Source organism: Mucilaginibacter sp. (genome assembly GCF_039921305.1).
Classification (GTDB): domain Bacteria; phylum Bacteroidota; class Bacteroidia; order Sphingobacteriales; family Sphingobacteriaceae; genus Mucilaginibacter.
The window spans coordinates 1-57,671 of sequence record NZ_JBDSCA010000045.1 but is presented as its reverse complement, the minus strand read 5'-3'; the positions used below and the strand labels follow the sequence as shown (position 1 = coordinate 57,671).

The following is a 57,671-nucleotide window of genomic DNA, read 5'->3' as shown; positions in this document are numbered from 1 at the left end:
TCAATGGGTAGCAACTTTAAAAATTACCATGATGTTAGCGGTGACGCCGAAGAACGCACCACCACGTTTTTGAATCAGGCGTTAAAAAAAACGTACCCCGAACTGCTTAAAGATAACATCGCCTTTTATCAGCGCTACTTCAACCGTGTTAATTTTGAATTGGGCAAAAATCCGGCATCTGATAAACCAACGAACGAACGGATCAGAGATTTTGCAAGTGGAAACGATCTTGGGCTTGTACCGCTGTTTTATCAATTCGGCAGATATCTCCTGATATCCTGTTCCCAGCCTGGAAACCAGGCAGCCAACCTTCAGGGTAAATGGAACGAGTTGAACTCACCACCTTGGGGTGGTAAATACACCATCAATATCAATACGGAAATGAACTACTGGCCTGCGGAAGAAACCAATCTTACCGAGTTAACCGAGCCGCTAATACATTTGATCAAAGATCTTTCGGTAACCGGTCGGGAAAGCGCTTCCAAAATGTATAATGCCCGCGGATGGATGGCTCATCACAATACCGATATCTGGAGAATATCCGGACAGGTAGACGGTGCCTATTATGGTATCTTTCCTACCGGTGGCGCGTGGTTGACCCAGCATCTTTGGGAGCACTACTTATACACCGGCGACAAGGCATATCTGAAAGAAGTATACCCGGTTTTGAAGGGCGCATCCATGTATTTTGTAGATGCTTTACAGGAAGAGCAAAGTCATCATTGGCTTGTGGTATCGCCATCCATGTCACCTGAGCACAATTTTTTACGCGATCAAACTGTCGGTGCGATCTCTCTGACAGAAGGAACGACCATGGATAACCAGATCGTTTTTGACCTGTTTTCAAACACCATCGCTGCTGCGAAAGCCTTAAATACGGATCAGGCTTTTTCTGATACTTTAAGCCGGAAGCGGGCATTATTACCGCCCATGCACATCGGTAAATGGGGCCAATTGCAGGAATGGCTGGACGACATGGATAAAAAAGGCGATACACACCGGCATATCTCGCAACTGTTCGGATTATATCCTGGTAAACAGGTATCTCCCTATAAACACCCGGAATTAACTGAAGCTGCCAAAAATATACTGATCAGTCGTGGTGATCCTTCAACTGGCTGGTCAATGGGCTGGAAAGTAAATTTTTGGGCACGGGAGCTTGATGGCGACCATGCCTTCGAGTTATTGAAACAAGAATTAAAGCCTGCCCCGATCTGGAAAGGCAAAATAGAAGGCGGGGGCGGCACTTATCCGAATCTTTTTGACGCGCATCCCCCTTTCCAGATCGACGGTAATTTTGGGTGCACTGCCGGTATTACCGAAATGCTGCTGCAAAGCTATGATGGTGACATTCATCTATTACCGGCCCTTCCATCTGCATGGCCATCAGGCTCGATCAAGGGAATCGTGGCTCGCGGTGGTTACGTTATAGATATGGACTGGGACAATGGGCAAATAACCAAGCTGGTTATCCTCTCTAAACTCGGCGGTAATTGCCGCCTGCGTTTACATAATTTGCTTCAATCTGCTGGAAAAGAACTCGTTCAGGCGAAGGGCGGAAATCCGAACCCGTTTTACGCGGTTGACGATATCAAAGCTGCTGTTATTGCTGATGCTTCACAATTACATGGTTTGAATTTTGATAAGGGGAAGGTTTTTGATCTTCAAACCACTGCAGGTAAGCGTTACACTTTTATAGCTAAATAACCCAATGAAAAGGAAAATCGCGGTGCTTATTGCCTTTATTATACACACTGGCCAGATCCTGGCGCAGGGTACTGTTTATCCCAAAGATCTTACTGTTGCCCAAGATGGTAGCGGCCAGTATAAAACCATTCAGGAAGCAGTAAACGCAGTTAGGGACCTTTCTCAACAAATCGTAAATATCCATATCAAAAAAGGTGTTTACCATGAAAAGCTGGTAATACCTTCTTGGAAAACCAAAGTGCACTTAATTGGTGACGATAAAGATGGTACCATTATCACGAACGCCGATTTTTCAGGTAAGCTATATCCGGGCGGCAGTGATGCCTTCGGCCGGGATAAATTCTCAACCTATACCTCGTACACGGTATTGGTCCAGGGTAACGATTTCAGCGCAGAAAACCTCACCATCGAAAATGCCTCCGGCCGTGTAGGCCAGGCGGTCGCGTTGCACGTCGAGGGTGACCGCATCCATCTGAAAAACTGTAGGTTGTTGGGTAACCAGGATACGCTATATGCAGCGACAGAAAAAAGCCGCCAGTTTTATGAAGACTGTTATATTGAGGGGACAACAGATTTCATTTTTGGAGAAGCAACGGCTGTGTTCCAAAATTGCATCCTCAAATCATTGGCTAACTCGTTTGTAACTGCTGCTGCGACGACTCCCCGCCAAAAATTCGGATATGTATTTTTGGGTTGTAAACTGATAGCGGATCAAGCTGTTACAAAGGTTTTTTTAGGCCGGCCGTGGCGACCCTATGCCAGAGTTGTTTTTATTCATTGCGAATTGGGCGCGCACATCCTCCCCGAAGCCTGGAATAACTGGGGCAACCCGGAAAACGAAAAAACGGTTTTTTACGCCGAGTATGGAAGTCACGGTCAAGGCCCGCAACCACAGGCCCGTTCGAGATGGTCAAAACAACTCACCGATACCGAAAGCAGGGATTACACCATCAGCAATATCCTGGGAGGCAGCGATCACTGGGAACCGACAAACAAATAAATTAAACTGAAAGCAGCAATACAAAAAACAGATTCCGATCACATTTAATGGCAGTTCTGTTTACCGCTAAATAACACTGGCCTTAATACATACTATGAAAAAGCAATTTCAATTAACAAAAGCACTGGTTTGCGCAGCATTCGCCTTTGCCGCAAATGTTTACCAAACCAGCGCTCAGCAAAAAATTTTCGAAACCTATTCCTGGGAGCATCTCCCTACGGCGATAGCGCCCACGTTCAAAAGAGATACGTTCAACATTGTCAAGTTCGGGGCGGCAAGTACGCCGTCTACTTTGAACACCAAAAGTGTGACGGACGCGATCGATGCGTGCGCCAAAAATGGTGGCGGCGTAGTTTTGACCCCAAAAGGAATATGGCTGACCGGCCCGATCCGTTTGAAAAGCAATGTCAACTTGCATTTGGCGAAAGGAGCGACATTGGAGTTTAGCCCGAACAAGGATCTGTATCCGCTTGTTAGCGGAAATTTCGAGGGTCGCCAAACGGTTCGGAACCAATCCCCTATTTCAGGTGATGATCTTGAAAATGTTGCGATCACCGGTTATGGCGTAATAGAGGGTAATGGTGATGTATGGCGGCCGCTCGCTAAGGGAAAGCAAACCGATGAACAATGGACCGCAAAACTCAGTTCAGGAGGCGTGATGTCAGATGACGGCAAAACCTGGTACCCTTCGCTGCAGTCGAAGCGCGGGCAAGCTCTCGCAAAATCCGGTGAATTAGATAAGCTAACGACGATCGAAGAGTTTCGCCCCATTAAAGATTATTTACGGCCAAATCTTGTTGTACTGACACGTTGCAAGCGGGTATTACTGGAGGGTGTCACCTTTCAAAATTCGCCTGCATGGTGTTTGCACCCATTAATGTGCACCGACCTGACCATTCGCAGGGTATTTGTCAATAACCCGCCCTGGGCACAGAACGGTGATGGGCTTGATATTGAAAGCTGCAAAAATGTTTTGGTAGAAAACAGCAAGCTGGAATGTGGCGATGATGGCTTGTGTATCAAATCGGGAAAGGATGAGCAGGGCCGTAAAAGGGGTATGCCCTGCGAAAACATTACGATCCATGACGATACAGTATATCATGCTCATGGTGGTTTTGTGATCGGAAGTGAGATGAGCGGTGGTGCAAAAAATATTTTTGTTTACCACTGCGCCTTTATCGGAACCGACAAAGGCCTGCGTTTTAAAACAGCAAGGGGACGCGGCGGTGTGGTCAGCAACATCTATGTTAAAGACATTTATATGAAAGACATCGTGCAGGAGGCCGTTTACTTCGATATGTATTATTTCACCAAAGCTCCGGTATCTGGTCAACAAGCGCCTGTTTTCCCGGTGGATGTAACGACTCCCCGTTTTCAGGACTTTTATATCAGTGATATTAAATGTGACAATGCTGATATCGGAATATTTGTAAGGGGATTGCCCGAAATGGCCATCAAAAACATCAACTTTCAAAATATACAGTTGGCTACAGCGATCGGGGTGCAGATCATAGAAGCCGACAATATCCATTTAAAAAATATTCGTGTAGATGCAAGCCGCAAAAAGCCTTTGGTTTATATTGAAAATAGCAGCAATGTCGATTTTACGGGGCTCGAAGGCGGGCAGAAAAGCGACCTGCTCTTCAATATTTCCGGCGAGAGAAGTAAGAATATCAGCGCTTCGGGAGTTAACGTCAAAAAAAATATAGAGATGGCCAAATTCACAGATCAGGCCGATAAAAACGTTTTAACGGTACGTTAAACTAACTACAACCCGGCTACTTATATTCGTGTGCTACAAAATTTACCTATGAAAGAAAGCAAAAAAAATATAATGAAAATTGTGGCGTACACCTTTTGTATGTGGTGCTGCATGCAAGGTTCTCTCGCTTCCGCTCAGGACTTTATTGAAATATGGCCCAAGGGGAATGTCCCCAATTCAAAACATCTTAAGTTGACCGACAGCATTGCCAACGAAAGGATATACCGGGTGATGACCCCGGGGATATACGCCTTTTTTCCTGGTAAACAGGAAAATAAAGGTGCGGCGGTAGTGATCTGCCCCGGCGGCGGTTATGAGCGCCTGGCGTATGTGATCAGCGGGCTGCAATTGGCCAAATGGTTCAATACGATGGGTGTAACAGCTTTTGTTTTGAATTATCGGCTACCTAACTCACCTGACCTTTTAAAGCGGGAAGCCGGGCCATTGATGGATGCGCAACGCGCTTTACGTTATATCAGGGCCAACGCTATAAGATGGGGGATCAACCCGGATAAGGTCGGTATTATGGGCTCATCGTCGGGCGGCCACCTGGCAGCTTCGGCAGGTACGATCAGTGAAGATGTATCGGCCGTTAAGGATAGTTTAGATAAGATCTCTTATAAACCTGATTTCATGATCCTGGTATCGCCGGTGATCGACCTGAGCACACCTTACGCCCATCCCGGAAGTGTAAAGAACCTGCTTGGCCCTAATGCTTCTGAAGATCTGAAGAAAAAATTCTCCGCGCAGCTTCAGGTCAATGCTGGTACTCCGCCATGCTTTATTACAGATGCGGTGAACGACAAAACGGTGAACCCCATGAACAGCCTGCTTTTTTACCAGGCGCTCTTGCAAAACAAAGTGCCGGTAAGTTTTCATGCTTTCCCGCAAGGTGCACATTCCATCGCGTTACGAAATAATCCCGGCTCCACCGAGTTATGGACAAAGCTCTGCGAGATGTGGATGATAGAATCCAATATTATACCCGAAAAACTGATCAGCAAATAGTATTATGAATAAATTATCATCGTTACTCATTGTCTTTCTGATCAGTTCGGTCAATGTTCGCGCCCAGTACACGCAGCTACCCGTAATCCCATCCTCGGTTTATAATATCAAAGATGACGGTGCGGTTGGTGATAACAAAACATTGAATACAGAGGCGATCCAAAAAGCTTTGGACAAAGCCAGATCTACCGGCGGCAAAGTATTGATACCACCGGGAGAATTCCTATGCGGGCCTTTAAAAATTTACAGTAAAACCGAACTGGAAATAGCCAAGGGTGCTACATTACGTTTGCGAAATGATATGGAATCGTTCCCGGCGGCTAACGGGCGATATCTCAATTTTATTGATATATCCAAAGCCACGGACATCAAAATATCTGGAGGCGGTACAATTGACGGCCAGGGAGAACCCTGGTGGAAAGCGACAGAAGCAAAAACCCTTACGCTCCGCAGGCCCCAAATAGTCTATATTGAAGGCACGCAACGAGTCGAAATCAGCGGCGTTACGTTTTTAAACCCGCCGAACACGCATGTATCTCTAAAAAGCTGCACGGATGTTTACATCCGCGACATCACGATCCAGGCTCCCGCTAACTCACACAATACCGACGGGATCAACATTTCCGCTAAAAACTGCACGATAGAACACTGTACGATCAACACCGGCGATGATAATATCGCCGTTAACTTCGGTAACAAACAACAGTCTGAAAACGACCCTGAAGTAAAAAATATGGTGATCAAAAATTGCACTTTCGGTTACGGCCATGGATTATCGATTGGGAGTTACACCTCAGGTGGCCTGACCGGCCTTTTTGTGAGCGACTGTACATTTGACGGAACAACGTCTGGCATCCGCATCAAAACGGCAAGGGGCCGTGGTGGTATTTTGGATAATGTGAACTATCAGAACATTACGATCAAAAACTCACGTTACCCGATTTTCATATCTGAGTATTATCCTCGTGAGCCCAAAACCCCGCAGGAAGATGTGATAACCACAACAGGTGACCATAATCCAGTTTACAAAAACATATTGCTCAAAAATATCACCGTCACCAATTCGCAGGAAGGGCTCATTTTATGGGGCATACCCGAGTCGCCCGTTCAGCGTGTTCGTTTTGAAAACGTTCAGATATCCGCAAAGTTCGGTGCGCAGATCTATAACGCGGCCAAGGTCGAATTTGTGAACTCGGCCATTAGCGCCGGTTCAGGCGAAAAAGTGCGCAGCTATCAATCAAGTATCACGGGGCTTAACTAAAGATCAATTATGAAAAACAAAAAAACAACATTCGCCGCATTTCTGCTGTCTGTTGCGATGGGGCTAACGGCCTTTACCGACATGATACAGCAACCTAAACCAGTTCTCTATATCATTGGCGATTCCACGGTCCAAAACAGTGACGGCAATGGCAGGAACGACTATTGGGGCTGGGGTACACCTTTCGGAGCTTTTTTGGATACAACAAAGATATCGCTTCAAAATCGTGCTAAGGCCGGCACAAGCACCCGTACATTTATTTTAGATGGCCGCTGGGACAAAATATTGACCACCCTTAAAAAAGGTGATTTTGTGATCATGCAGTTCGGCCATAATGACCATGCAGGTGTTGCCGATACAGGACAGCAAAAAGGCTCCTTATTGGGGATCAGCGACTCTACGAAAGATGTCATGATCATCAAGACGCATAAAATGGAAACCATACACACCTACGGCTGGTATATGCAGAAGTTTATCACCGAAGCAAAGGCCAAGGGTGCGATCCCGATTGTATGTTCATTAGTTCCACGAAACCGCTGGGAAAAAAATGGTGAGGTGGTCAAAGAAGCAGAATACCCGGAGTGGGCAGAAGCGGAAGCCAAAAAGAATGGTGCCTACTATATCAACCTGAACCGGATCGTTGCCAGGCACTGGAAAGAGTTAGGCCAGGCGGAAGTGAAGCACTTTTTTCCGGGCGACGGTACTCATACCAATCTTAAGGGTGCGCAATTAAATGCCAGCTGTGTGGCCGAAGGCCTTAAACAAATCAAAGATTGCCCGCTGAACCAATATTTCAAATAAGATGAGTCTAGTCAACGAGGCACCTGCCGGTAAAGGGAAAATAGGCGTAATTCATTCGTCAAAACACCTTTTTATCAATATTGGCAACGTTTTATTGAAAAATATCAGCAAAGCGCTCGTTGTATGTTTCCTTGCAGTGCCGGTTCACGCTATTGCCCAAAACTATAAGATGCCCGAATTCGTTCAGGTAACCATCAATAAAGACAGCTTGCGGGCATCGCTGGCTAATTCGTACACAGATGAAATTTCAGTTAGGATTGTCGCCAATGAGTTAAAGATCAGCAAATATCATTCTTCCTTCGGTATCGCGCTAAAGACGCCAAACGGCAGATTCCTGGCGATGAATATTTCCGAACTGGGCTGCGACCTGCTATACAAGCCCAACGATGCCAAACTAAAAACCTTTTACTATAATGGTCATGCAGATAGCCTGCGTGATTGGCGGGGCATGGCCCATCTCACGTTCAAAAACGATCCGTCAATAAAGCTGTTACAAGGCCATCAATATGGCGGTATACACTGCAATACTGTTGTCGCCCTTTTTAAGTTTAAAGATGATGTGTACATGGTCGAAAACATTGAGGGCGAGACCAAATATCCCGCTGTAGGGAAGCCTGTAGTTACGATCAACCACTGCGAATTATCCAGACTTACGCTTGATGTTAACGTTTTCAAAAAGACGAAAGTGCTTGAAATTAGCGATCCGGCTCTGGCCCTAACAACATATGGGACTCGATATACCTGGCCACAGCAGGCCGCTTTTACGAAATAGACAACTGGCCTGGGCCTGGCAGGCGGCGACGGAAAAGAAATAAACGAATAAATCATTTACCTATATTTACAGCAGAATTAAAATGACTTTAAAAAACAGAGATAAGTATACATAGCAATAACATCATTCGCATTCACCAACCTCTTTGGTCCTTGAAAAACTGGTAATTTTGAATTGGAGACCGAGACAAGTGCAATGCCCGCGAAAACGCGGGCGTGCTTGTTTGTGGTCTCCATGGGCATACCAGCGCCTTCAAGGATCCTTACTTGCATTAGCCCGTGTTTTTGCTTTTAACAACACCCTGTTGCTTCCCCGGCACGTTAAACAGTATAAACCAATCCGATGCTTGCGCTAATCTCTTACAGGCAGCGCAACGTCTTATTAATACATCATCTAGCTATGCGACTGATCAGAATTCAATTACCGCTTATTTCCTGGATATTGATCAGTATCGATCTGATCCTGCTGGGCTATCAGCTATTTCGTTTTTATTTTAATCCCCCGGAGCGAAAAAACTGGAAGACCTCCCTGCTGATCCTGGTACTGTTTTTCTACAATATCGCAGCTGGATTTTGGAATAGCTTTTGGACGCAGCTCTCCGTTAATATACCGGTGGTCGTTTTGATCGCAGTTTTATTAATTAAGGAACGGCTGGTTATGCTTCGAACTCAATCAAAAGTAACTGTTCCGCCAAAAAAAGCCAGCGAGGAAGTATCAGCATTTACGGAGAATTGTCTCCAATATAACCTGTCACCCCGGGAGATCCAGATCACGCAACTGCTTGACCATGGCTTAACTTATCAGCAGATCGCCGATCAATTATTTATCTCGTATCATACCGTGGATTCACATATGCAAAACATCTACACCAAAGTCGGAGTGCGGAACAAGATCGCAGTCCTCAAAAAATTAAGGACGTAGCGATCTACATAGAAACAGCCTTGTCATTGGTCAAAGGTTGTTTCTTCCTAACCTTATCGGATGCGGTACGGCTAAGCCTTTTTTTGATCGACCGTTTGTTATCCGAAGGCATGTTTTCGGAATGTGTGTTGTTTAAAACTTTTCTGTTGGCATCCAATTTCGCCAACTCACCGGTCACCAACTGCTGCACATCACTTTTGATCTTCCGGTAATTCTCCAGGACATCCTCATCCGTCACTATCGCAATGACCGGGATCGGCTGGTAAGCCGCCTCCTCTTTAGCAATAGCCGCGTGATCATTCTGTATCTCGCTATGGAACATCTTTAAACTGATCTTCTGCTCCGGGTTATCGGCCACGATACCCACGAACTCACCCGAAGATAAAGCCGCGATTTTCGCCGCCGGTACCGCATAATCCAATTGCGTAGACTTGGAAGTAGACGTATCCGAACTGTTGATACTTAACGAAGTCCGATCCTGCATGATCTTTCCAAAAGATTCTTGCAACTTTTTTGCCGTATCCCCGGTCACCTGGCCGCTAATGATATTACCCACGATGCCCGTGATCACATCCGACTGCTCCGCACCATAATCCTTTTTCAACTGGCTAAAGTCCTGCACCGCCAAGGTCGTAGCCACCTTATTACTCCTGGCCGTCGCAATCACGCTATCCATATTGTTGAAATAGATCGTCGGGAACTCATCAAAGATCAAACTACTTTTCTGCTGGCCCTTACGGTTCACCAGTTTGATCATCCTGGAAATATATAGCGACAGCACCGCCCCATAGGTTTGCAGCTTTTGCGGGTTGTTACCTACACAAACGATCTTCGGCTCCATGGGGTTATTGACGTCCAATGTAAAATCGTTCCCGCTCAACACATAATATAAAGAGGGGGAAGACAACCGCGCCAAACCGATCTTCGCACTGGCGATCTGACCTTCTAACTGCGCCTGCGCATTATTCTGAAAAGCCGAAATAAAGGGATTGATCAATACCCTGATCTCATCCTGCATTTCCAGCACCGCGAACAAATGATCGTAATGCACCTGCATCAGTTCGATCACATGCGGCAGCGTACAATATTTACCATCCTCATACTTCCTCAAATACCAGATCACCGCCGTTAAAAAGTTGATCGGCGATTCCACAAAGAAATCACCCTGCTTCTTGATCCAATCCCTGTTCAAGCCCATCATAATGGTTCGGCTCGCTTCCGTCGCATCCGTAATATCTACCATACCCGCCGGATCAAGCGGATTGCAGCGGTGCGTCCGGTTCAGGTCATCAAAATTAATAATGTAAAAAGATGGCTTGATCGGATAATTACCCCGGTATCGCAGCAATTTATTATAAGCGATCTTTGACAGATCATCAAACTTGAAATCATACAGGAACATCGTAAAGCCCTTTTTGATATGCTGGTCAATGATATGCCGGATCACGAAATAACTTTTACCGGCACCCGGTGTACCCGAAACCAACAGCCCCCTGAACGGATTGATAAAATTGATCCAGCTTTTCCGCAGCTTTCCCTTTAAGTTATAGACCGCAGGCAGGTTAATGGAATACTCATTTTCCAATAGCCGTTCTTCCTGTGGAAATGTCTCCGCATCGGTATTGAAAATATCTTTGGTCAAATTTGCTTTGATCAACCTTGATAACCAGGTGCCACCCGTCAGGATGAGCAGGTAGCCGGTACCGGTGATGCCCATATACAAGATAGCCACCATGCTATTCCCGGCAGGCAGGTAGAAAACCAACATACTGAGAAAGTAGATGAGTAGCCCGCAAAGCAGGTAAGCGACGATGCTGTTCCGTTTGATCAGTTCGTCCTTTTTACCTTTAGCCCCCAATAGGGATATCCCCAATAAAAGCAAAGCAGCCAGTTTGGGTTTAAGCAGGTTATTGAATAGACCGGTCTTAGCGATATTGCCGATGATGCGGTCAGTAAAGACTGCTGTCCAGTGCCAATCCTTAAATGCCTGGTAGCAGGCCAAATAAAAATGGATGCTTAGTACCAATAAACTGATCAGCCTGGTCAGATCAATGATCTTTCTCAGTCCCTGCGTGTCTTCTCCCGTATTCATAAATTCAATTGTTAAAGTGTTAAAGAATTGTCCTGGCTCATGCCCTTGCGCTTTTTCCGCTTCCTGCGGCGTGGTAAGCCCGTCGTTGTTTCCTGATCCGTTTTACCCAGCAATACTTCCATCAAGCCGGTCGGTTGTGGTGTGAGATAGCTTTGTGCCAAGTCTTTTTGTGGTAAATAGGTATTTGCCTGTTGTGGCTTGAGGTAAGTCCGCTTGCCCTGATCCAATGATGAGCTAAACCTTTCCGTGATAGCCTTGGCACTATAAGCCTTACCGAGATCGCTGCCGTTAAATACTACCTTATTGCGGTGGTCAACAAAAGTCAAACCATATATCAAACCCTGGTCATTTTGCCGGAACAGCACCTGTACCGCTGATCTTTTTAATTCAGTTTCTAAAACTTGTTTATTTAAAGCCTTGCCGGAATTTAATACCAGGTCAATCCGTTGCTTCAAAGATTCCTTATGGGGCTTGCGCTTCTCCGTATTGCGCCCGAACTTCTTCTCCAGGTTCCTCAAAGTCGGCTTGGCATAAAATGCGCTGGATTTGATCGGTACTCCAATGGTTTTGCCATCAGCATCCAATAAGGAGAACATCAGCCCTTTATTTTGAAACATCGGGGTATGTTCTTCACCACGCTGCGCTACTACATTAAACCCTTTAAGCACCGCGTTCAATTCTGCAAGCGAGGTATATTTATAATCCCTCGTTACCGCTGTCACCACATTATTGATCGCCCTTTTGGTCGGCAGCTTACCATAGCTGACTTTCGACGGATCAATTGGCTTAATTCCGGCCTCTTGTTTAAATGCCTTGCTTTCTGCCCGGATCAAATTGAAATCCTGTTCAATGGCTTTCCGCGCCGGTTCAGATAATTTCACCCCGATATTGTGCAAGTCGATACTTGAACCCTGCGCCGTAATGCTGGTCGTTACAATATGCACATGCGTATGTGCCGCATCATCATGCCGGTAAACCAAGAACGGCTGGTCACCGAAACCGATCTTATCCATATAAGCAGCGGCGATCTGCTGTAGTTTGGGGACAGCGATATCCTCACTCGAATGAAAATTAAGGGAGATATGTACCGCGTTGGTTTTAACCGTCGGTTTCAATTCGGTCAGGTGCTCGAAGCGGTGCAACTTCTGGTTAAAATTCATCTTTCCGATATCACCCGCAAAACCACTGGCCAGGATCAGTATGGCCTCGCCCTCGTTGATCTTATGCTCGTTGTAATGCAGCATTCCCCGGATACTTTTTCCTGTACTTATTTTTGCAACCATCGTTCCGCTAGTTTGGAAATGATCACCAGCAAGCGCTCAACTTTCGCATCGACCAGTTGGTACTGTTCCGCCACCTTCGCAATAAAAATGGAGCGGTGTGTACCGGCCCTGTCCTGGTTAAAACTCCGGGTGATCTGGTTGATGTTGACCCCGATGGCTTTGAGTTCCTTCCGGATCATCGCCAATTCTTCCATCACCGGGTTTAAGCTGACATCCTTGTAAAAGCATTTGATCGGTTTGTTAGAAATGATCTTTCGGGCGACCTCACCAACCGTATTGCAATCACTTTCGGCCAGTTTACTTTCCAGCTTTTGAAAGACCTTTGCGGTCACCCTTAATATGATGGGGTGGGTCAATAATTGCTCCTGATCAGTAGCTTTTCTTCGCGGCATACCAGCTGTTTTTCAAAAGTTCAGGATTTACGAGTTCCGAGCAAATTCCCCGGCCGTAAGGCGGGCAAAGATATTTTTGTATACAAAAATACATCTTTGCTTAGCCCAAAACGGGCTACAAAAAAGCGCCTGCCCGAGACTTCCTGAACTTGGGTTAATGGATAAATAAATTAAAAGCGTAGATATTTCTTTGGTGATCAACCAGCCTCCTTGCCGGTCGTCGGTGCTGGCCTCAATTCGTCCAGCGGGACGAAACCCCGTAAGAGTTGCCGGATCTTGTGGCGTGGCGATGGCTTGACCATTTTTAGTTTGAGGTACGGCTGGCCGTTAAACTTCCGGCCTATAATGTTGCTGTCTTTCCGCGACCTACTGACCAGCCTATTCCGCTGTTCTAACTGGGTGATTTGTTCTGTGTCGTTCATGAATATTATTTGATGAGCCAAAGGTGGGGAGCCGCCAAATCGGGATATCCATAGTAGGGATAAATAAATATTTGAAAAGCTTTAAATATCCATAGTAGGGAAAACGGTAAATAATTGCACCGCATCATTGCAAAATGATGAACGATCACCAACCCCTCAAAAGAAACGTTACCCCGGAAAAGGCGGTCAAAATACTGGCAAAGCACGGTAATAAAATAACCCTCGAAGAAGCTAAATTAATTTTGGATTTTATTTATGATTTCGCTAACTTATCAGTCAAACAGGTACTTAGAGGGCATCACAACGGCGAACCGCCCAAAGTGATCAGTCCAAGAAAGTTGTACAGATAATCAATTAAATAAAACAGCGAATGAACAAAAAGAAAGAAAAGTTATGATGAAAAAAGCATGTTTATACATCAGGGTAAGCACCGACGAACAGGCGGACAAAGGCTTTTCCCAAAGAGATCAGCACGAGCGCTTACTGGACTATTGCGCCAAAAACGCTATTACGCCTGAAAAGATCATTTTCGAAGATTATTCGGCAAAAACGTTCAATAGGCCAGAGTGGTCAAGGATGTTGACCGAACTGAAACGTTCCAAAGGGGCAGCTTACGATTACATCCTATTCACCAAATGGGACCGCTTTAGCCGGAATACCGCCGATGCCTACCAGATGATGCGTACCTTAAAAGAGCTATCCACCGACCCAATGGCGATAGAGCAGCCGTTGGATCTGACCGTGCCGGAAAGCAAAACCATATTGGCGGTTTACCTATCCATGCCCGAAGTGGACAACGACCGCAGGGCGTTAAACGTGATGTACGGGATGCGCAGGGGCAAAAAAGAAGGTAGGTGGATGGGTATTGCCTTGCCGGGCTACGCTAATAAATGTACGGAGGATGGCCGCAAATATATCGCTCCTATTGAACCGGAAGCCTCCCACATGAAATGGGCCTTTGAAATGATCGCCAAAGGGACTTATGCGACCGAGCATGTTTGGATGCTGGCCAAAGAGAAAGGGCTTAAATGTAAGCGAACCAGTTTTTGGACGGCGGTAAGAAACCCCTGCTATTGCGGTAAAGTGATCGTGCCGGCTTTCAAGGATGAGGAAGAATATCTTGCCCAGGGCGTTCATGAGCCATTGGTGTCAGAGCAAGTATTTTATGCCGTACAGGATGTCATTGATGGCAGGAAACGGCTGTTTAAGCCCAAAGGGATCAAAGCAGTTACACCGGATGAATTTCCGTTAAGAGGTTTTTTAGGTTGTCCGGTATGCGGGTATATGTTAACGGGGAGTGGGTCAAAAGGCCGCCGGTTCCATTATTACTATTATCACTGCAAGAAGAATAAATGCAGGCAGCGCCACGGGGTTGATAAAACCAACAAGCTTTTCGAGGAAGAACTAAAGCGGTTTGTACCGAAGCCCGGAATGGCTGATATCTTTGAGGATGTCATCATGGATACCTACAGCGATCAGTCTAAATTCTATAAGGAAGAACGTAAAAGGGTCAATAGCCTGGTCAGTGAGCATAAAGAGCGGCTTAAAAAGTCAAGAGAATTGCTATTGAAAGACGCACTTACGAGTGAAGAATACAAGGAAATAAAAGCTGAAACAGATGCCCATATTGTTAGATGTGAAGCTGATCTGAAAAACCTGCAAGAAAGGGTGTCTCATGGCCTGGATATTACCTCGATGGCAAATGACTCAAGGTCGAACCTCGAAAGTATTTATAATCAATATGTTACGGCTGACAATGCAGGCAAAAGACACATCATTGGGGCTATATATAAGGAGGGTTGGGTGTTTGATGGGCAAGAACATCGAACCGGTAAGATCAACGAAGCTGCGCTACTTATCTACCACATTAACAATAAGTTACAGCATAAAAAAACCGGAGTAAAAACTTCGAAAAGTTCTTACTCCGGTACGGTACCCAGCGCCGGAGTCGAACCGGCACGGTTTCCCACAGGTGTTTGAGACCAGCGCGTCTACCAATTCCGCCAGCTGGGCATATTCTAATCCCTTAGAATCGGGCTGCAAATGTATTCAAAGAATCCTTAATTCGCAACAAATATTTCTGTCTGTAGTAAATATCTTTAATTGTATTTAGAGCCTTTTCTTTATCAGCCTGATTATCTGCCTCATAATTTTTAATGGTTGCTGATAATTCTTCACTTAACTCATCATCCATTCCGTCTATTTGCGTTTTAAGCGCACTAAAGCTTTGTTCATCTTCAATTTCCATTAACGCTTCGTTAATTTCCATCATCTCCATTAAAAAACCCGGGGCAAGTTTATGTTTATCACCATCGGCCAGTAAGCCATGCTGCTGCAGAATGTATTCGGTACGTTTATTAGAGTCGGAAAGTATCTTATAAGCTTTATTATTGAGTGTAGATAGCTCTAATATCTCCTGTTGTTTAGCATCATCCTCGTTGGCATAAAAATCCGGATGATATTTTTTACTAAGCTGGTAAAATTTATTCTTCAAAGCTTTCTCATCAATCTCAAATGACTCCGGAAGCTCATAAAATTCAAAATAGTTCATGAAGCAAAATTAAAGTAATTTGGGCTAAGGGTTATCAAATACAGGTAAATTTACCATTACTGCCTAACTATAGTAAACTCAGTTCTACGGTTTAACTGATGCTCTGCTGCACTGCATTTTACACCATTTTCGCACCGGTTAAGTAAACGCGATTCGCCATAGCCGCGAGCTGTTATGCGGTTTTTATCAATACCGCCTTTTTCTACAATATATTTTACAGCAGCCTCGGCCCTGCGTTGTGAAAGCTTCATATTAAATGTATCATTACCACGGCTATCCGTATGCGACCCGATCTCTATCCAGATAGTTGGGTTTTCATTCATTACTCTGATCAATTTATCCAATTCAATAGCGGCATCTGGCCTGATATTCGATTTATTAAAGTCGTAGTAAATATTCTCGATCCTAATTGGCTTATTGATCTGGATCTTTTCTAAATACAGGTCCTCCTTTATAATTTGCGATGCGACTAGCCCCATTGTGGTAACTGCAACATTATCGCTTCTGTAATTGGTTTTCTCGCCTTTTAAAATATAATCGCTCTTATCCTCCAGGTTAAAATTAAATATTCCGGAATCATCTGTTTGTATCTTTAATTCCGTTCCGCCTGTTTTGCTTAAAGTTACAATGGTATTGATTAATGGCTCTTTAGTATTCTTATCAAAAGCTATCCCCACCAGCCTAAAATTCACCAATTGCTTATCAGAGAAACTGTAGATATCGTCGCTACCCGCTCCGCCTAACCTGTTCGATGAGAAGTAACCGGCGGTACTTCCATTTAAAGTAAATGCAAAATCATCCTGTGGCGAATTTATCGGATAAGCCATATTGTGAATATGCCCATAAGCCAGGCCATCACGATCTGCCATGTAAATATCTAAGCCCCCCATACCAACACCACCATCACTCGCAAAATAAATATTCTTAGCAGCATCCAGTATCGGTGTACGCTCGTTACCTGGTGAATTTAGAGCCCTAACATTTACCGGCTGATCCCAGCCACCGTCAATGTCGCGTAAGCAATAATAAATATCTGTACCGCCTTTACCTCCAGGCATATCCGATACAAAGTACAATGCTTTACCGTCGAAAGTTAAAAACGGATCGCCTAACGAATATTTATCGGCATTATTATATTTAAACGAAACCGCCTTTCCCCAGCGCCCGGTAACAGGATCTCTTTTACTTGAATAAATTTCCAGATTAATGGTTTTTATCACAGCTTTCGGGCCTTCAGTTTTATCAGGTAAGCGCGTCAATGTAAAATACATTTCATTGCCGTCTTTAGAGAATGTGGCCGTACCAACATGGTAATCTGTTGGTGCCGTTAACGGAAAGAGCTGCACCGAATCTGCACCGGCCGAACTGATAGACGATTGATATAATCTTAAATAATCATTACCTGTCCATCCGTATATCTTTTTATCCGGCACTTTATCTCCGTCAAATTTCAGGAAAGGCTTTTCGGCTTCTACTATCTTTTGGGCGGCTTTGTTGGTACGATCGGAAGTAAATACGATCTTATTTCCATATTGAACCGCTCCCCAGTCTGATTGTGGTGTATTCAAACCATTTTCATTCTTGATGATCACTTCCCGGGGATGCCTCATCCATCGTTGTGAAGAATCACATGAGGATACCCAAATACTTAACTGAGCCTTGGTTATCTCTCTGTTTAGTGTTGCATAACTTTCAAATTGCGCTTTTGCCTCATTATATTTTGAGTTATTTTGTAAGGCAAAGGCATAGTATAATACGTTCATCGGTTTGCTACCCGGGAAACCCATGGCAGTAGCATACCAACTTTCTGTTTTTTTGTAATCCTGCATTAAACGGTAACAGGTTGCCAGTTGCTCGGCACTATACAGGGTTTCTTGTTGCCTGTACGCTTGTGAATACAAATCGGCCGCCTTTTTATAATTGAACAGGTTAAACTGCTCATCGGCATCTTTAATAGTAGTTTGAGCCTTTACGTTTTGGGTAAATGCCAGTATAGTGACAAGGAAGAGAATAACTGTAAATATTTTTTTCATTCGATACTTTCCTCTTTATAAATTATCTTTTCAGGATCGGTTTTATTTAACTGACTTAAAAATAACGCGGGGTAAGCATCCTGCTTTTCCGGGTTTTAAAATAATAACCTATTGATATTTCATGCGTTCCGGCACTGTAACCCTGCAACGGACCAATAGAGATATCATAAGCATAACCAATACGCAGATTCTCAACAGGGAATACTTCAATTGCTCCTACTACCGCGTTACTATTAGATAGGTTAGCTTGCAAGTAGTTTTTAGTATAAAGCTTAACCCCTGTTCTGTAAGAACCGCCTACCCAAAATTTCTCGCCAAACATTAAAAACGCGTTCGCATCTAAACTGGTTGGGCCAGCCCTATCATCTTTCAGCAAAACACTGGGTTTAATTTTGATATCTTCTGTGAGTGAGAAAAGCGCCCCGGCTGTAAAATAAAAGTGTGGTTTAGGCTGGGCCAGATAAACATGATTTTTAAAATCGCCAAATTGCGATATCAAATTATCTGCTGATACGCCTACATACAATCTTTCGTTTGAAAAATAAATACCTGCCCTTCCATCGGGCACAATATAGTTTTGAGCTCCCGTGGGTTGATAAGCCTCCGGATCATTAGTATCTAATAATGATCCGTTTATACCCAGTTGCATTACACCTATACCCAAACCAAAAGCAAGCCTTGAAGTCCCATCCCCGTTAAGGCGAACCCTGTAAGCATAATTGGCATAAGCTGCAAGGTTACTTTGAGCCCCCAGTTTATCATTACTTATCTGCAAGGCCAAACCAACATTTCCGTCATTAGCGCTCGCGTCTACTGCTAACGACATACTAACCGGTGCTCCTTGTATTCCCGTCCACTGAGCCCTGTAAAAGCTGTGCAGGTTAAGGTTTTCTTTATAACCCGCATAGGCCGGGTTAATGTAAATACCATTAAACATGTATTGGCTCTGCTGGGCATCCTGCTGGGCATTTGCAAGCCCGGCATAAAGCATAAATGTTAATAATATAAGTACTTGTTTCATGTAATATCTTTTTCCGCACATACCGATAAGCCCTTCTTACTTTTTAAATGTTCTTATCAGTGTTATGTAACCTTTGTAAACCTGCCATTCCAGCCAGCCGGTACCTTTAATACGCAATACATAGTAATAGGTTCCTTCATTCAGTCCATCGCCTGTCCATGTGTTTTTATAATCGGTTTGCTTGTAAACTTCGTTACCCCAACGGTTTACAATGCTTAGCTCATTTTGTGCGTAATCGTTTAAATTTTTTATTTCAAACACATCATTTATACCATCACCATTAGGTGTAAACAAAGTTGGGATTTTTAGCACTTTAGGCACTACAACTACCGGCGGCACTGTAATAATTGTTACAGTAGCATCATCTGCCGAGATGGTTAGCGGATTATCTGATTTTGATTTAAGAACCACATTACCCTTAACATCTACCGCGCTCACACTGGCTTGGTTGCTATAAAAACCGGCATCAACATCTGCCTGTGTTATGGTATGCTTTGCCGTTACTGTTGTTAACGCACCAGCAGCTAAACCAGGTATTGATGCCGGGCTGATTGAACCCGCATCAGCACCAGCATCGGCCACTGTTACATTTGTTAATGCAGATGTACCGGTGTTATAAACTATCATGGTATAATTGATCACATCGCCTACTTTGCTCACTTTGTTATTGGCCACTTTGGTTAATACCATTGATGCAGTGTAAGTTGTAACACTAATATTAATCAAAGGGGAAAATGTGCCATCGGGAGTGATCAAATAATAATAACAGGTATCAGTTCCGATAAAGCCTGTTTTTGGCATGTAAGTTACAGTGCCTGAGGGATTAAAAACAAAATAAGGGTTAGTTGACTGGGTAACAACTGTTGTTCCTACCCCGCTTATACCATCGTTTGCTTTCACATTAATTGTTATCGGCGTATTAACCGGAGTTTGGTCAACATCATCCACACCTACTGGTGCGACATAGATTTCTACAGTTATCGGATCGGAAACGTTACCATTATTAGTCAAGGTATAAGTGTAGGTATCTTTACCGATAAAGTTGGACGCCGGCGTATAAGTTATGATTCCGGCACCAGGACCCAATACAACGGTGCCATGCGCAGGATTAGTAGCTATGCTAACCGTTGAACCGACAGCGCTTTGATCATTAAAGATAACGTTGGTTGCTACGGGAGTGTTAATTGTCGTATTATCCCTATCAAGTGACCCTAATGGTTTTAGCGTTATTGTAATATTTACTGTAATAGCGGCAGATGTTACGCCATCGACAGTGGTTAAAGTGTATGTATAACTATCGGAACCAACGTAACCTGTAGCCGGCGTATAAGTAATGGTACCAGACGCGTTGACTACAATAGTTCCGTGCGCGGGTGCCGTTCCGCCTGTTACGGTTGTACGTACGGCACTTGCACCATCGTTATTTATTACTCCTGTTGTTACTGGAAGATTAACGGATGTTTTATCGGCATCAGCAGTACCTACAGGTCTTACACTGATGGTTACCGTGATCGGGTCAGATAATACACCTCCGTTAGTTAGTGTATAGGTGTAAGTATCCTTACCGATGAAACCTGTGGTAGGTGTATATGTAATAATACCACCTGCACCTACTAATGCCGTACCATGTGACGGCGCAGATGCTACCGTAACGGTAGAACCAGCAGCGCTTGGATCGTTAGCTGTAACAGTAGTAGCTTTAGCCGTATTGATTGGCGTAGTATCAGTATCATTTGCACCCACTGGTTTAGAACCTACAGTAATATTAACCGTGATCTGGTCAGATACCACACCATCTGCAGTGGTTAATGTATAAGTATAGCTATCGGTACCAACATAACCTGCGGTTGGTGTGTAAGTAATCGTTCCTGATGCATTAACAACAATACTGCCATGTAAAGGTGCAGTGCCGGCAGCTACTGTTGTACCTGTACCACTTGGGCCATCATTTGTTTTTACTGTTGTTGTTACTGATGTATTGACAGACGTTTGATCGGCATCAGTAACACCAACCGGTTTTACATTAATGGTTACCGTGATAGGATCGGACACTATCCCCCCATTGGTTAAAGTATAGGTATAAGTATCTTTACCTATAAAGCCAGCTGCGGGCGTATAAGTTATCACCCCCGCACCCGCGCCTGTAACAGCTGTACCATGTATAGCAGAACCCGCCACAGCCACCGTAGAACCGGCGGCACTTGGATCATTAGCTATTACAGTGGTAGCAACTGCTGTATTAATTGATGTATTATCAATATCAGCCGCACCAATTGGCTTGGAGCTAACTGTGATAGTAACCGTGATCGGATCGGACATCACACCATCAACAGTTGTTAAAGTGTATTTATAGGTATCGGTACCTGTATATCCTGCATTTGGCGTATAGGTGATAGTTCCCGAAGCATTAACAACAATGCTTCCATGTAAAGGCGCGGTTCCGGCAGCTATCGTTGTACCTGTACCACTGGCACCATCATTTGTTTTTACTGTACTGGTTACAGGTGTGTTGATAGGGGTTTGATCAGCATCATTTGCTCCAACTGGTTTTACACTGATGGTTACCGTTATCGAATCTGATATTACCCCTGTCTTAGTTAATGTATATGTGTAAGTATCATTACCCATAAAATTAGCGGCGGGTGTGTAGGTGATCTGTCCTGCTCCCGGCCCGATTACAACTGTACCATGCGTTGGTGCAGATGCCAAAGCCATAGTAGAGCCTGCCGCATCCGGATCATTAGCTGTAACCGTAAGACTTATGGCCGTGTTAATTGGTGTAACACCTGCATCATCTGCTCCAACGGGTTTAGCGTTTATGGTAAGGGTAACTGTTATTACATCAGACACTACCCCATCAATGGTGTTTAAGGTGTAAGTATATGTATCTGACCCAGAATATCCGGCAATAGGCGTATAAGTTATGGTGCCAGAAGCATTAACAACTATATTACCGTGTAAAGGCGCGGTTCCGGCTGTTACCGTTGTACCTGTACCGCTTGCACCATCATTTGTTTTTACTGTAGTAGTTACCGGGGTGTTAACCTGGGTTTGGTCTACATCATTAACCCCTTTTGGTTTTACACCGATTGTTACCGTGATCGGATCCGATAATACTCCCGCTTTGGTTAAAGTATAAGTATACGTATCTAAACCCATAAAACCCGCGGTTGGTGTATAGGTTATTTGACCTCCCACACCAATTACGGCTGTACCATGTGCAGGTGCTGCTGCCATAGCTATTGTAGAACCTGTAGCTCCTGGGTCGTTCGTTGTAACTGTTGTGGTTACAGGCGTATTAATAATAGTTATATCGTTATCATTTGCCCCTATTGGCTTTGATGCCCCAACCGTTATTGTAACGCTTATTGGATCGGAAGATACACCATCAGGGGTTACCAATGTATAGGTGTAAGTGTCATTACCAGTATAACCCGCATTTGGTGTATAGGTAACAGTACCCGACGGATTTACAACAATTGCACCGTGTACTGGCAATGTTCCGGCAATTACTGTATTACCTGTGCCGCTGGCGCCATCATTTGCTTTTACGATGGTAGTTACCGGGGTACTTCCGGCTGTTTGGTCAACATCATTTACACCTACAGGTTTTACATTAATGGTAATTTGTGTATTGAGGCTTTCGGACCCATAATCATCTTTAATAGTATAAAATATAATTGCTTTGCCGGTGAAGGTAGCTACAGGCGTAAAAGCTACCCGTCCTGAGATGGCATTTACAATAAAAGTACCCTGCCCCGCAACGGTCACAACTGTCTTTTTTATATTATCAGCCGGATCTATCAATAAAACCTTGGTAAGATCTATAGTGCCATCCGGATCATAATCATTAGTCAGCTCATCAACAACTATTGGAATATTGATATTAGTAGTTACTACATCGGCCGCAGTTACGGGTATTTGATTAAGTGCGAAATTTACCCCTGTGATATCTAAACTTGTACCAGGCGTAGATACCTGGATCTGCAGGGTAGGTGTTCCGCTTTCAATGCCTGTATGGCCAGCATTATTCAAGCCATAAGCTTCTCCCGAAGGTTTCCAGCCTGGTGGTAAAGTTGGTTGCACACCCGATATTGATCCGCCAAGAGCGACATCATTAGTGGAAATAACAACCAGGTACGTACCATTATTGGAATTGAGTAAACTATATTTTCCATCCGCTTGTACTGTAGCCTTGTTAGCTATTGTATTGGTATTATCTATCAAATAAGCAAAAAGCGGAAGCGAACCAACGTACTGAATAGCCGTACCCGATATGACACCATCGGTTCCGCCATTATGATCATTGTATACGGTGCCTGATATATTAACGCCAAGAATATCTTTAAATTTATAATCTTCGACTTCACCGTCGGCGGCAAACGAGAAACTTCGTTCATCAACGTTTGGCGTTGCCGTATTGTCTACCAGTGGCGTGGTTGTAATCCGGAATCGGGTATATAATATCCCTGTTTTAATTTTACTGGCGAAGGTGGAATTAAGAAAGGTAAGCGTAAAGGTTTGATTATTTGTATTAGCCGGAATAGTTGAGGTAACTACCTCATCAGCGCTAAATACGCCATCGCGGTTAAAATCTATCCAGCCGTACAAAGTTGCTGGTACTCCCTTGGTGTTTGTAACCGGCAAATTTAAAACAACATTACCTGCCTGGTTAACTTTAATATCCGGCAAGGTAGCTACGTTAAAAGTGCTCTCATCCGCACCTACCAGATCATCATTAGTAGCTAATGCTGTGCCTACTGGCTGCCCATCAGCATCAACATTATTTGCGCCTATGTAAACACTTGCCTTAGCTACAAGCGATGTGGTATTATAATTAACAACAGCATAAGTGCCGTCACCGGGATAATAATCGGTTATTTGAAACTGATCCATATAATGACCGGCAGTACCATAAGATAATGGTTCATCGCCAAGATCAAAAGGCAAAACAAAACCTATAGCCATTGCTGTTAAACCCGATCCCTTCATTGAGATATTTTGCAGATCCCGGGCGCCATGGGCAAACATCACCGCTTGAACGCCGAAGTTACCGGGAGGCAGATCGGCATAAAGTTTAAATGATTTTCCGCCGTTTAACAGGTCCATTTTATAATGATCATCAGCAGCATTCCCTTCTGTTCTTTTATTGATCAATTGCCAGGCAACGGGATTAGGTGTATCGCCGGAGATAAACTCCCCGCCAGAATCTATCGACTCAGCATCTGCTATCACCATACCAGGATATACTACATCTGTATAAACACCATTAATTAAAATAGAGACTTTAACATCTATGTTAAAAGTAACCTGACCACCATAAGGGGCTGCCAACCCCGAATTCTCAACCCCGCGCGAAAATGGTTTAGACTGACCATTACCAGAATATATAAGATCAAGACCGTCGCCAATATAATTTCCGGGAGTGTAGGCCGTCATGTTAGGTAAAACACCTCCAACAAAGGTTTCATTACTTACAATGGCGGTAATGCGCACCGTTGGTGAAAACTGCCAAATATAGGTGCCATTAATAATACTACCGGCGTTAGCCCCCGATGGAGCTGATATCATTGTACTACCTGGTGTGCCGATATCCCCCCAGGTGAGCCAGTAAACAGAATTATACAGATTTACCCCCGCACTACCACCAATAGCATATTGAGCCTTAGCTTTTGTACAAAATTGACAAAGTATGGTAAGAATTAGAATTATCTTCGACAGGTAAGTTTTCGTCATATAATATCTTTACGGGTCGGGATTAGCATGTGATTTGCGTTAGATGCTATGGGCTAAATAATAAACAATATTGCAAACCAATATTGTTTATCTGATTCAACTAACTAGCAGAAAAATATCTTAAACATTATAATGACAAAATTACAATTTTAAAGCAAAATCCTTTAAAAAACAGGTCATTTTATCTTAACAATATTGAGGTTATCAACTTTAAACACAAAGAATAATACTATAGTCCGATAGCACCTACACCCATGTTTCAATATACGCTATAATTAGCAATTAGAGTTTTGTAATTGTTTGTATTTTTATACAATATAACTATTTACAAATCAACAGCTTAAGTACAATCTGTCTTTAGTAAGATCCTTTATTCAAATTAAACTTTTTATTCGGAAAGCTCTGATTTATAAACAACAGGCCAAACTGTTATTATTTCCAAACCTTACTCTTTTCTTCATCAGCAGGTGCATAATTAATATACTGCACAAAGCGGGGTATGTTTGTTGTATTGGGACTGCTGCCGTGTGGAAGTGCCTGATGCCAGATAATAAAATCACCCGCGTTGGCAGCTATTGGCCTGGTGCCTAATGCATACAGATCCTCGGTCCGTGGATTGGCACCGGCTGGTAAACTATTTATCCAACTATCAACACGGTTGTGAAATCCGGGCACTAATGTAAATGCACCTTGATTTTCGGCTGTATCTGCCAAGTATAGAATCCCTTGCAAACCAAACGGAATAGGCAGATCAAGGCTTACATCCCAATGTAGGCGTGGCCCCTGAAAAGGATAGGCTTCAGTTTGAGGCGGGTTGAAGCCTACCCTATCGGCATTACCAAACAAGTCGGTACGGTTCCATAATTGCTCATAAGCGATGCGGATCTTATCCGATTTACGGTTACTTTCTAATACAGGATGCTGAAAAAGCTGGACCATAATACCCTGCCTTGCGGGATGAGCATTATACCACGTTGCAGCATCATAACGATCTATCTCAATAAAGCTGCAAAGAGCGGCGATGGTTTTTTCACAATCAACTTTACTTACCGCGTTACGCACAATAACATAACCGTTTTGTTCCCAAAACTTTAACTCATCCGCACTTAAAACCTTCTCCGAACCTGGCTCCGATCTGTTAATTGCATCAGCAGAAAACAAGCGGTTAAACTGTTTTACCTTCACTTGGTCGGGAATGCCCGATGCATTTACTATCCAAGTTTCAAATTCTTCAAAAGATGGGGAATTTTGGTACACATATTTTATAGTTTGCTCCAGGCCAATACCTAAAATTCCTAACAAAGTAGTATCCAACTGCCATTCATCATTTAGCTCGTCCTGAGCCATTTTACCTTCGCGTTTTAAAATGGATTTATTCCAGTACCGCTTTAAATGCATTATCTGTAGCTTACCCGTTTCGGTAGATATTATAATTGGAGATGTTATCATAACAAATAATATTTATGAGTAAACATACAAAGCTACAAGCACGAAAAAAAGTATGTATGCGGTAAAATTTGAAAACATTGTTAAATTAAGCTACAACTAAACTATATATTTGCCAATTAATTAACATTAATTTAATATGCTTAAGTATCTTTCTATTCTATTACTCATCTTAATTACTTCATCGGTGTTGGCACAAAATTCAAATGTGGGCACATGGGGCATTGCTACAGTAGTTTTACCCGGCGACAGCACCCATAAATGGGGCGGTTACTCCGAGTTGCAGGTGCGTACAAACGATGTATTGAATAACTTTATGTATTACGAAGTAAAAGCAGGTATTAGCTATGATATTGATAAAAATTTTACGGCCCTGCTTGGTACAGGCAGATACACCACATACGATTACCAGAATGTAAACGCCGGGCCAACAACTACCGAAACCCGTTTTTGGGAACAAATAACTACTAACCAGTTTTTATATCGCCTTAAGCTTGAACACCGTTACCGTGCCGAACAACGCTGGGTTAACAACGCTTACCGTAACAGGTTCAGGTACAGGCTGAATGTATTTATACCGCTTAACAACACAAAAATTGAAGCTAAAACCTGGTTCCTGTCGGTTTTTGATGAGGTATTTTTAAACAATCAGGCACCAAACTTTGAACGTAACCGCGTATCGGCAGCCTTGGGTTATCAACTTGATAAATCGTGGATATTACAGGCTGGGTGGATTAATCAATACAATTACCTGCCCACCATTAGCAATGATAAAAATAACCTGATGCTGATATTGATGTACCGCATTAACCGCAAGCACGCCACCGCGCGTGAGCACCTGCCTACTACAAGCGATTAATTTTTAACCCGGTTCTGTTCACTTTCGGCCCCGTTGGCATTGTGCTTTCGCTGATCTGAAATAGTTTTACCAAAACGATAGCTTAACGAGATCACTACCGTACGGCTATCGGGCTTATTGGTCCAGTTTGCCAGTGTATTAGCCAGATTGTTAATCTGGCCAATATTCACAAACGTGTTAAACACATCATTTACAACCAACTTAACCGTAGTACTGCCCGATAGCTTTTTTGAGATGGCCGCGTTAACTCTTTTACGGCTTCCTATATTAAACTGGGCGCTGGTTAGGTCACTTTGGTAAGAAGCATCGGTTTGTAGTGTCCAATCTTTACCGGGTTTAAACTGTAATATCGGCCTAAAAAAGTAAAATGTACCCTGTGTATTTAATTCGCCGGTATAAAAGGAGCTTACCGTATGAATGTTTTGCGCAAAGGTATACACATGGATATTTAACCACTTGGCCGGGTCAAAGCCAGCATCAATCGTTATGGTTTTGTATTCCACACTTCCCAGGTTACCTGGCCTGCTGTAGTAAATGCCATTTACAATTTCTATGGTTTCGTTAACATCATCCAGCGTTTTTGCATAAGCTAATGATGTTGTGATGTTTTTAAACATGTAGGATAACTCAACATTATGCAGGTAAGATGGTTTCAAAAATGGGTTACCTGTATAATAAGTAAACTTATCTAAAGGCGATAAAAACGGATTCAGATCCTGATAGTAAGGCCTGTCTATACGCCTGCTATAATTTAAGCTTAACTGTTGTTTGCCTGCGGTATCCAGTTTATATTGCAGGTATAAGGTTGGGAACAAACCTGTATAATTACTTTTAAAAACAGAATCTGGCCGTTGTACATTGCCTAACTGGTGCCCGTTGGTGATCGTGTTTTCCACGCGCAAACCCGCCTGAATCGAAAAACGCTTAAAACTTTTACTGGCATTTATATAAGCCGCGCTAATATTTTCTTTATAAATAAAGTGATTGGTTTTACTATAATCGGGCAGGGTAACGTTATTTAATGTGTAAAAATAATTAGCTACATTATCGGTTTCTGTATAGCTGGTTTTTAAACCACCATCCAACTTAACCCCATTTTTTAAGGGTTGCGAGTAATCTGTTTTTGCCGAGTAAATATTAATATGAGCCGGCAAATTACCGGTTAACAAATCATTATGCGTTATATTGCCATTTGGCAGATAGCTGGTATTAGCAAATGATTGATCGCTGTTGGTTTGATAGTTCAGGTAATCCAGATCAACCGTAAGCTCCTGCCCTTGTGTTGGGTACTGGTGCCTGTAATTTAAGTTTACCCCACCATTCTTGAAGTTTTGTTTATCGCTGTTATCAGCGATGATGGTAGAATCCAAAACATTTTGGGCGTTTAAAAACCGGCTGGTATTTAATGTAGGCTTCTGCGATGGATTGATCAAGCCGGTAAAGCCTATGCCTAACGTGGTCTTATCTGATGCATAATAATCTACCCCTAATCTGGCTTCATAGTTTTGCGCTTTACGGCGGATAAAATCACGCTGCAAAAAATTTGATGTTACATTACCCGCGGCATTTAAAAACTGACGGTTAATATCCAGATCGTTCACACTGTTATTGGTACCGTAACCCAGGTTACCAAATATATTTAACTTGTTGTTGCGATAATTAAAATTGACGCTATTATTAGTGCGGGCATACTTACCCTGAATATAGGCTAAATTTACACTGCCATTAAAACCTTTAACTTTACTGCGTTTGGTTTTGATGTTGATCACACCGCCACTACCCGCGGCATCATATTTGGCAGGAGGGTTAGTCATCAGTTCAATTCGTTCTAATGTAGAAGACGGTAACGAGCGCAGGTAACTCTCCAGATCTGATCCCGAAAGGTAAGTTGGCTTATCATCAATAAATATCCTCACGCTGCTCTTGCCGTTAAGGCTGATGCTGCCATTCTGATCAACAATAACTCCCGGCGATTTTTCCAGCACATCCATCGCGGTTGAACCGGCATTACTAACTAACGCGTCAACATTCATTACTGTGCGGTCTATCAGGTGTTCAACCAAAGGCTTCGTTGATACAACTGAAACTTCTTTTAAGGCATTCCCTTTTTGCTGTAAGCTGATAACAGGCACTATAACATCCTGCAAATCAAGTTTAATTACATCACTTTTATAAGTGGAAAAGCCCATCATCACAACTGATAACCGGTAATCCCCCTTCTTCAAGCCTTGCAATAAATAAGCGCCATTTACATCAGCAAACCCGGTTTTAACCAAAGCCGAATCTGCCGAGCGGGATAAGTAAACTGTGGCACCATCAATTGGCTTACCATCGGCATCAAGTATCTTGCCTGAGATTTTAGAACCCGTTTGGGCATATACAAAAGCGGAAGTAACAGTGAGCAAAGCAGCCACCAAAGCGGGTAGTTTTATCTTCATTAATTAAAAGACGCTTTCAAAAGCATTTCGTTACAACAAATCAATAATTTTTGATGCCAGTTTATCATAAAATCATAATTCTGAGTACTTCTAATAAGTAGATGCATTGGCGTCTTTAGAAGATTACCTATATATAAGATGTTAATTATCACAAATAAATATTTAATATACTGTAATAAAACGCTGTATATATTTATATTTATTGACTAATATAGTTGTTGTTTAAACCTTATCATAATGGCTAATCAAAATCCTATCCAGGTTGGTACTCCACAAGTGCAAACTACCTTCCAAATCCCAGCGACAATTAGTGGGAATCACATTACGTTAACTGTAAGAATCAACTTAAATGCACCCGGCTGGAGCTATGTAATAAGCAACCAGATCTATCTTGATGGAAACGATATTTATCCGACAGGTACACCAGCGCCATCAAAACTTTTATTGGACACCGGCGCGGCTTTGAACGGCAAACAACTGATGCTATTAACTAAGGTAACCCTGATATACGCGGCCGGCGGAGTTACTACCCCTCCCCCTGTCTATACTTATACTATAAGTATAGATGATGGCGCCACTAATTTGGGAACATTTACGGCGAGTAGTGTATCTACTTATGTAACTAATTTTAACAGTTTGCTTTTATTTGAACAATTATGAAAAAGCTGCTTTACCTGGGTGTGTTGTTTATACTTATTCAGCATACTGCACTAATGGCCCAAACCGTTCCGCAAAACTTTCAAACCCTCCAACTAAATTCTTCGCCAGCTTATGTGCTGCTCGGGGTTGACCCAACCAATATTCAAAGGCCATCAACCCCGTCGCAATTTATTGCCGGCTTGCAAAATGCTGTGGTAAATGGAAAATTACAGCCCAATGTAGCCTTTGAAATTAGTCCGTATTATCTTAAGAACCCAAAGGATACCACATCTAAACTGTTTAACCCGGCAGAATACCTGTTAAATAAGAAAAATTTTATTCAAACAATTTTTCAAACACTATCAATATCTCTGGCCACCTCTTCTACAGATTCGATAACCTTTGGGAATTTGAAAAGTGGAACAGGAATAGGTATAGGGGTTCATTTTTTATTAATAGACGGAACCCCCAGCGATAAATTTAAAAATTGGGGAGATAGCTACTTAAAATCACTCTTTTTTGATAAGCTATCCGCAAATGTCCAAGTATTTAACTCTGCCAACATAACAGATATTAATATTATAATTGATCATACTTACGAAGTTTTTCAATCGAAGGTGTTGCCTGCTCAAAATTTCAACTCGTTATCAGATAAGGAATGGGCAGATTTTATATCAAAATTAAAATCAAGCATGGCGTACGATCTGCAATCAAAAGGTATTGGCACTGCCAAGGCCGGTATTGTTGGTTACATAGCCATCCTACAAAAAAACGCTAATGCTACGTTAGAAACAACTTCGGCCATCTTAAGCAGAGGGGTAAACCCATTGGCCAAACAAGGTTTTATGCTTGAATTTGACGCCGGACAAGCCTACGTATTTCAAAACAACGTTTATGATAACGCCGCATTGGCCAAATCTGCCATTTGGTTATCCCCATCATACCGCTGGGATGTAAGCAAAAATAACCAAACAGTATCACTACTTGATCTGATGGGCGTAATTCGTTACACTTTTAATAACACATCGGCTAAAGTGGATGTGGCCAATTATCTTGATGCAGGCTTAAAGGGTGCATATACCCAAAATAAATGGTCGGGATCTTTAGAATTTATTTACCGGCATGCATCGGCTATCCCGGTTGGTTATAATAAGGCTTATACCTATCGTTTAACTGCCGGACTTAATTACAAAATATCTGATATGTTAACGTTCACATTCAATTTCGGGAGTAATTTTGATGGTAATACAGTTACCTATAATGATCCGAAAAAAATGTTTGCAATAGGCGGATTAAACTTTGGCTTCCCCAGTTTTAATAGTATAAAAAATCCATCGGCTAACTAATAGAAAATGTAACGGCTTATATAGATATACTTAAGAAAAACAACCCCAAAAGCGAAAGTTTTGAGGTTGTTTTTCTTATAGCATTAACAATCTTATAGTATTAACAAGTTAATTCTTTCCCTTCAACTTATTGATCTCCTGGATCTGTTTTAAAATATCTTCTGTGTTAAAATCCGACAACAGTATGTTATAATCTTTCCAGAATTTTTCGCCGCTGCTGCTATTATAATTGTTGATATTCTCGTTTCTACCTAGTTTAGAACTAAACGAAATATCCTTTGACGTATCAACAGCAGTTACCTGATAATTAAATTTGATATGAGCCGCAAAGTCTTTCTTTGATTCACTGTTTTTGATAGCTAATACATCATCTCCCTTTACATCGGCCAATACCCATTTATGCCCTACCTCCTGGTAACTAACCTCGGTATGATCTTTTTTAAAATCTACTTGTGCCGTTCCTGTTCTTAACAAACTATGCTCCATAAATTTACTCAAACCATAATCCGTTAAACCTGAGGGGCTCAAACCAAAATCAAAATAAATAAAGGCGTAGGTTTTAGTATCGATGAACATGCGGCCCCGGAATGTCCTGTCTTCTACGCCCGGTTTTTCTTTAAACTCAATTTGATAAGCCTGGTATCCCTTAACATCAACTATCCCCTTTACCTCAAATTCATGCTTTTGCAAGCCATCTTCGTTTATCAGCCCACTGGCAAATATGTGGTTCACAATATCGTATTCAAAAACAGAATTGGGCTTTTGACCAAGCTCCAGCATGCTAAAATCGCGCTGGTTTTTTTCGTTCCGGGCTTTGATCAGTTTGAACATATCCGCATGCTTATCCGAATAGCCGAAATTATAAACATCAAAAACGGCCTCAGATAATTGCAGCGGGTTATCGCCATCAAAAGTATACATCCGGTAAAAACCCCGCAGAACATGCGGATGATCCATATAGTTTTCGGGTATCCTGCGGATGGCTTTTTGAATGATCTTCAATGCATCATGATACTCAATACTAACCTCTTTAAGTTCGGTACTGTTTTTTCCGAGAACAATATTGAGTTCTTCGCCATTCTTCAGATCAGCAATTGGCAGTTGTTTAGTTTTAAACCCAATACACGATACCTTTAAAGTATCCTTGAGATTGGCCATAGGTATGATCAACAAGAACGAGCCGCTTAAATTAGTAGACGTACCAACACCTTTTCTATCAATGCTAACGGTAACCGCGTGAATAGGTTGTTTATCCTCCGAACCTATTATTTTACCACTTATAGTAATACCCCCCTGCTGCGCATTAACCCGCTGAACTATTAGTATCAACAATAGTAAAAGCAATGAACGCGACAGCATCTTTTTCATACAGCAGGTTTATAGTAAGTTTATTTGGTTGTAAAGTACAAAACTGGGCGCAGTAAACGGCACTTATATCAGATAATTTACAATAAGACATATACCTAAACTACCCCGGCTATTAGCGGGAACTACGCCAGTCAGCCCTACTATGTTGGAGATATTTGTTAAATTAGCAACACATACTCTTTGTCCTTATGAAAATGATTCCCATATTCAAGTGCCTCGATATGAAAGCCGCTATAGTTTTCTACACCAGCGTATTAGATTTTGAATTCAAATACATCGATGCGAATGATAACGATTCGGTGGTCGATCTCATTAACAACGACGCCGAACTACAACTCACCATTTTTGAGCGGGATACCTTATACGGTTCGGCAGTAAACGTTTGGGTGGATGATGTGGATGGTTTGTTTGAAAAATACAAAAGTAGGGGTCTGGATCAGGCAAAAAAGAAAGACTCTCCTGTTCATCAGGGCCCTATAAACCAAACCTGGGGAACCCGCGAATTTTATGTCACTGATTCGGACGGTAATACCCTGCGCTTTGTACAACCTATTGACGATGCTATTTCAGATCAATAGCCGAAACCCATTGGTTAGCAATACCAAAACTTTGATTAGGCTGCGTCGATGCCGTGATAACCAAACTGCCGCCAGTCAAAATTTCTTGTTGGGTTAACCAATTACGGTTAAGTACCTTTCCATTAAACATAACCGACCCAATATATCGGTTGCTGTAGCCATAATTAACTACCGAAATATTAAGCGGCTTGTACTTCCCGGCAAGGCTAACTGTTTTAAACAGGGGTACATGCAAATAATAAACCGGCCAGCCCACACAAGCCGGTGATAAACCGCAAGCCGCAAGTACATACCAGCCCGACATAGCTCCGGCATCATCGTCCATTGTGCGGATATAAGTATCTGGCCTGTTGGTATATATCCTATCCACAAAAGGATCTATCCCCTTGCTGTTATCATTAAAATAGTACTGAACCACCGTATCCTGCGCATATTTCCGGATCATATTTTGCGATTTCCAGGGCTGCTGTGTAAAGTTGTACATATACGGCGCCTGTATATCCGGCTCGTTTGCGTGGTTATACAGGTCGTTTTTAAAAAACTTATCCAATTGTTTAATATAGGCATTTTCGCCCCCGCAAAGCTCCATCAATCCCTTATTATCAAACGGAACAAACCAACGGTACTGCCAAATGGTGCCCTGGTACATGCCACGGGCCTCCATTTTATCCACATCGTTTTTGGTCAGATCCTTAAAATCCTTAACCCAGTAATTTCGCCATTCATTCGCTTTGCGCAGATAGCCCTTACTTAAACTATCCTCTTTCAAAACATCCAGTATTTGCGCCATAGCCCAGGTATCATAGCTTGATTCCAGCGCCTTATCGGGATGCGAAAAATCCAACCGCCCGGCCTCACTTAATAAAGAATCACGAATACCTTTAAAATCAACCGCGTAACCTTTACGATAAGCATCCAACAAAACCACAATAGCATGCTCGGTTCGTACCGTGTTTGATGGCTCGGTTGGGGTAGCGTAATCCTTCTTGCCGGCTTTATATAAATTAGCTAACGAAGTCATCATACCCTGATAACGCGCCGGTTGCATTAATGATAACAAGGGCAACTGTGTGCGGTAATTATCCCAAATGGCCCAGCCATTATAAACAGGGCTGGCACTATGTTGCAACGTACCATTAGTGCTCCTGTAAGCACCATCCGGTTCCGAAATTTCATATGGCGATTGTATGGTACGGTACAACATCGAATAAAATAACCTGGCTTCTTTAGCATCGCCGCTTACTTTTATCCTGCTTAACTCCTTATCCCAGGCATTCCTGCTCTCTGCCTTTACCGTCTCAAAAGCTTTAGCATTAATAGCCGCCTTGGCGTAAGCCACACTAACCGACGAAAAAGCTATCCTAACGGTAACATCATCATCACCAACCATCGCGTTAAGCACATGGGCCGAAGTATCGCCCCATTTTACAGCACTGCCAAAACTCAAATAATAATAAACCTTATAAGTTCCAATCTGGCAGGTAGTACCCGCTTCTATCCATCCGCTCACACTATTCCCAGCTATCGCATGCCGCTCAGCCTTAAACCTGTTTGATAAAGCGTGCGACAGATCGATCATAAAACCATGTTCTTTGGCGGGGAAGTGATAATGCTCCACCCCGGCCTTTCCGGCAACGGTAAATTCCGTATTAATACCATTGGCAAAACTAATGCTGTAATAACCCGGACCAGCTTTTTCTACACCTTTAATTAACTCACATTGCTTAGCATCATTCCCAATAAAAGGCTTGATCAAAATATTACCGCCGCTACCCTTACAACCAACACCTTCAACCCGGTTATGCGTAAAACCTAAAAATAATTTGGCTCTGTTTTCATAACCTGTATGCCCGTTAGGGTAAGTTTGTGGCCCAATGCTCAGCATCCCGAAAGGATACGATGCTGATGGAGACATTTGTCCGTGATCTCCCGATGAACCTACAAATACATTCACTTGTTCAACAGCGCTAATTTGCTGGGCGTAGGTTTGGGTTAAACAAGCGAATGATATAATAATAGCTAAGTATTTACGCATAACAGGGTGTCAGGTTTTCAACCGTTGAAGTTCTTGATTTTTTTAAACTATTTTTAACCTTATTATAAATTACTTATGCATATCTCATCCGCCTTAGCATCTTACATTTTTTAAACATTCTTTAAATTCTTCATAATTTCTGCTAACTTTATCGTAAACACGCATAAAAAAAACAATTTTGATTAAATTCATTCTAAATAATACAGAAATTACTACCAACATGGCACCGGGCATGGTACTGCTGGATTATATCCGCTATGAGCGTAACCTTAAAGGCACTAAAATTGGCTGCCGTGAAGGTGATTGCGGAGCCTGCACGGTTTTAATAGGCGAACTAAAAAACAACGAGCTAACATACACATCTGCAACATCTTGCTTAACCGCTTTAGGTAATATTCACAACAAACACATCGTAACGGTAGAGGGTACCAATTTTGATTACGACCCCAACCCTATCCAGCAAGCTATGTGCGATGAAGGTGGTACGCAATGCGGTTTCTGCACACCGGGATTCATTGTATCAATGGCTGGGTATTGTTTAAGTGATAAACAACCCAATCAAACAAATGCCATAGCGGCTGTTGATGGCAATATTTGCCGTTGTACAGGATATAAATCGATAGAGCGGGCTTTGAATAGGATTACCGACCTGATCAAAGATAAAACCGCCGACCCGATAGATTTTGTTACTTCAAAAAACATACTTCCATCCTACTTTACAGGGATAAAAGAGCGCTTACAAAACTTAGCATCACAAAGCAACGGACAAGCCGAAGCTCAGAGCGGAACAGCCCGATTTTTAGGCGGCGGTACCGATCTGTATGTGCAGCAACACGATAAAATGGTATATGCCGATATCAATTTTTTATCCAATAAAAAGCAATTAAAAGGCATAAGCAAACAAGACGATCAATGTGTAATTGGTGGCTCGTCAACTGTTACTGATCTGATCACTTCGCCAGTTATTTTGGAGTATTTTCCTAAGATAGCCGAGGTTGGCAAACTCATTTCGTCAACCCCTATCCGTAACATCGCTACCCTTGCGGGGAATTTTGTGAACGGTTCTCCAATTGGCGATTTCTCGATATTCTTTTTGGCTTTAGGCGCCATCATTACGCTAAGCGATGGCGAAAACACACGCCAAGTACCGCTGGATCAATTTTATAAAAGCTATAAAACTTTAGATAAACAGGCCAACGAGTTTGTTGAATTGTTCAGGTTTACCTTGCCGGATAAAAACACACAGTTCGCTTTCGAAAAGGTAAGCAAGCGTACCCATTTGGATATTGCAAGCGTAAATTCGGCCATGAAATTAACTATCAACGGCAACATCATTACCGATGCCCGCATCTCTGCCGGTGGGGTATTCGCCTTCCCGCTATACCTGTTAAAAACATCAAGCTTTTTAATAGGAAAAGAGTTGACCGAAGAATTAGTAACCGAAGCTACCGAACTTTTACAAACCGAAATAGCGCCCATTAGCGATGCACGTGGCACGTCGGAATATAAGCGTTTATTGCTTTCACAATTAATTAAGGCTCAATTTATCAAGCTGTTCCCACAACTGGAAATTGATAAATTACTGGTTTAATTGATTTGATTTAAGATACTGAAGATGAATAATATAGATAGCAGGACACATACACGCGGCGAATCCGTTTACCTGGATGATGTACCCCTGATACAAGGTACCTTATTTGGCGCGAGTTTTGGTTCGCCGATAGCAAACGGCCATATCACAAATCTCGATTTAAGCGAGGCATTGAAGGTACCCGGCGTAGTCCGCATACTGACCCATAAAGATATTACCGGCGAAAACCAGATAGGCGGTATCATTCAGGATGAACCTTTACTGGCCGATCATCACGTCGATTTTTGCGGCATGCCCGTAGCCTTCGTAATGGCCGAAACTTACGAAGCTGCCCACGCCGCCGTAAAAAAAATAAAGGTTGAGATAGATCCGCTCCCCATTATTACCGATCCGCGCGACGCACACGCCATTGGTCAGTTAATTGTTCCACCACGCACGCATCGTTTGGGTGATACCGCTACTGCATGGCCGCAATGTGAATACATTTTTGATGGCGTCGCCGAAACTAACGGGCAGGAACATTTGTACATCGAAACGCAGGGAGCTTACGCTATCCCGCAAGAGAATAACGCGATCAAAATCTACTCGTCAACTCAAAGTCCGCGGGCTACGCAGGCTGCATCCTGCAAAGTATTGGGCGTACCCATGCACCAGGTTGAAGTTGATGTGATCCGCTTGGGCGGAGGCTTTGGCGGCAAGGAAGATCAGGCGAATGCCTGGGCCGCTTTATGTGCCTTAGGCGCACATCTCACTAAAAAGCCCGTTAAATACGCGCTCGACCGGATGGAAGATATGGCCATGACGGGCAAGCGCCATCCCTACTCGTCCGATTTTAAAATTGGTTTGGATAAGGATTTTAAAATACTGGCTTACGAGGTTCAATTTTACCAAAATGCCGGTGCCGCCGCCGATCTTTCGCCCGCGGTATTAGAGCGTACCTTGTTCCATTGCACCAATACATATTTCATTCCTAACGTACATGCCGTGGCTTACAGCTGCAAAACCAACCTACCACCTAATACTGCTTTCCGTGGTTTTGGTGGCCCGCAGGGCATGTTTGTGATTGAGGCAGCCATTGTTAAAGCTGCCGAAAGTTTAGGTGTGGATGCATCAGTGATCCAAAAAATAAATCTGAATAAAACCGGCGACGAGTTTCCATACGGGCAAAAAGCAGTAAGCGAATCGCACGCAACATGGAACAAGGCCGAAAGCAAGTTCAACATTGATCAAATCAGGTTAGAAACTGAGGAATTCAACAGGACAAATCGCCTCTATAAAAAGGGAGTCGCGATGATGCCGATATGTTTCGGTATCTCGTTCACCAATACAATGATGAATCAGGGCCGCGCTTTGGTTCACGTTTATACCGATGGCAGCGTGAGCGTAAGCACCGGCGCGATAGAAATGGGCCAGGGTGTGAATACCAAAATGCTACAGGTTGCCGCATTTGTTTTTGGTATTGATCCCGCCAAGGTAAAACTACAGTCAACAAGTACCAGCCGGGTAGCCAACACCTCCCCATCCGCGGCAAGCGCAACGGCCGACCTGAACGGTAAAGCTGTATTTATGGCCTGTACCGAAATTGCCAATCGCTTAAAGCAGGTTGCTTCCGACGAAATGCATATCCCGATAGAGAGCATTACGCTAAAAGATAACCACATCCACGTAAGTGACGAAAAACATGAAATGACTTGGGAACGGCTAATTATGTCGGCCTTTTTTAAACGGGTAAGCCTATCAGAGCATTCGCATTACGCCACACCCGAAATTCATTACGATAAACTGAAAGAAAAAGGCCACCCCTTTGCCTACCATGTTTACGGCACGGCAATTACCCAGGTAACTATTGATTGTCTGCGTGGTACGTATCAGATTGATGCCGTTAAAGTGGTTCACGATTTTGGCGTAAGCATGAACCCGCTGATAGATCGTGGACAAATTGAAGGCGGCATTGTACAAGGTATCGGCTGGATGACATTGGAAGAATTGATCTATGATAAAGAGGGCAAGCTAAAATCGAATGCTTTATCAACCTATAAAGTGCCGGATATTTACTCGGTACCTAAAGTTTTGGATATCGATTTTTTAGAAACCACGGCCGATAATTTAGCTATCTTTCGCTCTAAAGCGGTTGGCGAGCCACCTTTAATGTATGGCATAGGCGCTTATTTTGCTTTGCGTAACGCTATAAAGGCATTTAATCCCGGTGCGCACATTCCGCTGTCGGCACCGATGACGCCGGAAAAAACGCTAATGGCCCTATACTCCAAACCGTTGAAACCAGACCAGGAAAAGAATGAGGAAACAACAAGCAGTTTGGAAGTTAATCAGCGATAGTTTATCGGCCGATGTTCCTGTGATGCTGTTGTACGTTTTGGAGAGCAGTGGCAGCAGCCCGGGCAGGCAGGGTTTTGCCATGGCCGTAACTACCGAGGGTAAAATGGAGGGTTCTATTGGCGGTGGCATTATGGAGCACAAGTTTGTGGAGATGGCTAAAGAGCAACTGAGCAAACAGGTACAAATCATCGCCCTAAGGCAACAATTTCACGATAAAAAAGCGGCCAAAAACCAAAGTGGTATGATATGCTCTGGTGAGCAAACCATTTTGTTGTATACCGTTAAAGCTGAAGAAAAAGGTTATATCAACGCCATCATTAAAAGCATTGATGCCGATGAAAACGGTTTACTCAAGCTTTCGCCGGAAGGCTTAGCGTTTAGCGACGCAGAAGCAGAACAAGACTTTCTATTTCGGATGCATAGTGAAAGTGACTGGCTTTACGAAGAAAAAACGGGTTACAAAAACCACCTATATATTATTGGCGGCGGTCACTGTTCTTTAGCATTATCACGATTGATGAACACTATGGATTTTTACATCCATATTTATGATAACCGGCCCGAGTTAAACACCCTGGCCGATAACGAATATGTACAGGAAAAAACTTTGGTAGCCGATTACAGTGAACTGAAAGACATGGTCTGCTCCGGCAAAAGCAGCTATGTGCTCATTATGACGTTTGGTTACCGCACCGATGATGCAGCCTTGAAAGCCCTGATAGATAAGGATTTTAAATACATGGGCTTATTAGGAAGCAAACACAAAATTGGCGAAATGTTTAACGCCTACATAGCACAAGGTTTGGCAACCGAGGAACGTTTGAAAAAGATCCACTCGCCGGTAGGCATCCAGATCAAAAGCCAAACGCCGGAAGAGATAGCGGTAAGCATCGCGGCCGAGATCATCAAAGTAAAAAACGAGCATTTAACCTGAATTTTAGTATATTGAGATTTATTTAACAGCATGCATTTAACACCAAGGGAATCGGAAAAGTTATTATTGTTTTTGGCAGGCGAACTGGCCGAAAAGCGCCGGGCACGCGGGTTAAAATTAAATTACCCCGAGGCCATCGCTTTAATTAGCAGTCAGCTGCAAGAGGCCGCGCGCGATGGTAAATCTGTAGCCGAGTTAATGCAATTTGGTGCCACCATTTTAACCCGCAATGATGTGATGGATGGCATTCCTGAAATGATACACGAGATACAGATAGAGGCTACCTTTCCGGATGGAACGAAGCTGGTTACCGTGCATGACCCGATAAGGTAGGGAGCACAGCCCCCCGGCCCCCTAAAGGGGGAGCAAGTATGCAAATTCATAAAAAATTAAAATGGAAGAAAAAAACTATACAGGTAAAACTCCCCCTTCAGGGGGCCGGGGGGCCAATTTAGGCTTATCAGCTCCCCCTTTAGGGGGCGGGGGGGGCATACCCGGAGAATACATCCTAAAAACCGAACCCATTGAATGCAACGTTGGCCGACCAACTATCAGCATTGTGGTAATCAACACCGGCGACAGGCCCGTGCAAGTTGGCTCGCACTATCACTTTTTTGAAGCCAACAAGCAACTGGAAATGGATCGCGAAAAAGCATTTGGCATGCGCCTGAATATTGCGGCGGGTACCGCGGTACGTTTTGAGCCAGGCGAAGAAAAGGAAGTTACCCTGGTAACCTTTGGTGGAACGCGCCATATTTACGGCTTCAATAACCTGGTTAACGGCGATACCAAATCGGCAGAGGTAAAAGCCGCTGCGATGGAAAAACTATTGGCACAAAACTTTAAACACAAAGCACAATGAGCCTGAGTATTAACCGGATAAAATATGCCAACATGTTTGGCCCTACCACCGGCGATAAAATTCGTTTAGGGGATACGGACCTCATCATCGAGATAGAAAAAGATTACACCGTTTACGGCGACGAAGGCAAATTTGGCGGAGGCAAAACCATCAGAGATGGTATGGCGCAATCGGCCAGAGCTGTACGAGCCGATAACGTTTTGGACTTTGTAATTACCAGCGTAATGATTATCGATCATTGGGGAATTGTGAAGGCCGATATCGGGATCAAAAACGGAAAGATAATTGGCATAGGCAAGGCCGGTAACCCGGACACAATGGATGGCGTCACACCCAATATGGTGATAGGCGCATCAACAGAGGTACACGGCGGCGCGGGGATGATCGCTACGGCGGGTGGTATTGATACGCATATTCATTTTATTTGCCCGCAACAGATTGACCATGCCTTGTTTAGCGGTGTTACCACCATGATAGGAGGCGGAACCGGTCCGGCGGATGGCACCAATGCCACAACCGTAACACCAGGTGCCTGGAATATTGAAAAAATGCTGCAATCTGCGGAGGCTTTCCCTATGAATTTAGGATTCTTTGGCAAAGGTAACTGCGCCGAAACCGCACCACTGGCAGAACAAATAGAAGCCGGTGCTTTAGGCTTAAAAATCCACGAGGATTGGGGCTCTACCCCTGCCGTTATTGATGCATCCTTAAAAGTTGCCGATCAATACGATGTGCAGGTGGCCATACACACCGATACTTTGAACGAAGCCGGATTTTTAGAAGATACCATGAACGCCATTGCGGGCCGTGTGATCCACACCTTCCATACCGAGGGTGCTGGTGGCGGGCATGCGCCGGATATTATTAAGGCGGCTATGTATCCTAATATATTGCCATCGTCAACCAATCCTACCCGTCCGTACACTAAAAACACAATTGATGAGCATTTGGATATGCTGATGGTTTGCCACCATTTGGATAAATCGGTACCCGAGGATGTGGCTTTCGCCGATTCGCGCATCCGGCCGGAAACTATCGCTGCCGAAGATATTTTGCATGATATGGGCGTGTTCAGCATGATGAGTTCCGATTCGCAGGCTATGGGCCGTGTGGGCGAGGTGATTATCCGCACCTGGCAAACGGCCGATAAAATGAAAAAGCAACGCGGCTTTTTAGCCGAAGATACAGCGAACGATAATGACAATTATCGCGTTAAGCGCTACGTATCTAAATACACCATCAACCCGGCTATATCTCACGGTATATCCGAGTATGTAGGCTCGCTGGAAGCCGGTAAACTGGCCGACTTAGCATTATGGAAACCTGCCCTATTCGGTGCCAAACCCGAAATGATCATCAAAGGAGGCATGATCATCGCCGCTAAAATGGGCGACCCTAACGCTTCCATCCCAACACCACAACCTGTAATTTACCGCCACATGTTTGGCGCGTATGGCAAGGCGCTGTTTAAAACCTGTGCTACGTTTGTCTCGCAGGTTTCATTGGATAAAAATGTGGTGCAGGGTTATGGTTTGGAAAAAATGCTGCTACCTGTAAAAAACTGCCGCAACATTGGCAAAAAAGATCTGATCCATAACAACGGTACACCACAGATAGATGTGAACCCCGAAAACTATGAGGTTAAAGTTGACGGCGAGCACATTACCTGCGAGCCGGTTTCGGTATTGCCGCTGGCGCAACGGTATTTTTTATTTTAAGCTATGCTGATAAAAGAAAAGATCGGTAATCTCAATTCAATAGCCATCGGTGATCAAACAATCGATTGGCTCGACCTGCAATGGTATGAGGCTAACAAGCGCATTATGCACAAACGTAGCCAATCGGGCTCAGAAGTGGTGATGAAGTTTATGAACGAGAGTCAGAACCTTACTCAAGGGGATATCCTTTACCATGATGATGAAACCATTATCGCTGTCAATATCCTGGCTTGCGAGGTCCTCATTATCAAACCGAAGAATATGTTCGAGATGGCTTCTATTTGTTACGAGATCGGTAATAAACATCTGCCCTTATTCTATCAGGATGAAGAAGTGTTGGTGGCTTTTGATGCACCGCTGTTCAGGTTGATTTCATCATCCGGCTACGAAGCCGAGAAAGGCGAACGCAAACTGATCAATCCTTTAAGAACTTCGGTATCAGCGCATAGCCATGCATCCGGCAACAGCGAAACCTTGTTTTCCAAAATAATGCGGCTTACAAATTCACAGGAATGAACGCGGAATTGCTTAGCCTTTTACAACTGGCCGACCCAACTTTACCCATAGGCGGTTTCTCCCACTCATCGGGCTTAGAAACCTATGTGCAGGCCGGAATAGTTAAAGACGCGGCAACAGCTAAAATTTTTGTAACCGAAATGCTGACCCAAAATCTACAATATACCGATGCGGCCTTTGTTTCACTGGCTTATGATGCGGCTTTGAGTAATAACATCGCAAGCTTACTTGAACTGGATGAAGAGTGCACAGCCGTGAAATTGCCAAAAGAAATGCGGCAAGCAAGCCAAAAACTTGGTACACGCTTGCTCAAAATATTCCAAAGCTTCTGCGAAAGCGATATCATTGATCAATACAAAACAGCTATTGATGCCAAGGAAACCAACGGCAACTATTGCATCACCTTTGGCCTGATAGCGGCAGTACAAAACATAGCTAAAGCCGAAACATTGACCGGTTTTTATTATAACGCGGCTATGGGTATGATAACCAATAGCGTTAAACTGATACCCTTGGGGCAACAGGATGGGCAGCGATTATTATTCGCCATTAAACCTTTGATGCTTGAATTAACAAACGCCTCTATGAATCCTGATAAGGATTTGATAGGGCTATGCTGCGCAGGTTTTGATGTGCGGTGCATGCAGCATGAGGATTTGTATTCGAGACTTTACATGAGTTAAGCCCCCTCCGCCCCCTAAAGGGGGAACTTAATTAGCACGAGGGTAACAACACAAGGAAACATAAAAAGCAATGATGAACGAAAAAGAAAATAACTATCCAAATCAAGCTCCCCCTTTAGGGGGCGGGGGGGGCCGCTCTTACATAAAAATAGGCGTAGCTGGGCCAGTAGGTTCCGGTAAAACGGCTTTAATTGAGCGCTTATCGCGACAAATGGCAAGTGATTACAGCCTTGCCGTGATCACCAATGATATTTACACCCGCGAAGATGCGGAGTTTTTAACCCAAAACAGTCTGCTTGCTCCAGAGCGGATCATTGGTGTAGAAACAGGTGGTTGTCCGCATACCGCTATCCGCGAAGACGCGAGTATGAATTTGGAGGCGGTTGATGAAATGGCAAGCCGTATACCCGATGTGCAGATCATTTTTATTGAGAGTGGCGGCGATAACCTTTCGGCAACGTTTAGTCCGGACTTAGCCGATATCACCATTTTTGTGATCGATGTGGCCGAGGGTGATAAAATCCCCCGCAAGGGTGGCCCGGGGATTACCCGCAGCGATTTATTGGTGATCAACAAAATAGACCTTGCCCCTTACGTAAATGCCGACCTTAACGTGATGGAGCGCGATGCCCGCTTAATGCGCAAAGGCGCGCCATTCGTTTTCACCAATTTAATGAGTTTGGAAGGGTTAGATACCGTTATTGGCTGGATAAAAAAATACGGTTTACTGGAAGAAGTAGCCGAACCCGCTTTGTGGAAATGAGAGCCGAACTGCACATAGAAACCAAACTACGCGATGGCATTACGTACCTTAAAAAGTCGTACTATACGCCGCCATTTAAGCTGGCCGATGTGCGGGAAGATAAAAAGGATAACACGCTGCAACTGATGCTGATGAGTTCGTCGCCAGGGATTTTGGATGGCGATGAGTATCGCATCAAAGTTGATCTGGACGAGGGTTGCTCATTGAAGCTGTTGACACAATCGTACCAGCGGCTTTTCACCATGAAGAGCGGTGCATTGCAGCATTTACAGATTAACATGGGGCAAGGCTCATCGTTTTGTTATTTGCCGCACCCTACGGTTCCTCATGAAAATTCTAACTATACCTCTAAAAGCAAAATATATCTATCCGATAATTGCACCCTCATCTGGGGCGAAATATTAACCTGCGGCCGCAAGCAAAATGGCGAGGTATTTATCTTTTCGAGATATCATAATTTGACGGAGATCTACCTAAATAATAAACTGATCATTAAAGAAAATCTGATGATCAAACCTGCGCAGATCAACGTAAACGCGATGGGGCAGTTAGAGAATTACACTCATCAGGCGAGCTTAATTTATCTGAATGAAACTGCGGATACCAAACTTTTAAAATCTTACATCAACACTTTTTTAACCGAACAAAACGATATTACTTATGGCATAACCGAAACGCCAAAAAACGGATTACTCATTAGGATATTAGGTTATAAGGGTGAGCAACTATACCACTGCCTGAACCAAATTGCCCAAGTGATCAACCAAACTAAAACCCCGGCCTATGCATAACGAATTAGGTTTATTAATATTCACAGCTGTAACCATAAGCTGCATCCACACCTTTAGCGGGCCCGATCATTATTTACCTTTTGTGGCTTTATCAAAATCAAGGGGCTGGTCGGTAGGGCGCACTGTGGCCTGGACCATTGTTTGCGGCATTGGACATGTGGGTAGTTCGGTGGTGTTGGGATTGATCGGTATTACCATCGGCTGGTCGTTATCACGCTTAAGCTGGCTTGAGAATATCCGGGGCGGTTATGCCGCCTGGGCCTTGTTAATATTCGGCATGGTTTATACCTTATGGGGGCTATACCATGCCAAACAAAACAAACCGCACAAACATTTCGATATTAACGACGATGGTTCCATCTACGTTTTTGAACATCAACACGGCGAAACCGTTGCACCTGAAGATCGTTACCCTGTAACACCCTGGGTAATGTTCTTCATCTTCGCGATGGGGCCGAGCGAGCCTATGATACCACTGCTCTCCTATCCGGCAGCCAAAAATTCGATATTTGCTATTACAACTTTGGTTATGGTTTACATTACAGCCACCGTTTTAACAATGGTAGTGATGGTTGTTTTGAGCCTTTACGGGATATCCTATTTTAAAACCAGCAAAATAGAACGTTATGTACACGCGTTGGGCGGTTTAACCATATTAATTTGCGGGTGCGGGATGGTGTTTTTGGGGTGGTAACCCTTCCGAATTGTCATTTCGAAGGAGCCTGCCTGCCGGCAGACTCATCGAAATGACAATAAGATTTGTTTGGCGATTACACCGCCGCCCTCAACACCACCTCATTCTCATCTTTTAATTTCTCTTCAATCTCGCTAATAGCATTCACTGTTTTAAAGAATGAATCCGGGGTAACCGAGATGGAATCAATGCCCTGCTCAACCAAAAACTGGGCAAAATCAGGGAAATCAGATGGGCCCTGGCCGCAGATGCCTACTTTCACCCCTGCTTTTTTGGCGGAGTTGATGAGCATGGTGATCATGATTTTTACAGCTTCATTACGCTCATCGTAAATATGGGCCACTAAGGACGAATCCCTGTCGAGGCCCAACACTAATTGAGTTAAATCGTTAGAGCCGATGGAAAAACCATCGATATGTTTGGCGAATTGATCGGCCAGGATAACGTTTGATGGTACTTCGGCCATCAGGTAAACTTCCAAACCGTCTTGTCCGCGGTACAGACCATATTCATTCATGCTTTCGTAAACCTGTAGCAGTTCTTTTGGTGTACGGCAGAATGGGATCATTACCACTACATTTTTCAAACCCATTTTCTCGCGAACTAATTTAATAGCTCTGCATTCCAAACCGAAAGCTTCCTTATATTCCGGTGAGTAATAGCGCGATGCCCCCCTCCAGCCTATCATTGGGTTTTCTTCAACGGGTTCAAAGTATTTCCCGCCTAATAGGTTGAAGTATTCGTTACTCTTAAAATCGGAAAAGCGTACAATTACTTTGTTGGGATGGAAAGCGGCGGCTATGCGTGCTATGCCACAAGCCAGTTTTTCTACAAAAAAATCCTCTTCGCTTTTAAAACCGCGGGTTATTTCTTCAATTTCGGTAGTAAGTTTGGCATCACCAATTTCTTTATGCTTTATCAGCGCCAGCGGGTGTACTTTGATGTAGTTATTGATGATAAACTCCTCTCGGGCCAAACCAACACCTTTATTAGGGAAATGCGAAAAGTTAAAGGCCATACTTGGCGATGCCACGTTGAGCATTACCGGGGTATCAGTTTCTGGCAATTCATCTAAATTGTATTGGATCTCTTTAAAAGCGATGGTGCCTTCGTATATCAATCCTGCATCGCCTTCGGCGCATGACGCGGTGATCAGCTGACCTTTTTTCAATACCTCGGTCGCGTTACCACAGCCTACTATGGCGGGTACGCCTAACTCGCGGGCCACAATTGCGGCATGGCAGGTACGGCCACCTTTATTAGTAATAATTGCCGATGCCATTTTCATGATGGGCTCCCAATCGGGATCGGTCATGTCGGTAACCAAAACATCGCCTTTTTTGAAATCGATATGGCTTATTTCGTCTTTGCCCTGGGCTACTAAAATATTCACGTTTCCGCTGGCTATTTTATCGCCTACGGCTATGCCTTTTAGTATCAGTTTATCTAAGCGGTTACCATCGGTTATGGCGTATTCGGTTATGGTATTCAGGCGTTTACGTGAGTGAATAGTTTCCGGGCGAGCCTGTACAATAAATAACTCGCCAGACTGGCCATCAACGGCCCATTCCACATCCATTGGGCACCAGCGGTTTTTAATGCCTGAGTAATAATCTTCAATGGTAACTACCCAGCGGGCCAGTTCTAATATCTGCGCATCGTTAATGCAGAAATTATTGAGCTCTTGTTTGCTCGTTTCGATGATCTTTACCCTTTCGGCGGCACTATTGCCGTAAACCATCTTTTTATCTTTGGTGCCTAACTTACGTTCGATAATGGAATCATAACCTTGTTTCAGCGTTGGTTTAAATACGATAAACTCATCCGGAGATACAGCGCCCTGAACGATCATTTCGCCCAAACCGTATGAGCCATTAATAATAACCGCATCTTTAAAACCACTCTCGGTATCCAATGAAAAAGCTACACCCGACGCGGCCAGATCTGATCGTACCATTTTTTGCACGCAAACGGATAGGCCGATATCAAAATGATCATAATTAAAACTTTCGCGGTAGCTGATAGCTCTATCGGTAAATAGGGATGCAAAGCAATTGCGGATGGCATCCAATAAACCCTCGGCACCACTAACATTCAAGAATGTTTCCTGCTGACCGGCGAATGAAGCATCGGGTAAATCTTCGGCTGTAGCTGATGAACGGACGGCAACATCAACATCAGTTTGATTGTATAGTTTAGAAAGGGTATCGTATGCCTCTGTAATTTGATTCACTAAATAATCCGGGAATACGCCGGCAGCTATCATGCGCCTCACTTTTAAACCGCAATGGCGTAAAGCATCAATATCGTCCAGATCAGTGGCTTTTACAACGGAACGAATCTGATCCTGTAAGGCATTGTGTTCGATATATGCTTTATAAGCCTCCACCGTTACTACGTACCCACCGGGAACACGTACATCAAGGTGAGCCAAATTCTGTATCATTTCGCCTAATGAGGCGTTTTTACCACCAACAATATCAATATCGTTAATGCCAACTTCATTCAAATTGAGGATATATTTGCTCGTTTTCATAATGGAATACATTTATTGGTTTTTATTGAACAATACAAAGGTGTGGCCAAAAAACAGCAGGGCTTGAATATAAGTTAACTAATTTTGATACTATCTTAACCTATAATTAGTTTATATAGTTATATATGAGTTATCTTAGTACTAAATGATTGCTCAGTTATTTAAAGTACACGAAACACCCGGATATTCATTCAATACCCGGCATGATATCGTATCCTACTTTTATAACCAGTGGCACTACCACCCCGAAATTGAACTGGTGCATATTGTTCGCGGTACGGGTAGCCGCTTTATTGGTGATAGTGTTGATAGCTTTAAAGAGGATGATCTGATATTAATTGGAGCTAACCTGCCCCACCTGTTTCGTAATGACGATGTTTATTACATGAATATGCCCGGTGTGCAGGCAGAATCATTTACCATACATTTCCTTCCGGAGATATTTGGGCAAGCGTTTTTGAATATTCCCGAAAATAAGCCTATCCAAACTTTATTAGAAAAGGCGGCATACGGTATCAGTATACAGGGCGAAACTAAAGTGAAGGTTAAGAAGCTGATGCAAGATGTCCATTTCGCATCTAAAAGCGAACGGATCATATTATTGATGCAACTACTATCAACCATTGCTTACGCCGAAGATAATGTGACCATAGCACAATTTAACGCCAGCGACACCATTCATAAAAGCGACGAGAGCAGGCTTAATAAGGTTTATCAATATACACTCAACAACTACGCCCGCGAAATTACCCTGGCCGAGGTAGCTGCTATTGTTTACATGGTGCCCCACTCCTTTTGCAGGTATTTTAAACAACGCACCAATAAACGGTATTCGCAATTTATATTAGAAGTTAGGGTAAGTATGGCTTGCAAAATGCTGGCCGAAACTGATAACAGTATTGCCGTAGTTTGCTGGGAAAGCGGGTTTAAAAATTTTTCGAATTTCAACAGGCATTTTAAGGCTATTGCCGGGAAGTCGCCATTGGAGTACAGAAAGAGTTATAAGGGGATGAACAAATAATTCACCTTAATTAAGTGCGCAGAGTGCGCATGCTAAGGCACTCGAGGCACGGAGCCCAAAGGCCATACTCTGCAACATATAATTAATCACACACAAAAAATTTCCGTATTTTTGCAACAATGGACTGGCTGCACCGGATTTTACTCAAATTCAGATTTTATCGCTACATACTCGACTGGACAAAGGTGATCATCCTCCCGGGTTTCCGCCCATTACCCCTGTATACGGTTGCCACATTCTTTTTCGAAGAGATCAAGCAGGAATCCTTAGTAAACAAAGCATCATCATTAGCCTACAGCTTTTTATTAGCCGTTTTCCCGGGAACGATATTCCTTTTTACGCTTATCCCCTATATCCCTATCCGTAAATTCCAGAAAACACTATTGGAAGTTATCGGACTCATCCTCCCCAAAAATGCCTATGATGCTTTCCAATCAACCATTATTGATATTGTAAAAAACCAGCATGGCGGCTTGTTATCATTTGGTTTCCTTTCGGCGATATTTTTCGCGACCAATGGCGTACATAAATTGATGCGTGCTTTCAATAAATCGTCACTCTTAACCGAATCGCGTACATGGCTAAAACAACGCTGGGTAGCGCTCATCCTAACCATGATGATCGCGCTGTCGCTCATTGCGGGCATCTTTATCCTTATCATCACACAATCCATCATCAGCTATATTCAGTTCCAGTTTTCGGGTAGCGGTAAATATTGGATCTATCCTATTACGTTGCTGCGCTGGGTAATCGTTATCGTGCTATTCTTTGTAACCGTATCTATTCTTTATCGCTACGGTCCGGCCAATAAACGCCGCTGGAAATTTCTGAGTCCCGGCTCTATACTTGCCACCTGCCTGGCTGTATTAACCTCCTGGGGGTTTGCTTTTTATATTAACCATTTCTCATCGTACAACAAGCTATATGGCTCTATTGGCACCTTAATCGTCATTATGCTTTGGTTGTATATCAACTCTATCATTATTTTGATAGGATTTGAATTGAATGCCAGTATTGATCTTTCCAAACGGACGATCAAGATCGTAAAGCCAAAATACAATACCTTCCGGTCTAAAAAACCCGAGATCCAATCAAACGAAGTAAGGGAATTTACCGACTGATTAGCGGCGGCCTAAACGCGTACAATCTATCAAACCAAACAACTGTCGCGCAACATACTTAATGGTACTGTCGGCATATTTAGTGGAAGTGATATAGGGCGTGGTACCCGCGTTTTTAAAGGTATATAATGCCGAAGTAACACTCGACCCTATAGCTGTGGAATCAATAGAAAAACTACCATACAGCGGCTTGGCGGTATACGGCGCAGCAATAGCCATTTTATAAGGCGTTGTAGCATCATTCGAGCTATGAACCATAATAAGCGGCAGTGTACTGTTATTTAACCAGTTCAGATCAAGTAAAGCGCCCGATAAACTGATCACCCCAGCTATTTTAGATGAATAAGGCAAGGTATTTGCACCTTCTAATCCGTTAAGTCCATTCAATATAGAAGCATCCGCTACCTCACTAAAATCACTTACCGATTTTAAATACCCCATCTGCAAAGCAGCTATCGCACCTGCCGATTCGCCGGCTATATAAATTTGAGATGTATCAACACGGTAAGGATTGCCCTGTTCAATAGCGGTTTGCTTAAAAAATCTAACCGCTGCCTTGGCATCCTGTACGGCCCTAACCTGCGCGCTTATTATGTCGTTATCCCCTCCCGCGCCAATTCCTAAACGGTAATCAATACTTGCAGTTACGTAACCACGCTTGGCAAAAGCCTGGCAAAATTTATTAGCCCAGGCGTTATTGCGCGTACCAGTTGTAAAGCCACCGCCATGCAGGTAAATAATTACTGGCCTATGCGCCAAAGTATCTGCCGCCGGCTGGTTAATATCCATCTGCAAGGTTTGTGTTTTACCGGCTACATCAATAGCGGTACCATAAGGCATGGTGGCTGTTATAACGGTAAATTGTTCGGTAGTAAAACGGTTGGCGGGGCAAACATAACTCGGATTTACCTTATTATCCACGTTTTTACAACGGGCAAATAAACCGGCAATAATAATGGTTAGAAATAAATAACGTAAAAAATTACGCATGTGCTATCAAGGTTAGATAGTGCTAAGACAAACTATGTATTAAAAGGTTTAATTGTAACCATAATATTATTTAATAATTAATTGCTGCATTTGTTTGGCATTGGTAATTGCCGATGTCCCCTATCACTTAAAAATTGCGAGTACTATTTATTTTTTGATAAAGTTAATTTATTTTGCAGGCATGAACGAACAGGATCTTTCACGATTTTTAACTGCTCAGGAAAAGGATTACGACATCGCCTTAGCCGAGATCCGGAGCGGCCGCAAGCGTAGCCACTGGATGTGGTATATCTTTCCGCAGATAGCGGGCCTGGGCCTTAGCGAAACCAGCAAGTTTTACGCCATCAAAAACCGGGCAGAAGCCGAAGCTTATTTACAACACCCAGTGCTCGGCAAAAGATTAATTCAGATATCAGAAGCCCTGCTGGCACTCGAAGATAACAATGCCACCCATATCTTCGGCACTCCGGATGATCTAAAACTAAAGTCTTCCATGACCTTGTTCGCGGCTATTCCAACTGCCGATCCGGTCTTCGGCCAGGTATTGAACAAGTTCTATAATGGCATCCCCGATATGGAAACACAGCGCTTGTTCATGTTATCATAAATTTTATTCGATGATATTTTAGGCACGGGAATTGATTAGGAAAAACGGTAAAAAGTGCAAAGCGAATTTTAACAAACCAAAGTATTAAAAAAATGTTTAACGCTTAATCTGCTTATTCAATTATGCCTGAACGTAAAGGACCAACTTCTGAAATCCTTAAAGCCCTGGAAACAGCGCCCAATATGTACCTGGTGTTATCGCCAGATCTGTATATCATTACAGCCAGTGATGCTTATCTGAAAGCCACGGAAACTACCCGTGAAGCGATTGCCGGTAAATATATTTTTGACGCTTTTCCAGACAATCCCGACCTGCCGGACGGAGATAACGGCGTGCAAAATATCAAGGCCTCGCTCCAGACTGTGCTTCGCAGCAAAAAGCCCGATTACATGCGCATACAGCGCTATGATGTGCCGGATACGAAGCACCCAGGTAAATTCATTACCCGTTACTTGGATCCCAGCCATACTCCGGTACTGGATGAAAAGGGAGATATATCATATATTATTCAACTGGCTACTAACGTGACCGACAAGATCATAATGGAGCGGGCGCTGCTCAAAAGCCATCAGGAAGAGGTGCAAACCATGGAGCAAATGGAAGCACTCAATACAGAATTACTGCACAGTAATACCGAGTTGCGTGAAACCCAGCACCATCTCAATTTATTGAACGCCCAATTGGAAGAACGCGTAGCAAGGCGTACACGTGAATTGGCCGAAAGTGAAAAAAAGTATAAAGAAAAATTTGATGAGGAACAGGCGGTTAACGAAGAACTGGCTGCATCTAATGAAGAGTATGCCGCGATTAACGAAGAATTAGCCACCACGAATGAAGAGTTAACCGAGATCCAGCACCAGTTGCAAACCGTTAACGATGAATTAGCGGCCAGTTCATCGCGTTTACATATGGCTATCGAATCGACCCAATTGGGCACCTGGGACTTTAATCCTGTAACGGGCGAACTGTATTGGTCAAAGGAATGCCGAAATATTTATGGGATACCTCAAAATATGAATGCCAGTTTTGATCTCTTTGCTCGACTGATCCATCCGGAAGACCGGATCTGGGTAGAGGAGCGCATCGCCGCTAGCATCAGCGCCGACCAGAGAAGCCGGTACGATCTGAGCTACCGGATCATCCGGTATGACAATCAGGAGGTTCGTTGGATAAAGGTGAAGGGCAATGTTTATTTTCACGAGGAGCAAGCTACACGATTTATAGGTACGGTTCTGGATATCACAGACATAAAGCTGGCCGAAATAGAAAGCGCCCGGCTGGCAGCGATCATTGCGTCATCTGACGACGCGATCGTCAGCAAAACGCTGGAAAGTGTGATCACCAGTTGGAACAGCTCTGCAGAGCGCATGTTTGGGTGGACCGCTGAAGAAATGATTGGCCAGACGATCTATAAACTGATCCCCGCTGACCGGCAGCAGGAAGAACCATTGATATTGGGAAGGCTTAAATCGGGTGACCGGGTGGAACACTTCGAAACTAAACGGCTTACCAAGGATGGCCGGCTAATAGACGTTTCCGTGTCGGTATCGCCAATCAGAAACCGCGAAGGCCATATCGTGGGCCTATCCAAGATCGCCCGCGACATTACCGAACGCAAACAAGACGAAATGCGCAAAAGCGATTTTATTGGCATGGTTAGCCACGAACTAAAAACACCGCTTACTTCGCTGAGTGCTATTTTGCAGGTAGCCGGTGCCAAATTGCAGCAAAGCGACGATAGTTTCCTTTCGGGGGCGATGCAAAAGGCCAATATACAAGTTAAACGTATGACCGACATGATCAATGGCTTTTTGAATGTTTCCCGGCTGGAATCAGGTAAGATCGTAATTGATAAACAAAACTTTCAGTTGGATGCCTTGGTTAGCGAAGTGATCGATGAGATTAAGCTAAGCGTTAACAGCCACCATATTCATTTTGATAACTGTCCGCCCATTTACGTCATCGCCGACAGGGATAAGATCAGTTCGGTAATTTCCAACTTACTGGGCAACGCTATCAAATATTCTCCCAGTGACACCGATATCACGATTAAGTGTGTGGCCGAAAATAAAAAAGCGACCATCAGTATTCAGGATAAAGGGATAGGAATTAAACCCGAAGATGCCAAAAAGATTTTTGACCGCTATTACCGTATCCAGTCCGGCCAACATAAACATGTGTCGGGATTTGGAATCGGCCTTTATCTAAGCGCGGAGATCATCCGCCGGCACGACGGGCAGATCTGGGTAGAAAGCGCATATGGCCAGGGCAGCACCTTTTATTTCAGCTTACCACTTAATAAGGCAGCGGCTGGTGGTTAACTATACGAACAACTTTATTTACCATATCGTCAATATCAAAAGGTTTGCGGATATGGTCATTGGCTTCACACTCCGCCGCGATCAGTTCAATATCATTGGCTGTAGACAAGATGATAACGGGGATAGATGCCAAAGTAGGTGTATTTTTGATTTTCCGGCACAAACGATGGCCCGGGCTGTTATTGATGAACTCATCCAGCAGGATCAGATGGGCTCGAAAGGTGACCAGCTCTGAAAGCTCTTCCGGTTCCGGAATGCTCAGCGTTTCAAAACCCTGCTCCTGTAAAATAAACTCAACGATCTGACGGATATCCTGGTCATTCTCAATAATCAATACGCGCTTCTTCATGGACAACCCAATAATTTTTCGTTAAAGATAAGTTTTTTATAATCAAAACATAAATGCTGTTATGTGGTTGCCAAAAAAGTGAGTACACTTTATATAACCCTTGGACAAATGGAAAAGGAGAAATATAAACTTTGCCTGTATGGAGCTGACCAACGCGAAATCACAAAAAAGCAATTAAAATCTACAGCAATACTGTAAGGGCATTTGGAAAGCAATTACACACCACAACCAAAGTTCCAAAATCATGATATCTATACATTGATTATTTACTTACCATATAAAGCAAGGAACCCCTCTCTACTTTTGCCACAAAAGGTAACCTAATTTATAAAGCATAAAAAAAGCCCACTACTTTATGTAATGAGCGTTTCTTTATTTGGCGGAGAGTTAGGGTTCAGAACCATGTGCCTCTACGCTTCACTGATGCGGTTTTTTGACGTTTTTGAAGCGCGACTCAATGAATGACGCAACGACTTTCAAAATTTACTAAGCGGAGAGCTAGGGTTCAGAACAAAGTGCCTCTACGTGCTCTGGAGGCCGTTTTTGACCTCTTGTTTTGAAAGACTCTATGAATGACGCAATGGAGTCTAATTTATTTGAGCGGAGAGCAAAATAACTCTAAACCGTTGCCCTTATAGGCTGTTAATCAGTTTCTTGCATTTATAAGTGTCTTTTACTTTATTACTTACGCAATAAGCAAATTGACTCTAATTGATAAATCAAATATACTGATAAGTTCGTTAAAATAAAATACTTTATCACCTTCACAATCTTCTCTCCATTTTATGTCTTATTACTTAGTACACAGCAGCATCGGCAATGATAGCCTGCGATGCAGTTTTGTTTCGTCATCGGATAGCCAGAAAAGGCCTGAAAATGATATCGAATCGATAAGAAAGCGACTGGATGATGATAATTCAAACACATTGTCAATCAGAACGTAGGTTTTTATCTAACAGATCATTATTTACTCACCACGTTTTTGAGTACAGATTAGTTGCAAATCTTATTGACCTAAAGCTACGACTTTTAGAACATTCATTCAATTAATGAATAGCTATCATTTAAAGCGAATAAGAATAATTTTTTGTGATTAAGATCACCTAATCGTGTGCTCTATATCAAATTTTTGTAGACAGACGTGGAATAGCTTTGTAACCTAAGAGTTGCTTACAAATACTATAATACGCCATGAAAAAAGAAAATCACATCAATACCTTATTTCTTGACATCGGCGGCGTTTTGCTCACTAAGACTTATTCCCGTGCTCATGAATAAGCTTGCTAAAGACTGCCTCCTTACCATAAATGGAGGTTCATCAAGTATAAAATATGCCATATATGAAATTAACGATACGCTTAATCAATTACTTTCCGGCGAAATGGAAGGCATCGGAAGCGGTGATGTCAAACTCAGCTTTATACATTTAGAAAGTAGCCAAAGTCATCAGGTTAACATCCCTGTCGCTGACCACGATGAAGCCTCAAATTGGCTGATTAACTGGCTGAAAGAGGAAACCGAATTTATAAGGGTGAAGGCAATAGGCCACCGCATAGTTCAGGGTATGGAATATACCGCGCCAGAAAAAATTACCGACAGGCTATTGAAAGAACTAAAGGACATAAGCCCTTATGACCCTGAACATTTGCCCGTCGAGATCAAATTGATCGAAGTATTTAGAAAACGCTATCCGGATATTCACCAGGTAGCTTGCTTCGACACCTCTTTCCACGCATCAATGCCAGACCTTGCCAAACTGATACCCATCCCAGTGAAATATCGTGATAAGGGGGTTAAACGATATGGTTTCCACGGATTGTCTTATTCCTACCTAGTGCAAGAGTTTGAACGGACCGCGGGAGCTGAAAAAGCAAAAGGAAAGATCATTATTGCCCATTTGGGCAGCGGTGCTAGTCTTGCCGCAGTAAAAAATGGTAAAAACGTGGATACCAGCATGGGGTTTACGCCTGCATCAGGCTTAACGATGAGTACCCGTACAGGCGATCTCGATCCGGGCGTAGCCTGGTATTTACAAAAGTTTGAAAAGCTCACGCCTGCGCGATTTAATCACCTGGTCAATCATGAATCAGGTTTATTAGCCATATCGGGTACTACGGCAAATATGCAGCAACTTCTTCAAATTCAACATGACGACAAACGTGCCGCACTGGCCGTTGATTTCTTTTGCTACCAATGTATAAAATGGATAGGTGCATTTACCGCTGTGCTTGGTGGTTTAGATTCCTTTATATTTTCTGGAGGTATTGGCGAACATGCACCCGAAATACGGGAGCGAATTTGCAGTGGACTACAATTTTTAGGGATTGAATTGGATAAAAATAAAAATAAAAACAGTGATGCCATTA

General features: G+C 43.3%; 42 protein-coding genes, 1 tRNA gene and 1 pseudogene (1 of these 44 running past the window's edge). 29 read left to right on the top strand and 15 right to left on the bottom strand.

The window, feature by feature from the left end; translation table 11 throughout:
* The 8 genes from ABIN91_RS14045 to ABIN91_RS14010 form a co-directional block, all read left to right on the top strand.
* Nucleotides 1-1,707: the 3' portion of a glycoside hydrolase family 95 protein gene (locus ABIN91_RS14045; protein ID WP_348051794.1), read on the top strand. 768 nt of this gene lie to the left of the window's left edge; 1,707 of the gene's 2,475 nt are visible here — the last part of the coding sequence; its start codon lies beyond the left edge, outside the window; it ends in the stop codon at nucleotides 1,705-1,707.
* A gap of 4 nt (nucleotides 1,708-1,711) precedes the next feature.
* Nucleotides 1,712-2,707 (top strand): pectinesterase family protein, encoded by a 996-nt coding sequence (locus ABIN91_RS14040; RefSeq protein WP_348051793.1) that lies wholly within the window; start codon nucleotides 1,712-1,714, stop codon nucleotides 2,705-2,707.
* A 94-nt stretch (nucleotides 2,708-2,801) separates the two neighbouring features.
* The gene (locus ABIN91_RS14035; protein WP_348051792.1) at nucleotides 2,802-4,469 is read left to right on the top strand and encodes a glycoside hydrolase family 28 protein; all 1,668 of its coding nucleotides are present in this window, start codon (nucleotides 2,802-2,804) and stop codon (nucleotides 4,467-4,469) included.
* 48 nt (nucleotides 4,470-4,517) lie between these two features.
* Nucleotides 4,518-5,477, top strand: coding sequence for an alpha/beta hydrolase (locus ABIN91_RS14030; RefSeq protein ID WP_348051791.1), 960 nt, complete (start codon nucleotides 4,518-4,520; stop codon nucleotides 5,475-5,477).
* 4 nt (nucleotides 5,478-5,481) lie between these two features.
* The gene (locus tag ABIN91_RS14025; RefSeq protein WP_348051790.1) at nucleotides 5,482-6,738 is read left to right on the top strand and encodes a glycosyl hydrolase family 28 protein; all 1,257 of its coding nucleotides are present in this window, start codon (nucleotides 5,482-5,484) and stop codon (nucleotides 6,736-6,738) included.
* Nucleotides 6,739-6,747: 9 nt separating this feature from the next.
* Nucleotides 6,748-7,539: a rhamnogalacturonan acetylesterase gene (locus ABIN91_RS14020; protein ID WP_348051788.1), complete on the top strand. Its 792-nt coding sequence runs from the start codon at nucleotides 6,748-6,750 to the stop codon at nucleotides 7,537-7,539.
* 1 nt (nucleotide 7,540) lies between these two features.
* Nucleotides 7,541-8,311, top strand: coding sequence for a hypothetical protein (locus ABIN91_RS14015; RefSeq protein ID WP_348051787.1), 771 nt, complete (start codon nucleotides 7,541-7,543; stop codon nucleotides 8,309-8,311).
* A 399-nt stretch (nucleotides 8,312-8,710) separates the two neighbouring features.
* Nucleotides 8,711-9,232 carry a LuxR C-terminal-related transcriptional regulator gene (locus ABIN91_RS14010; RefSeq protein ID WP_348051785.1) on the top strand — a complete coding sequence of 174 codons (522 nt, stop codon included), beginning with the start codon at nucleotides 8,711-8,713 and terminating at the stop codon, nucleotides 9,230-9,232.
* Between the two features lie 4 nt (nucleotides 9,233-9,236).
* Here the strand turns inward: ABIN91_RS14010 and mobC (ABIN91_RS14005) are convergent, their stop codons facing one another.
* From mobC (ABIN91_RS14005) to mobC (ABIN91_RS13995), 3 genes are read right to left on the bottom strand one after another with little or no spacing between them, the layout of a single operon-like run.
* Entirely contained in the window at nucleotides 9,237-11,324 is a 2,088-nt protein-coding gene (gene mobC / locus ABIN91_RS14005) for a conjugal transfer protein MobC (protein WP_348051784.1), read from the bottom strand.
* An 11-nt stretch (nucleotides 11,325-11,335) separates the two neighbouring features.
* Nucleotides 11,336-12,607 (bottom strand): relaxase/mobilization nuclease domain-containing protein, encoded by a 1,272-nt coding sequence (locus ABIN91_RS14000; protein ID WP_348051782.1) that lies wholly within the window; start codon nucleotides 12,605-12,607, stop codon nucleotides 11,336-11,338.
* Nucleotides 12,592-12,999, bottom strand: coding sequence for a plasmid mobilization relaxosome protein MobC (mobC, locus tag ABIN91_RS13995; protein ID WP_348051781.1), 408 nt, complete (start codon nucleotides 12,997-12,999; stop codon nucleotides 12,592-12,594). Before mobC (ABIN91_RS13995) ends, ABIN91_RS14000 begins: the two co-directional genes overlap by 16 nt.
* An 815-nt stretch (nucleotides 13,000-13,814) precedes the next feature.
* Here mobC (ABIN91_RS13995) and ABIN91_RS13990 point away from each other — a divergent pair.
* The gene (locus ABIN91_RS13990) at nucleotides 13,815-15,401 is read left to right on the top strand and encodes a recombinase family protein (RefSeq protein WP_348051795.1); all 1,587 of its coding nucleotides are present in this window, start codon (nucleotides 13,815-13,817) and stop codon (nucleotides 15,399-15,401) included.
* Here the strand turns inward: ABIN91_RS13990 and ABIN91_RS13985 are convergent.
* The 6 genes from ABIN91_RS13985 to ABIN91_RS13960 form a co-directional block, all read right to left on the bottom strand.
* Nucleotides 15,355-15,434, bottom strand: a tRNA-Leu gene (locus tag ABIN91_RS13985). The genes ABIN91_RS13990 and ABIN91_RS13985 overlap by 47 nt on opposite strands.
* A 13-nt stretch (nucleotides 15,435-15,447) precedes the next feature.
* A complete protein-coding gene (hscB, locus tag ABIN91_RS13980) occupies nucleotides 15,448-15,972 on the bottom strand; it encodes a Fe-S protein assembly co-chaperone HscB (protein ID WP_348051779.1) in 525 nt (174 codons plus the stop codon).
* Nucleotides 15,973-16,028: 56 nt separating this feature from the next.
* Entirely contained in the window at nucleotides 16,029-18,005 is a 1,977-nt protein-coding gene (locus ABIN91_RS13975; RefSeq protein WP_348051778.1) for an OmpA family protein, read from the bottom strand.
* A gap of 55 nt (nucleotides 18,006-18,060) precedes the next feature.
* Nucleotides 18,061-19,026, bottom strand: coding sequence for a type IX secretion system membrane protein PorP/SprF (locus ABIN91_RS13970; RefSeq protein WP_348051776.1), 966 nt, complete (start codon nucleotides 19,024-19,026; stop codon nucleotides 18,061-18,063).
* A gap of 36 nt (nucleotides 19,027-19,062) precedes the next feature.
* Nucleotides 19,063-24,762 carry a CshA/CshB family fibrillar adhesin-related protein gene (locus tag ABIN91_RS13965; RefSeq protein ID WP_348051775.1) on the bottom strand — a complete coding sequence of 1,900 codons (5,700 nt, stop codon included), beginning with the start codon at nucleotides 24,760-24,762 and terminating at the stop codon, nucleotides 19,063-19,065.
* A gap of 432 nt (nucleotides 24,763-25,194) precedes the next feature.
* Complete coding sequence (locus tag ABIN91_RS13960) at nucleotides 25,195-26,211, bottom strand: phytanoyl-CoA dioxygenase family protein (RefSeq protein ID WP_348051774.1); 1,017 nt, start codon at nucleotides 26,209-26,211, stop codon at nucleotides 25,195-25,197.
* 136 nt (nucleotides 26,212-26,347) lie between these two features.
* Here ABIN91_RS13960 and ABIN91_RS13955 point away from each other — a divergent pair, with 136 nt between their 5' ends.
* Entirely contained in the window at nucleotides 26,348-27,067 is a 720-nt protein-coding gene (locus ABIN91_RS13955; RefSeq protein WP_348051772.1) for a DUF2490 domain-containing protein, read from the top strand.
* On the opposite strand, the gene ABIN91_RS13950 is transcribed toward ABIN91_RS13955, so the two are convergent.
* Complete coding sequence (locus tag ABIN91_RS13950) at nucleotides 27,064-29,505, bottom strand: TonB-dependent receptor (RefSeq protein WP_348051771.1); 2,442 nt, start codon at nucleotides 29,503-29,505, stop codon at nucleotides 27,064-27,066. The genes ABIN91_RS13955 and ABIN91_RS13950 overlap by 4 nt on opposite strands.
* A 237-nt stretch (nucleotides 29,506-29,742) precedes the next feature.
* On the opposite strand from ABIN91_RS13950, the gene ABIN91_RS13945 reads away from it, so the two are divergent.
* Together ABIN91_RS13945 and ABIN91_RS13940 are read left to right on the top strand one after the other, a co-directional pair.
* Complete coding sequence (locus tag ABIN91_RS13945) at nucleotides 29,743-30,165, top strand: hypothetical protein (protein ID WP_348051769.1); 423 nt, start codon at nucleotides 29,743-29,745, stop codon at nucleotides 30,163-30,165.
* On the top strand, nucleotides 30,162-31,490 hold the full coding sequence (locus tag ABIN91_RS13940; RefSeq protein ID WP_348051768.1) for a hypothetical protein: 1,329 nt from the start codon (nucleotides 30,162-30,164) through the stop codon (nucleotides 31,488-31,490). Before ABIN91_RS13945 ends, ABIN91_RS13940 begins: the two co-directional genes overlap by 4 nt.
* A 108-nt stretch (nucleotides 31,491-31,598) precedes the next feature.
* Here the strand turns inward: ABIN91_RS13940 and ABIN91_RS13935 are convergent, their stop codons facing one another.
* Nucleotides 31,599-32,858, bottom strand: coding sequence for a carboxypeptidase-like regulatory domain-containing protein (locus ABIN91_RS13935; RefSeq protein WP_348051767.1), 1,260 nt, complete (start codon nucleotides 32,856-32,858; stop codon nucleotides 31,599-31,601).
* 188 nt (nucleotides 32,859-33,046) lie between these two features.
* Here ABIN91_RS13935 and ABIN91_RS13930 point away from each other — a divergent pair, with 188 nt between their 5' ends.
* Nucleotides 33,047-33,436: a glyoxalase superfamily protein gene (locus ABIN91_RS13930; protein WP_348051765.1), complete on the top strand. Its 390-nt coding sequence runs from the start codon at nucleotides 33,047-33,049 to the stop codon at nucleotides 33,434-33,436.
* Here ABIN91_RS13930 and ABIN91_RS13925 read toward each other — a convergent pair.
* Nucleotides 33,420-35,471, bottom strand: a complete 2,052-nt coding sequence (locus ABIN91_RS13925; RefSeq protein ID WP_348051764.1) for a glycoside hydrolase domain-containing protein — start codon at nucleotides 35,469-35,471, stop codon at nucleotides 33,420-33,422. The genes ABIN91_RS13930 and ABIN91_RS13925 overlap by 17 nt on opposite strands.
* 178 nt (nucleotides 35,472-35,649) lie before the next feature.
* Between ABIN91_RS13925 and ABIN91_RS13920 the strand changes: the two genes are divergently transcribed.
* The 11 genes and pseudogenes from ABIN91_RS13920 to ABIN91_RS13870 all read left to right on the top strand — a co-directional run bounded on the left by ABIN91_RS13920 (nucleotide 35,650) and on the right by ABIN91_RS13870 (nucleotide 46,360).
* Nucleotides 35,650-37,062 (top strand): FAD binding domain-containing protein, encoded by a 1,413-nt coding sequence (locus tag ABIN91_RS13920; protein ID WP_348051763.1) that lies wholly within the window; start codon nucleotides 35,650-35,652, stop codon nucleotides 37,060-37,062.
* Between the two features lie 24 nt (nucleotides 37,063-37,086).
* Entirely contained in the window at nucleotides 37,087-39,399 is a 2,313-nt protein-coding gene (locus tag ABIN91_RS13915) for a molybdopterin cofactor-binding domain-containing protein (RefSeq protein ID WP_348051761.1), read from the top strand.
* Nucleotides 39,359-40,333, top strand: a complete 975-nt coding sequence (locus ABIN91_RS13910; protein ID WP_348051760.1) for an XdhC family protein — start codon at nucleotides 39,359-39,361, stop codon at nucleotides 40,331-40,333. Before ABIN91_RS13915 ends, ABIN91_RS13910 begins: the two co-directional genes overlap by 41 nt.
* 30 nt (nucleotides 40,334-40,363) lie before the next feature.
* Complete coding sequence (gene ureA / locus ABIN91_RS13905; protein WP_348051758.1) at nucleotides 40,364-40,666, top strand: urease subunit gamma; 303 nt, start codon at nucleotides 40,364-40,366, stop codon at nucleotides 40,664-40,666.
* Nucleotides 40,667-40,823: 157 nt separating this feature from the next.
* Nucleotides 40,824-41,117: pseudogene (locus ABIN91_RS13900) on the top strand (urease subunit beta); the annotation flags it as partial.
* Between the two features lie 74 nt (nucleotides 41,118-41,191).
* Nucleotides 41,192-42,913 (top strand): urease subunit alpha, encoded by a 1,722-nt coding sequence (gene ureC / locus ABIN91_RS13895; protein WP_348051756.1) that lies wholly within the window; start codon nucleotides 41,192-41,194, stop codon nucleotides 42,911-42,913.
* Between the two features lie 3 nt (nucleotides 42,914-42,916).
* Nucleotides 42,917-43,429: an urease accessory protein UreE gene (gene ureE / locus ABIN91_RS13890; protein WP_348051754.1), complete on the top strand. Its 513-nt coding sequence runs from the start codon at nucleotides 42,917-42,919 to the stop codon at nucleotides 43,427-43,429.
* A complete protein-coding gene (locus tag ABIN91_RS13885; protein ID WP_348051753.1) occupies nucleotides 43,426-44,112 on the top strand; it encodes an urease accessory protein UreF in 687 nt (228 codons plus the stop codon). The genes ureE and ABIN91_RS13885 overlap by 4 nt, the downstream gene beginning before the upstream one ends.
* Before the next feature lie 70 nt (nucleotides 44,113-44,182).
* Nucleotides 44,183-44,875, top strand: a complete 693-nt coding sequence (ureG, locus tag ABIN91_RS13880) for an urease accessory protein UreG (protein WP_348051751.1) — start codon at nucleotides 44,183-44,185, stop codon at nucleotides 44,873-44,875.
* Nucleotides 44,872-45,666 (top strand): urease accessory protein UreD, encoded by a 795-nt coding sequence (locus ABIN91_RS13875; RefSeq protein ID WP_348051749.1) that lies wholly within the window; start codon nucleotides 44,872-44,874, stop codon nucleotides 45,664-45,666. Before ureG ends, ABIN91_RS13875 begins: the two co-directional genes overlap by 4 nt.
* Nucleotides 45,659-46,360, top strand: a complete 702-nt coding sequence (locus ABIN91_RS13870) for a hypothetical protein (RefSeq protein ID WP_348051746.1) — start codon at nucleotides 45,659-45,661, stop codon at nucleotides 46,358-46,360. The genes ABIN91_RS13875 and ABIN91_RS13870 overlap by 8 nt, the downstream gene beginning before the upstream one ends.
* A 76-nt stretch (nucleotides 46,361-46,436) precedes the next feature.
* On the opposite strand, the gene ppsA is transcribed toward ABIN91_RS13870, so the two are convergent.
* On the bottom strand, nucleotides 46,437-48,896 hold the full coding sequence (gene ppsA, locus ABIN91_RS13865; protein WP_348051745.1) for a phosphoenolpyruvate synthase: 2,460 nt from the start codon (nucleotides 48,894-48,896) through the stop codon (nucleotides 46,437-46,439).
* 145 nt (nucleotides 48,897-49,041) lie between these two features.
* Here ppsA and ABIN91_RS13860 point away from each other — a divergent pair, with 145 nt between their 5' ends.
* Both ABIN91_RS13860 and ABIN91_RS13855 read left to right on the top strand, forming a co-directional pair.
* Nucleotides 49,042-49,917 (top strand): AraC family transcriptional regulator, encoded by an 876-nt coding sequence (locus tag ABIN91_RS13860; protein ID WP_348051744.1) that lies wholly within the window; start codon nucleotides 49,042-49,044, stop codon nucleotides 49,915-49,917.
* Nucleotides 49,918-50,036: 119 nt separating this feature from the next.
* Nucleotides 50,037-51,038 (top strand): YihY/virulence factor BrkB family protein, encoded by a 1,002-nt coding sequence (locus tag ABIN91_RS13855; RefSeq protein ID WP_348051743.1) that lies wholly within the window; start codon nucleotides 50,037-50,039, stop codon nucleotides 51,036-51,038.
* On the opposite strand, the gene ABIN91_RS13850 is transcribed toward ABIN91_RS13855, so the two are convergent.
* Nucleotides 51,039-52,028 carry an alpha/beta hydrolase gene (locus ABIN91_RS13850; protein WP_348051741.1) on the bottom strand — a complete coding sequence of 330 codons (990 nt, stop codon included), beginning with the start codon at nucleotides 52,026-52,028 and terminating at the stop codon, nucleotides 51,039-51,041.
* Between the two features lie 181 nt (nucleotides 52,029-52,209).
* Between ABIN91_RS13850 and ABIN91_RS13845 the strand changes: the two genes are divergently transcribed.
* Both ABIN91_RS13845 and ABIN91_RS13840 read left to right on the top strand, forming a co-directional pair.
* Nucleotides 52,210-52,635 carry a DUF1810 domain-containing protein gene (locus tag ABIN91_RS13845; RefSeq protein WP_348051739.1) on the top strand — a complete coding sequence of 142 codons (426 nt, stop codon included), beginning with the start codon at nucleotides 52,210-52,212 and terminating at the stop codon, nucleotides 52,633-52,635.
* Between the two features lie 122 nt (nucleotides 52,636-52,757).
* Nucleotides 52,758-54,956 carry a PAS domain S-box protein gene (locus tag ABIN91_RS13840; protein ID WP_348051737.1) on the top strand — a complete coding sequence of 733 codons (2,199 nt, stop codon included), beginning with the start codon at nucleotides 52,758-52,760 and terminating at the stop codon, nucleotides 54,954-54,956.
* Here the strand turns inward: ABIN91_RS13840 and ABIN91_RS13835 are convergent.
* Entirely contained in the window at nucleotides 54,931-55,305 is a 375-nt protein-coding gene (locus ABIN91_RS13835; protein ID WP_348051736.1) for a response regulator, read from the bottom strand. The genes ABIN91_RS13840 and ABIN91_RS13835 overlap by 26 nt on opposite strands.
* Nucleotides 55,306-56,575: 1,270 nt before the next feature.
* Here ABIN91_RS13835 and ABIN91_RS13830 point away from each other — a divergent pair.
* On the top strand, nucleotides 56,576-57,671 hold a 1,096-nt coding region (locus ABIN91_RS13830; RefSeq protein WP_348051734.1), incomplete at its 3' end, for an acetate/propionate family kinase.

What these genes read in the sequence shown, in the direction of transcription:
- ABIN91_RS14040 (WP_348051793.1), top strand. Translation starts at nt 1,712, where the DNA reads ATGAAAAGGAAAATCGCGGTGCTTATTGCCTTTATTATACACACTGGC.
- ABIN91_RS14035 (WP_348051792.1), top strand. Translation starts at nt 2,802, where the DNA reads ATGAAAAAGCAATTTCAATTAACAAAAGCACTGGTTTGCGCAGCATTC.
- ABIN91_RS14030 (WP_348051791.1), top strand. Translation starts at nt 4,518, where the DNA reads ATGAAAGAAAGCAAAAAAAATATAATGAAAATTGTGGCGTACACCTTT.
- ABIN91_RS14025 (WP_348051790.1), top strand. Translation starts at nt 5,482, where the DNA reads ATGAATAAATTATCATCGTTACTCATTGTCTTTCTGATCAGTTCGGTC.
- ABIN91_RS14020 (WP_348051788.1), top strand. Translation starts at nt 6,748, where the DNA reads ATGAAAAACAAAAAAACAACATTCGCCGCATTTCTGCTGTCTGTTGCG.
- ABIN91_RS14015 (WP_348051787.1), top strand. Translation starts at nt 7,541, where the DNA reads ATGAGTCTAGTCAACGAGGCACCTGCCGGTAAAGGGAAAATAGGCGTA.
- ABIN91_RS14010 (WP_348051785.1), top strand. Translation starts at nt 8,711, where the DNA reads ATGCGACTGATCAGAATTCAATTACCGCTTATTTCCTGGATATTGATC.
- mobC (WP_348051784.1), bottom strand. Translation starts at nt 11,324, where the DNA reads ATGAATACGGGAGAAGACACGCAGGGACTGAGAAAGATCATTGATCTG.
- ABIN91_RS14000 (WP_348051782.1), bottom strand. Translation starts at nt 12,607, where the DNA reads ATGGTTGCAAAAATAAGTACAGGAAAAAGTATCCGGGGAATGCTGCAT.
- mobC (WP_348051781.1), bottom strand. Translation starts at nt 12,999, where the DNA reads ATGCCGCGAAGAAAAGCTACTGATCAGGAGCAATTATTGACCCACCCC.
- ABIN91_RS13990 (WP_348051795.1), top strand. Translation starts at nt 13,815, where the DNA reads ATGATGAAAAAAGCATGTTTATACATCAGGGTAAGCACCGACGAACAG.
- hscB (WP_348051779.1), bottom strand. Translation starts at nt 15,972, where the DNA reads ATGAACTATTTTGAATTTTATGAGCTTCCGGAGTCATTTGAGATTGAT.
- ABIN91_RS13975 (WP_348051778.1), bottom strand. Translation starts at nt 18,005, where the DNA reads ATGAAAAAAATATTTACAGTTATTCTCTTCCTTGTCACTATACTGGCA.
- ABIN91_RS13970 (WP_348051776.1), bottom strand. Translation starts at nt 19,026, where the DNA reads ATGAAACAAGTACTTATATTATTAACATTTATGCTTTATGCCGGGCTT.
- ABIN91_RS13965 (WP_348051775.1), bottom strand. Translation starts at nt 24,762, where the DNA reads ATGACGAAAACTTACCTGTCGAAGATAATTCTAATTCTTACCATACTT.
- ABIN91_RS13960 (WP_348051774.1), bottom strand. Translation starts at nt 26,211, where the DNA reads ATGATAACATCTCCAATTATAATATCTACCGAAACGGGTAAGCTACAG.
- ABIN91_RS13955 (WP_348051772.1), top strand. Translation starts at nt 26,348, where the DNA reads ATGCTTAAGTATCTTTCTATTCTATTACTCATCTTAATTACTTCATCG.
- ABIN91_RS13950 (WP_348051771.1), bottom strand. Translation starts at nt 29,505, where the DNA reads ATGAAGATAAAACTACCCGCTTTGGTGGCTGCTTTGCTCACTGTTACT.
- ABIN91_RS13945 (WP_348051769.1), top strand. Translation starts at nt 29,743, where the DNA reads ATGGCTAATCAAAATCCTATCCAGGTTGGTACTCCACAAGTGCAAACT.
- ABIN91_RS13940 (WP_348051768.1), top strand. Translation starts at nt 30,162, where the DNA reads ATGAAAAAGCTGCTTTACCTGGGTGTGTTGTTTATACTTATTCAGCAT.
- ABIN91_RS13935 (WP_348051767.1), bottom strand. Translation starts at nt 32,858, where the DNA reads ATGAAAAAGATGCTGTCGCGTTCATTGCTTTTACTATTGTTGATACTA.
- ABIN91_RS13930 (WP_348051765.1), top strand. Translation starts at nt 33,047, where the DNA reads ATGAAAATGATTCCCATATTCAAGTGCCTCGATATGAAAGCCGCTATA.
- ABIN91_RS13925 (WP_348051764.1), bottom strand. Translation starts at nt 35,471, where the DNA reads ATGCGTAAATACTTAGCTATTATTATATCATTCGCTTGTTTAACCCAA.
- ABIN91_RS13915 (WP_348051761.1), top strand. Translation starts at nt 37,087, where the DNA reads ATGAATAATATAGATAGCAGGACACATACACGCGGCGAATCCGTTTAC.
- ABIN91_RS13910 (WP_348051760.1), top strand. Translation starts at nt 39,359, where the DNA reads ATGAGGAAACAACAAGCAGTTTGGAAGTTAATCAGCGATAGTTTATCG.
- ureA (WP_348051758.1), top strand. Translation starts at nt 40,364, where the DNA reads ATGCATTTAACACCAAGGGAATCGGAAAAGTTATTATTGTTTTTGGCA.
- ureC (WP_348051756.1), top strand. Translation starts at nt 41,192, where the DNA reads ATGAGCCTGAGTATTAACCGGATAAAATATGCCAACATGTTTGGCCCT.
- ureE (WP_348051754.1), top strand. Translation starts at nt 42,917, where the DNA reads ATGCTGATAAAAGAAAAGATCGGTAATCTCAATTCAATAGCCATCGGT.
- ABIN91_RS13885 (WP_348051753.1), top strand. Translation starts at nt 43,426, where the DNA reads ATGAACGCGGAATTGCTTAGCCTTTTACAACTGGCCGACCCAACTTTA.
- ureG (WP_348051751.1), top strand. Translation starts at nt 44,183, where the DNA reads ATGATGAACGAAAAAGAAAATAACTATCCAAATCAAGCTCCCCCTTTA.
- ABIN91_RS13875 (WP_348051749.1), top strand. Translation starts at nt 44,872, where the DNA reads ATGAGAGCCGAACTGCACATAGAAACCAAACTACGCGATGGCATTACG.
- ABIN91_RS13870 (WP_348051746.1), top strand. Translation starts at nt 45,659, where the DNA reads ATGCATAACGAATTAGGTTTATTAATATTCACAGCTGTAACCATAAGC.
- ppsA (WP_348051745.1), bottom strand. Translation starts at nt 48,896, where the DNA reads ATGAAAACGAGCAAATATATCCTCAATTTGAATGAAGTTGGCATTAAC.
- ABIN91_RS13860 (WP_348051744.1), top strand. Translation starts at nt 49,042, where the DNA reads ATGATTGCTCAGTTATTTAAAGTACACGAAACACCCGGATATTCATTC.
- ABIN91_RS13855 (WP_348051743.1), top strand. Translation starts at nt 50,037, where the DNA reads ATGGACTGGCTGCACCGGATTTTACTCAAATTCAGATTTTATCGCTAC.
- ABIN91_RS13850 (WP_348051741.1), bottom strand. Translation starts at nt 52,028, where the DNA reads ATGCGTAATTTTTTACGTTATTTATTTCTAACCATTATTATTGCCGGT.
- ABIN91_RS13845 (WP_348051739.1), top strand. Translation starts at nt 52,210, where the DNA reads ATGAACGAACAGGATCTTTCACGATTTTTAACTGCTCAGGAAAAGGAT.
- ABIN91_RS13840 (WP_348051737.1), top strand. Translation starts at nt 52,758, where the DNA reads ATGCCTGAACGTAAAGGACCAACTTCTGAAATCCTTAAAGCCCTGGAA.
- ABIN91_RS13835 (WP_348051736.1), bottom strand. Translation starts at nt 55,305, where the DNA reads ATGAAGAAGCGCGTATTGATTATTGAGAATGACCAGGATATCCGTCAG.